The 57,671-nt window shown below is 44.7% G+C and carries 60 protein-coding genes (2 of these 60 running past the window's edge); 36 read left to right on the top strand and 24 right to left on the bottom strand.

From position 1 onward, the window contains the following. On the top strand, positions 1-409 hold the 3' portion of the coding sequence (locus tag EPL05_RS17850) for a tryptophan 2,3-dioxygenase family protein (RefSeq protein ID WP_128535344.1). Its footprint begins 545 nt before the window's first position; only the last 409 of its 954 coding nucleotides appear in the window; the start codon falls outside the window, past its left edge; the stop codon is at positions 407-409. 59 nt (positions 410-468) lie between these two features. Here EPL05_RS17850 and EPL05_RS17845 read toward each other — a convergent pair whose 3' ends face one another. Then, entirely contained in the window at positions 469-927 is a 459-nt protein-coding gene (locus EPL05_RS17845; protein ID WP_128535343.1) for a hypothetical protein, read from the bottom strand. 106 nt (positions 928-1,033) lie between these two features. Here EPL05_RS17845 and EPL05_RS17840 point away from each other — a divergent pair, with 106 nt between their 5' ends. Next, positions 1,034-2,098, top strand: a complete 1,065-nt coding sequence (locus EPL05_RS17840; RefSeq protein WP_128535342.1) for a branched-chain amino acid aminotransferase — start codon at positions 1,034-1,036, stop codon at positions 2,096-2,098. A gap of 101 nt (positions 2,099-2,199) precedes the next feature. Here EPL05_RS17840 and EPL05_RS17835 read toward each other — a convergent pair whose 3' ends face one another. Together EPL05_RS17835 and EPL05_RS17830 are read right to left on the bottom strand one after the other, a co-directional pair. Next, positions 2,200-2,946 (bottom strand): class I SAM-dependent methyltransferase, encoded by a 747-nt coding sequence (locus EPL05_RS17835; RefSeq protein ID WP_128535341.1) that lies wholly within the window; start codon positions 2,944-2,946, stop codon positions 2,200-2,202. Continuing rightward, positions 2,946-3,479, bottom strand: a complete 534-nt coding sequence (locus EPL05_RS17830; RefSeq protein ID WP_128535340.1) for a serine acetyltransferase — start codon at positions 3,477-3,479, stop codon at positions 2,946-2,948. The genes EPL05_RS17835 and EPL05_RS17830 overlap by 1 nt, the downstream gene beginning before the upstream one ends. Before the next feature lie 111 nt (positions 3,480-3,590). Between EPL05_RS17830 and EPL05_RS17825 the strand changes: the two genes are divergently transcribed. From EPL05_RS17825 to EPL05_RS17800, 6 genes are all read left to right on the top strand, one after another. After that, positions 3,591-4,865 (top strand): glycosyltransferase family 4 protein, encoded by a 1,275-nt coding sequence (locus tag EPL05_RS17825; protein WP_166727739.1) that lies wholly within the window; start codon positions 3,591-3,593, stop codon positions 4,863-4,865. Beyond that, on the top strand, positions 4,862-5,185 hold the full coding sequence (locus tag EPL05_RS17820) for a hypothetical protein (RefSeq protein WP_128535338.1): 324 nt from the start codon (positions 4,862-4,864) through the stop codon (positions 5,183-5,185). Before EPL05_RS17825 ends, EPL05_RS17820 begins: the two co-directional genes overlap by 4 nt. 19 nt (positions 5,186-5,204) lie before the next feature. Beyond that, positions 5,205-5,954, top strand: a complete 750-nt coding sequence (locus tag EPL05_RS17815) for a glycosyltransferase family 2 protein (RefSeq protein WP_128535337.1) — start codon at positions 5,205-5,207, stop codon at positions 5,952-5,954. 204 nt (positions 5,955-6,158) lie between these two features. Beyond that, the gene (locus EPL05_RS17810) at positions 6,159-6,620 is read left to right on the top strand and encodes a ferritin-like domain-containing protein (RefSeq protein WP_128535336.1); all 462 of its coding nucleotides are present in this window, start codon (positions 6,159-6,161) and stop codon (positions 6,618-6,620) included. Positions 6,621-6,777: 157 nt separating this feature from the next. Next, on the top strand, positions 6,778-7,512 hold the full coding sequence (locus tag EPL05_RS17805; RefSeq protein ID WP_128535335.1) for an acyl-CoA desaturase: 735 nt from the start codon (positions 6,778-6,780) through the stop codon (positions 7,510-7,512). Between the two features lie 504 nt (positions 7,513-8,016). Next, positions 8,017-9,273 (top strand): pyridoxal phosphate-dependent aminotransferase, encoded by a 1,257-nt coding sequence (locus EPL05_RS17800; protein ID WP_128535334.1) that lies wholly within the window; start codon positions 8,017-8,019, stop codon positions 9,271-9,273. Positions 9,274-9,326: 53 nt separating this feature from the next. On the opposite strand, the gene EPL05_RS17795 is transcribed toward EPL05_RS17800, so the two are convergent. Continuing rightward, the gene (locus EPL05_RS17795; protein ID WP_128535333.1) at positions 9,327-10,043 is read right to left on the bottom strand and encodes a hypothetical protein; all 717 of its coding nucleotides are present in this window, start codon (positions 10,041-10,043) and stop codon (positions 9,327-9,329) included. Between the two features lie 55 nt (positions 10,044-10,098). Between EPL05_RS17795 and EPL05_RS17790 the strand changes: the two genes are divergently transcribed. Continuing rightward, positions 10,099-10,806 (top strand): SAM-dependent methyltransferase, encoded by a 708-nt coding sequence (locus EPL05_RS17790; RefSeq protein ID WP_128535332.1) that lies wholly within the window; start codon positions 10,099-10,101, stop codon positions 10,804-10,806. 6 nt (positions 10,807-10,812) lie between these two features. Then, positions 10,813-12,411, top strand: coding sequence for an FAD-dependent monooxygenase (locus EPL05_RS17785; protein WP_128535331.1), 1,599 nt, complete (start codon positions 10,813-10,815; stop codon positions 12,409-12,411). 91 nt (positions 12,412-12,502) lie between these two features. On the opposite strand, the gene miaE is transcribed toward EPL05_RS17785, so the two are convergent. The 4 genes from miaE to EPL05_RS17765 form a co-directional block, all read right to left on the bottom strand. After that, a complete protein-coding gene (gene miaE / locus EPL05_RS17780) occupies positions 12,503-13,102 on the bottom strand; it encodes a tRNA-(ms[2]io[6]A)-hydroxylase (RefSeq protein WP_243837322.1) in 600 nt (199 codons plus the stop codon). 54 nt (positions 13,103-13,156) lie between these two features. Next, positions 13,157-13,729, bottom strand: a complete 573-nt coding sequence (gene nadD / locus EPL05_RS17775; protein ID WP_128535330.1) for a nicotinate (nicotinamide) nucleotide adenylyltransferase — start codon at positions 13,727-13,729, stop codon at positions 13,157-13,159. A gap of 119 nt (positions 13,730-13,848) precedes the next feature. Further along, complete coding sequence (gmk, locus tag EPL05_RS17770) at positions 13,849-14,421, bottom strand: guanylate kinase (RefSeq protein ID WP_128535329.1); 573 nt, start codon at positions 14,419-14,421, stop codon at positions 13,849-13,851. A 93-nt stretch (positions 14,422-14,514) separates the two neighbouring features. Further along, positions 14,515-15,393 (bottom strand): YicC/YloC family endoribonuclease, encoded by an 879-nt coding sequence (locus EPL05_RS17765; RefSeq protein ID WP_243837321.1) that lies wholly within the window; start codon positions 15,391-15,393, stop codon positions 14,515-14,517. Positions 15,394-15,571: 178 nt separating this feature from the next. On the opposite strand from EPL05_RS17765, the gene EPL05_RS17760 reads away from it, so the two are divergent. After that, the gene (locus EPL05_RS17760) at positions 15,572-16,285 is read left to right on the top strand and encodes a hypothetical protein (RefSeq protein WP_128535328.1); all 714 of its coding nucleotides are present in this window, start codon (positions 15,572-15,574) and stop codon (positions 16,283-16,285) included. Between the two features lie 72 nt (positions 16,286-16,357). On the opposite strand, the gene rnc is transcribed toward EPL05_RS17760, so the two are convergent. From rnc to EPL05_RS17745, 3 genes are read right to left on the bottom strand one after another with little or no spacing between them, the layout of a single operon-like run. Next, a complete protein-coding gene (gene rnc, locus EPL05_RS17755; protein WP_128535327.1) occupies positions 16,358-17,083 on the bottom strand; it encodes a ribonuclease III in 726 nt (241 codons plus the stop codon). Between the two features lie 9 nt (positions 17,084-17,092). Next, positions 17,093-18,346: a beta-ketoacyl-ACP synthase II gene (fabF, locus tag EPL05_RS17750; protein ID WP_128535326.1), complete on the bottom strand. Its 1,254-nt coding sequence runs from the start codon at positions 18,344-18,346 to the stop codon at positions 17,093-17,095. A 20-nt stretch (positions 18,347-18,366) separates the two neighbouring features. Beyond that, entirely contained in the window at positions 18,367-18,603 is a 237-nt protein-coding gene (locus EPL05_RS17745; RefSeq protein ID WP_031266521.1) for an acyl carrier protein, read from the bottom strand. 151 nt (positions 18,604-18,754) lie between these two features. On the opposite strand from EPL05_RS17745, the gene EPL05_RS17740 reads away from it, so the two are divergent. After that, positions 18,755-19,174 (top strand): IPExxxVDY family protein, encoded by a 420-nt coding sequence (locus tag EPL05_RS17740; RefSeq protein ID WP_128535588.1) that lies wholly within the window; start codon positions 18,755-18,757, stop codon positions 19,172-19,174. A gap of 70 nt (positions 19,175-19,244) precedes the next feature. Next, positions 19,245-20,681 (top strand): pyruvate kinase, encoded by a 1,437-nt coding sequence (pyk, locus tag EPL05_RS17735; protein ID WP_128535325.1) that lies wholly within the window; start codon positions 19,245-19,247, stop codon positions 20,679-20,681. 105 nt (positions 20,682-20,786) lie between these two features. Here pyk and EPL05_RS17730 read toward each other — a convergent pair whose 3' ends face one another. The 7 genes from EPL05_RS17730 to EPL05_RS17700 all read right to left on the bottom strand — a co-directional run bounded on the left by EPL05_RS17730 (position 20,787) and on the right by EPL05_RS17700 (position 30,437). Then, positions 20,787-21,470 carry an SIMPL domain-containing protein gene (locus EPL05_RS17730; protein WP_128535324.1) on the bottom strand — a complete coding sequence of 228 codons (684 nt, stop codon included), beginning with the start codon at positions 21,468-21,470 and terminating at the stop codon, positions 20,787-20,789. Between the two features lie 159 nt (positions 21,471-21,629). Beyond that, positions 21,630-22,130, bottom strand: a complete 501-nt coding sequence (locus EPL05_RS17725) for a thioredoxin family protein (protein ID WP_128535323.1) — start codon at positions 22,128-22,130, stop codon at positions 21,630-21,632. Positions 22,131-22,309: 179 nt separating this feature from the next. Then, a complete protein-coding gene (locus tag EPL05_RS17720) occupies positions 22,310-22,915 on the bottom strand; it encodes a lipoprotein signal peptidase (protein ID WP_128535322.1) in 606 nt (201 codons plus the stop codon). Then, positions 22,916-23,299 carry a TraR/DksA family transcriptional regulator gene (locus EPL05_RS17715; RefSeq protein WP_128535321.1) on the bottom strand — a complete coding sequence of 128 codons (384 nt, stop codon included), beginning with the start codon at positions 23,297-23,299 and terminating at the stop codon, positions 22,916-22,918. It abuts the gene before it with no gap. A gap of 1 nt (position 23,300) precedes the next feature. Continuing rightward, positions 23,301-26,684, bottom strand: a complete 3,384-nt coding sequence (gene ileS / locus EPL05_RS17710; RefSeq protein WP_128535320.1) for an isoleucine--tRNA ligase — start codon at positions 26,682-26,684, stop codon at positions 23,301-23,303. Positions 26,685-26,999: 315 nt separating this feature from the next. Further along, positions 27,000-28,541: an OmpA family protein gene (locus tag EPL05_RS17705; protein ID WP_128535319.1), complete on the bottom strand. Its 1,542-nt coding sequence runs from the start codon at positions 28,539-28,541 to the stop codon at positions 27,000-27,002. A 66-nt stretch (positions 28,542-28,607) separates the two neighbouring features. Continuing rightward, positions 28,608-30,437 carry a hypothetical protein gene (locus tag EPL05_RS17700; RefSeq protein ID WP_128535318.1) on the bottom strand — a complete coding sequence of 610 codons (1,830 nt, stop codon included), beginning with the start codon at positions 30,435-30,437 and terminating at the stop codon, positions 28,608-28,610. Between the two features lie 222 nt (positions 30,438-30,659). Between EPL05_RS17700 and ku the strand changes: the two genes are divergently transcribed. The 3 genes from ku to EPL05_RS17685 all read left to right on the top strand — a co-directional run bounded on the left by ku (position 30,660) and on the right by EPL05_RS17685 (position 33,200). Continuing rightward, positions 30,660-31,430 (top strand): non-homologous end joining protein Ku, encoded by a 771-nt coding sequence (gene ku, locus EPL05_RS17695; RefSeq protein ID WP_128535317.1) that lies wholly within the window; start codon positions 30,660-30,662, stop codon positions 31,428-31,430. A 122-nt stretch (positions 31,431-31,552) separates the two neighbouring features. Further along, positions 31,553-32,113 (top strand): YciE/YciF ferroxidase family protein, encoded by a 561-nt coding sequence (locus EPL05_RS17690; RefSeq protein WP_128535316.1) that lies wholly within the window; start codon positions 31,553-31,555, stop codon positions 32,111-32,113. A gap of 400 nt (positions 32,114-32,513) precedes the next feature. Beyond that, positions 32,514-33,200 carry a hypothetical protein gene (locus tag EPL05_RS17685; RefSeq protein ID WP_128535315.1) on the top strand — a complete coding sequence of 229 codons (687 nt, stop codon included), beginning with the start codon at positions 32,514-32,516 and terminating at the stop codon, positions 33,198-33,200. A 128-nt stretch (positions 33,201-33,328) separates the two neighbouring features. Here EPL05_RS17685 and EPL05_RS17680 read toward each other — a convergent pair whose 3' ends face one another. From EPL05_RS17680 to uvrB, 4 genes are all read right to left on the bottom strand, one after another. Then, the gene (locus tag EPL05_RS17680) at positions 33,329-35,848 is read right to left on the bottom strand and encodes a YfhO family protein (RefSeq protein ID WP_128535314.1); all 2,520 of its coding nucleotides are present in this window, start codon (positions 35,846-35,848) and stop codon (positions 33,329-33,331) included. Positions 35,849-35,940: 92 nt separating this feature from the next. Then, positions 35,941-36,237 carry a hypothetical protein gene (locus tag EPL05_RS17675; RefSeq protein ID WP_128535313.1) on the bottom strand — a complete coding sequence of 99 codons (297 nt, stop codon included), beginning with the start codon at positions 36,235-36,237 and terminating at the stop codon, positions 35,941-35,943. Between the two features lie 7 nt (positions 36,238-36,244). Further along, on the bottom strand, positions 36,245-36,496 hold the full coding sequence (locus EPL05_RS17670; protein ID WP_128535312.1) for a DUF4834 family protein: 252 nt from the start codon (positions 36,494-36,496) through the stop codon (positions 36,245-36,247). 95 nt (positions 36,497-36,591) lie between these two features. After that, positions 36,592-38,619, bottom strand: coding sequence for an excinuclease ABC subunit UvrB (uvrB, locus tag EPL05_RS17665; RefSeq protein WP_128535311.1), 2,028 nt, complete (start codon positions 38,617-38,619; stop codon positions 36,592-36,594). Positions 38,620-38,878: 259 nt separating this feature from the next. Between uvrB and upp the strand changes: the two genes are divergently transcribed. The 7 genes from upp (at position 38,879) to rpiA (ending at position 43,854) form a co-directional block, all read left to right on the top strand. After that, positions 38,879-39,523 (top strand): uracil phosphoribosyltransferase, encoded by a 645-nt coding sequence (gene upp / locus EPL05_RS17660; RefSeq protein WP_128535310.1) that lies wholly within the window; start codon positions 38,879-38,881, stop codon positions 39,521-39,523. A gap of 51 nt (positions 39,524-39,574) precedes the next feature. Further along, positions 39,575-39,991 carry a DUF4279 domain-containing protein gene (locus tag EPL05_RS17655; protein ID WP_128535309.1) on the top strand — a complete coding sequence of 139 codons (417 nt, stop codon included), beginning with the start codon at positions 39,575-39,577 and terminating at the stop codon, positions 39,989-39,991. 24 nt (positions 39,992-40,015) lie between these two features. Continuing rightward, positions 40,016-40,744 (top strand): YjjG family noncanonical pyrimidine nucleotidase, encoded by a 729-nt coding sequence (locus EPL05_RS17650; protein WP_128535308.1) that lies wholly within the window; start codon positions 40,016-40,018, stop codon positions 40,742-40,744. Next, entirely contained in the window at positions 40,741-41,274 is a 534-nt protein-coding gene (locus EPL05_RS17645; protein WP_128535307.1) for a DinB family protein, read from the top strand. The genes EPL05_RS17650 and EPL05_RS17645 overlap by 4 nt, the downstream gene beginning before the upstream one ends. 332 nt (positions 41,275-41,606) lie before the next feature. Further along, entirely contained in the window at positions 41,607-42,461 is an 855-nt protein-coding gene (locus tag EPL05_RS17640; protein ID WP_128535306.1) for a UDP-2,3-diacylglucosamine diphosphatase, read from the top strand. A gap of 192 nt (positions 42,462-42,653) precedes the next feature. Then, the gene (gene msrA / locus EPL05_RS17635) at positions 42,654-43,145 is read left to right on the top strand and encodes a peptide-methionine (S)-S-oxide reductase MsrA (RefSeq protein ID WP_128535305.1); all 492 of its coding nucleotides are present in this window, start codon (positions 42,654-42,656) and stop codon (positions 43,143-43,145) included. Positions 43,146-43,161: 16 nt separating this feature from the next. After that, a complete protein-coding gene (gene rpiA / locus EPL05_RS17630) occupies positions 43,162-43,854 on the top strand; it encodes a ribose 5-phosphate isomerase A (protein ID WP_128535304.1) in 693 nt (230 codons plus the stop codon). A 148-nt stretch (positions 43,855-44,002) separates the two neighbouring features. On the opposite strand, the gene EPL05_RS17625 is transcribed toward rpiA, so the two are convergent. Continuing rightward, positions 44,003-44,692 (bottom strand): adenylate/guanylate cyclase domain-containing protein, encoded by a 690-nt coding sequence (locus EPL05_RS17625; RefSeq protein ID WP_128535303.1) that lies wholly within the window; start codon positions 44,690-44,692, stop codon positions 44,003-44,005. A gap of 142 nt (positions 44,693-44,834) precedes the next feature. Then, the gene (locus EPL05_RS17620) at positions 44,835-45,137 is read right to left on the bottom strand and encodes an EcsC family protein (RefSeq protein ID WP_243837329.1); all 303 of its coding nucleotides are present in this window, start codon (positions 45,135-45,137) and stop codon (positions 44,835-44,837) included. Here EPL05_RS17620 and EPL05_RS24370 point away from each other — a divergent pair. The 13 genes from EPL05_RS24370 to EPL05_RS17560 all read left to right on the top strand — a co-directional run. Further along, positions 45,078-45,278, top strand: coding sequence for a hypothetical protein (locus tag EPL05_RS24370; protein ID WP_243837320.1), 201 nt, complete (start codon positions 45,078-45,080; stop codon positions 45,276-45,278). The two genes, EPL05_RS17620 and EPL05_RS24370, sit on opposite strands and share 60 nt — an antisense overlap. A gap of 236 nt (positions 45,279-45,514) precedes the next feature. Continuing rightward, entirely contained in the window at positions 45,515-46,498 is a 984-nt protein-coding gene (locus EPL05_RS17615) for a glycosyltransferase family protein (protein ID WP_128535302.1), read from the top strand. A gap of 169 nt (positions 46,499-46,667) precedes the next feature. Then, on the top strand, positions 46,668-47,654 hold the full coding sequence (locus EPL05_RS17610; protein ID WP_128535301.1) for a DUF6427 family protein: 987 nt from the start codon (positions 46,668-46,670) through the stop codon (positions 47,652-47,654). Between the two features lie 45 nt (positions 47,655-47,699). Continuing rightward, positions 47,700-48,392 (top strand): phosphoribosylformylglycinamidine synthase subunit PurQ, encoded by a 693-nt coding sequence (gene purQ / locus EPL05_RS17605; protein ID WP_128535300.1) that lies wholly within the window; start codon positions 47,700-47,702, stop codon positions 48,390-48,392. Further along, a complete protein-coding gene (locus tag EPL05_RS17600) occupies positions 48,393-49,136 on the top strand; it encodes a type III pantothenate kinase (protein WP_128535299.1) in 744 nt (247 codons plus the stop codon). It abuts the gene before it with no gap. Beyond that, positions 49,129-50,445, top strand: coding sequence for a hypothetical protein (locus EPL05_RS17595; protein WP_128535298.1), 1,317 nt, complete (start codon positions 49,129-49,131; stop codon positions 50,443-50,445). Before EPL05_RS17600 ends, EPL05_RS17595 begins: the two co-directional genes overlap by 8 nt. After that, positions 50,438-51,031, top strand: a complete 594-nt coding sequence (gene lptC, locus EPL05_RS17590; protein WP_128535297.1) for an LPS export ABC transporter periplasmic protein LptC — start codon at positions 50,438-50,440, stop codon at positions 51,029-51,031. The genes EPL05_RS17595 and lptC overlap by 8 nt, the downstream gene beginning before the upstream one ends. Before the next feature lie 99 nt (positions 51,032-51,130). Continuing rightward, positions 51,131-53,239, top strand: a complete 2,109-nt coding sequence (locus tag EPL05_RS17585) for a peptidylprolyl isomerase (protein WP_128535296.1) — start codon at positions 51,131-51,133, stop codon at positions 53,237-53,239. An 81-nt stretch (positions 53,240-53,320) separates the two neighbouring features. Then, complete coding sequence (locus tag EPL05_RS17580) at positions 53,321-53,836, top strand: DUF2480 family protein (RefSeq protein ID WP_128535295.1); 516 nt, start codon at positions 53,321-53,323, stop codon at positions 53,834-53,836. Between the two features lie 44 nt (positions 53,837-53,880). Next, positions 53,881-54,657, top strand: coding sequence for a DUF3108 domain-containing protein (locus EPL05_RS17575; RefSeq protein WP_128535294.1), 777 nt, complete (start codon positions 53,881-53,883; stop codon positions 54,655-54,657). A 2-nt stretch (positions 54,658-54,659) separates the two neighbouring features. Then, positions 54,660-55,223 carry a DUF3109 family protein gene (locus EPL05_RS17570; RefSeq protein WP_128535293.1) on the top strand — a complete coding sequence of 188 codons (564 nt, stop codon included), beginning with the start codon at positions 54,660-54,662 and terminating at the stop codon, positions 55,221-55,223. A gap of 93 nt (positions 55,224-55,316) precedes the next feature. Beyond that, positions 55,317-56,453: a GDP-mannose 4,6-dehydratase gene (gmd, locus tag EPL05_RS17565; RefSeq protein WP_128535292.1), complete on the top strand. Its 1,137-nt coding sequence runs from the start codon at positions 55,317-55,319 to the stop codon at positions 56,451-56,453. Between the two features lie 23 nt (positions 56,454-56,476). After that, a protein-coding gene (locus EPL05_RS17560; protein ID WP_128535291.1) for a gliding motility protein RemB crosses the window boundary here: on the top strand, positions 56,477-57,671 show its 5' portion. It continues 413 nt past the right edge of the window; 1,195 of the gene's 1,608 nt are visible here — the first part of the coding sequence; it begins with the start codon at positions 56,477-56,479; its stop codon lies off the right edge, out of view.

Here is a 57,671-nt window from a genome sequence, read left to right as displayed (position 1 = left end):
ATTCGGCGCTACCGAACTTTCAACCGGCAAAAAAACACTCACCCTAAAACAATTCGAAAAAAAATACGCCAAAACGTTTATAGAACTGGGCAAGAGTGTCAGCACAACCAACTTTTACAGCCTATACAAACAATTGACCGAAAAAGGCGAAAACACCACCTTACTGGCCGAACAGCTAAAGCAACTGGATATCAATGTAAACGTAAACTGGCCGCTATCGCACTATAAATCTGCCGTGCGCTACCTGCACCGCGAACCCGAGGAAATAAAAGCCACCGGCGGCACCAACTGGCAAAAGTATCTGCCTCCGCGTTTTCAGAAACGGGTGTTCTATCCTTCGTTATGGTCTGCAGAGGAATTAGAAAACTGGGGTAAAGGCTGGGTTGAAAAAGTGGTGAGCGGGTTATAGTAGGGATTGCTTTCACCATAGTACAGTAGCAGAAGGGTGCTGCTCCTGTTTATCAATTTTTAGCGAACGGTTAACATGCTGTATTCCTTCACACGGTCGGCAACCAGCTTTTGTATCTCGTCGAAACATTCAAATTTATCCATCACAAACAACGATTTTTTTGATGGGAATTTATTGATGAGGTAGATGCCTTGTTTAGCGGATTTTACCTGGCTGATGTTCTCGAACGTGATGGCTACATCGGGCTGCCCGGATACATGCAACGTAATTTTATCGTCATCAACAGTAAGCTCGGTGCTATCGGTATTCAAAAAATACTTTTTACGGCCATAAAAGAAAAAGCCGGTAAGTGCTGCCAAAATCACCGCGAAAATGGTTACGCTAATGGTATCGCCGGTACGGTAAAGCAGGCTGTATGAAAAAATTCCGATGATTGCAGCAAATGAGGCTAAGATGCTAAAGGTCCACGCCTGCTTTAATTTAAGCCGGCCCTCCGTGGTCAATTCATATTTCGACATTGTATGTTTAGGGTTTAAGCCTACTAATATACCTTTAGTAGTTTAAAAAGTGAAAAATCAGGCGAAAATTTTTTAACTTGCCATTTTTCGATTAATATGTACTGCCATGACCGAAACTTTGGACATCAAACTTACCAAAACCTCACAATCGCGTTTAGAGCAAACCGATTTTGACAACCTGCCCTTTGGGCGCACTTTTTCTGACCACATGCTTGTGGCAGATTACATCGACGGCGAATGGAAAAATTTCGAGATCGTCCCTTACGGCCCTATTGCCATAAGCCCTGCTATTTCTGCCCTGCATTACGGACAGGCTTTTTTTGAAGGCATTAAAGCTTACAAACATGCCGATGGTACGGTCACTATTTTCCGTCCCGATAAAAATGCCATCCGTTTTAATAAATCGGCCGAGCGCCTTTGCATGCCAACGCTGCCACAGGAAATATTTGTGCAGAGCATTGCCGCCGTGGTAGATATTGACCGCGAATGGATCCCAACTAAAGAGAACCACGCCCTTTACATCAGGCCGTTTATGTTTGCTACCGACCCATACCTGGGCGTAACGCCATCGGCGACCTATAAATTTGTAGTACTTGTTGGCCCGGTTGGCCCATATTTTTCAAAAGCGCTGCGTGTAAAGATAGAAACGCATTACACCCGCGCCGCCGAAGGCGGTATGGGTTTTGCGAAAGCCGCAGGTAACTACGGTTCGTCTATGCTGCCTGCCCGCAAAGCTGCAGAAGAAGGTTTCGATCAGTTGATATGGACCGACGCTAAAGAACACGCATTTATAGAAGAAATGGGTGCCGCTAACGCGATGTTTTTGCTGGATGGCAAACTGATAACCGCCGAAGCAAAAGACACCATCCTGGATGGTGTAACCCGCGATACGGTTATTGCATTGGCCAAAGAATGGGGCATCACCGTTGAAGAACGTAAAGTTTCTGTAGCCGAAATTATAGAAGGTGCCAAAAACGGGAAACTAACCGATGCTTTTGGTGCAGGCACAGCTGCAACCATTGCACCAGTAGGCTCTATCAGCTACAACGGCGAAGAATACTTCCTGAGCGACCCGGAAACAAGGGCGTTTTCTAAACGCGTATTCAACACACTGGATGCCATTAAATACGGCACCACGCCTGATACGCATGGCTGGAATTACGTCGTGTAATTTTAGCTAAGATATTCATGAGCCCTGCAAGAAATTGCGGGGCTTTTTTTTGTGCTTGGTTTTACCAGGATTTTATCTCCAACCGAGGTACGAGGGAGAAACTACATCGTTGCCCTCACCACAATATAAGGCGATAGCGCTTTACTCTCTATCGGCACAACTTTAGTAAACACTTTGCCGGCCACCCAAATGGTTTTCATCAGCAACTTGGCCACTGCGGTTTGTTCTGATTTATTCTCCAGCCATACCGAAAAACGGCCATGATAATAAGCTTCTACATTTTTTAAACCCAGGGCTTCGCAGCTGCTTTTTAGCAGGGCGAGGTCCATACTGTTGATGTTGTGCTTATCATAATTCTCTTTATCAAAATTGCGCTGTACCCAGCCGTTCACGCTTTTAAAGTTAGGCAGGGTAATAAACAAGGTGCCGCCAGGCTTTAAAAACTTTAGGTGTTCGCCTATGATGAATTTGGTATCGTTAAAGTGTTCTATCAAGCCAAAGGAAAGCACCATGTCGTACTTTTCAGCAGGCTGGCAGGTGAAAAGGTCGGCTTCAATGATATTGATGTCGCCCTCTTTCAGGTCGTTTATGGAAAGCAGGTCTTTTACCAGTTTTGGATGGATAAAGTAATCCAGCAGAGTGGTAGTAAGCCCTTTGTATTTTTTAAGGTAGATGGCGTAATAGCCGGGGAAGCCGCCCAGCTCGATAGCGGTTTTAGCGTTCTTATCCTTAATGATCTTCCCCAGTACATCGCCGAAAACATAGTTCGGCTTTAGTTTGAATATGAGCCCGATTCTCGATTCCCAAAACGATTTCCAAAAGGCCCTGTCGGTTAAATTATTGTCCATTAAATATCGTTTGTTTGGGTTGAAGCTCCTGTTTTATTTTCGAGCACACGCGCCGGGTTGCCCACCGCCGTGCTGTTTGCCGGTATGCTTTTTACCACTACCGCTCCGGCACCTATTGTTACATTATCGCCAATGACTACATCACCAATGATGCAAACGTTGGGGCCGATATCTACATTGTTGCCTATCTGCGGGCAGCGACTATGGCTGCCATCTGCCAGTTTTTTGTGGCCGATGGTGACACCGTTACGTAATACACAGTTTTCGCCTATAATAGTTCCGTAGTTTACCACCAGGCCCTGGCCGTGATAAAAAACCAGGTTTTTACCTATGGTAAGTTTACGTGGCAGTTCTACCCCTAAACTCCATTCTACAAAAAAACGGTAGAACATGAGGTAAGGGAAAAAGATGATCTTCAGCAGCATGTAGCGGTTAATGGCATTTACCAGCCGGAACATAAACAGCACCAGCCGCGCTTTTATATTGCCCCGGTTGGCCCGCCAATCCTGGAATAAATACGCGAAAAAATTCATGCCTGCCTTTTAATTTTGCTGTGATGCTTCGAGTTGATAAAGATGAAGCGTTCAAAAGTAAAATTTTTAATTTTAGTATCATTATACTTGCCCCGATAAATGACATTGCCTATGAAGGTTGCTTTAATAAACACATCTGACTCGGGCGGGGGTGCCGCCGAAGCCTGCATGCGCTTATTAAAGGCCTTGCAACTACAGCAGGTGGAGGTGACCATGGTGGTGCAACACAAGAACCGAAACGAGCCGGCCGTGTATTCGGTAGAAAAAACCAAGCTGGATAAGCTCCACTCCCAAATCGATTTTTTTTACGAACGCCTGCCCTTTATTGCCTTTAAAGCTAAAGATAGGAGTGTACGCTTCGCTTTTTCTACCGCCAATGCAGGTACCGATATCAGCAACGAGTCTGTAATACAGGATGCCGACATCCTGCACATCCACTGGACAAACTCCGGTTTCCTTTCCATAGATGATCTGGATAAACTCATCAGGCTAAATAAACCCATCGTGTGGACGCTGCACGATATGTGGGTGTTTACCGGGGGCTGCCATTACGCGGGCACCTGCAACCACTTTGAAATGGAGTGTGGCAATTGCTATTTTTTACGGAACCCAAACCCCAACGATATCTCGCACACCGGCTGGCAGCGTAAAAGCAAAATGCTGAGCGACGCCAAAAATATTTCTTTTGTAACCTGCAGCAACTGGCTGGGCCAGGTAGCAAAGCAAAGTACGCTTTTAGCAAATGCCAGCGTACAGGCCATCCCGAACCCAATTGATACCGAACTTTTTTCGCCGCGAAAAATGGATGAAGCAAGGAAGAAATGGGGTATCGATGCGGGGAAAAAGATCATCCTGTTCGGCGCGGCAAATATTGCCGACAGGCGCAAAGGACTGGCCTACCTAATAGAATCGCTGGACTATCTTAAAAATTATCCCGGTACGAAAAATATAGAGATAGTGATCTTCGGCAAGAACAAGCGTTTTGATACCAGCACCTTACCCTTCCCTGTACATCAGTTAAATATCATCAGCTCGCCAAGCGATCTCGCGGAGATCTACAGTCTGGCGGATGTATTCCTGCTGCCATCAATAGAGGATAACCTCCCCAATACCATTATGGAGGCCATGAGCTGCGGAACGCCTGTAGTTGCTTTTGATACCGGCGGCGTCCCGGATATGATAGACCATCAACAGAATGGCTACCTCGCTGCGTTTAAGTCGTCGGCAAATCTGGCGGCGGGCGTTAATTATGTGTTGACTGCCGCAGACCCAGCAATACTTTCCGAAGCGGCACGCGAAAAAGTACTGCGCGATTTTAATAACGAAAAAGTTGCGGGGCAATACATCAGGCTGTATAACAATATCTTAAACAAATCGACTAATTGAAAGCACGCGATTGGTTTTATATTATATTAGCCATCGCACTGGTTGGGTATTTCATAACCAAAGTAGCATTAAATTCTTTTACCGACAATTTTTGGGGAGATGATCCTCAAATTGTAAAAGCGGTGCTTATCGACGAGAAAAACTTCATGGGCAACCAACCCATTAGTCATGGATTTTCTTACTCGTATTCGTTTACAGTCAATGGAAAACAATATACAGGCAATGCGCATGATCATAATTTAAATATTGGCGATAGCGTTGAAGCTGTATACAACAAAAAGTATCCGGCTATAAATAAACCACTCCATCCAAAAGATTGATGACTAACTTAGCTTTTGTATGAAACCAACCCTCTCTGTCATCACGGTAGTATATAATAACGTTGCCGATATTGGCCGTACCCTGCTTTCTGTACTTAACCAAACCCATCCAGCTATAGAATATATTGTGATAGACGGCGGCTCCACGGACGGCACATTGGATATCATCAATACCTATAAAAGCCGCATTGCCAAACTCATCACCGAACCCGATAAAGGTATTTACGATGCCATGAACAAGGGGCTGACTTTGGCTACCGGCGATTACGTGATCTTCATGAATTCTGGCGATGAGTTTTACGCTGCTGATACGGTTGAAAAAGTTTTTGCTACCGCCGATGATGCCGATATTTATTACGGCGAAACCGAAATGCTGAACGCAAGGCGCGAAAGCCTCGGCCAGCGTCGCCATAAAGCCCCTGCAAAATTCAATTGGAAAGGGTTTAAGTTTGGCATGAGCATAAGCCATCAGGCTATCTACATCCGCAGGACACTCGCGGGGCCTTATGACCCGGCTTACCATCTCAGCGCCGATATCGACTGGATAATCCGCGCGGCAAAAAAAGCGAAAACGATAGTAAAAGTGGATGGCTATGTAGCCAAATACCTGGTTGGAGGTATGTCAAAAGCAAAACATCGCCAAAGCCTGCAGGAACGCTTCCGTATTATGAAAAAGCACTACGGACTGATACCTACTGTTTTTAATCATCTCATTATCGCCGTTAACCTGGGCTTTTACTGGCTTAAAAACCGGCGGACGAATGATTAATATTTGATGCAGTAAAAAACAGTACAGCCTGTCTGTTTCCCGGTTTCATTAAACATCGGCTTCTTTTCCACATTCGTTAAAATTTATTTTCTCTCGCTGTAGCTATACAGGACTTATTGATATTTTTTACAATTTTTTTAATTAGAAATTAATTAATGGCATAGTGGTTGCATATACTCTATCAACAAACAATAAAACATCACTATGGAAACTACCACAGAAAAATCAGCAGAAGTATTAAATGACCTGATAGAAATTAATAACGACCGTATAGACGGTTTCACCCGCGCGGCTAAAGACCTGGGCGAAGGCGATGCCGACCTGAAGGCCGTTTTCGAAAAATTCGCGAGCGATAGCCGCCAAAACGTACAGGAGCTAAGCGCAGCAGTTGGCCAAACAGGTGGCGAATTAGAAACCGGCAATTCGGTATCGGGCACCATCCATCGTACATGGCTGGATGTAAAAGCCACCTTTAGCGGCCACGACCGTAAAGCCATCTTATCTGAATGCGAACGCGGCGAGGATGCTATAAAAAAAGCATATCGTGATGCCTTAACCGCAGATAACGGCTTATCGTCCGAACACAGTTCGTTAATTGCTACCCAACAGCAGGCGATTAACGAAGGGCACGATCGTATCAAAGCCTTAAGAGATGCACAGGCGTAAGCCAATTCATTTCTTTTCATACCGAAAGCCGCGTCTGTTAACAAGGCGCGGCTTTTTAATTTAACACCAGGGATATGTAATTATAAAACCAAAAGAACGATTTAATCGTTATATTTGTAATCGTTATAAATAATACGCCCACATTAATTAAAATTTTGTGATAATACTAATATTCTTCCTCGCCCACTGGTTTTTATCCCTGTTTTTTCAAACGTTCTTCTTGCACAGGTACGCCTCTCATAAAATGTTTACTACTAACATATTTTTTGAGCGCACCTTTTATATCATGACGTATGTGTTCCAGGGTTCATCATTTTTAAACCCAAGGGCTTATGCTATTATGCACCGCGAGCATCATGCATACAGCGACACCGAAAAAGACCCGCATTCACCTCACTTTTTTACGGATGTATTCCAAATGATGTGGCATACCGTATTAAGCTACCGCGACCATATTAAACGTTTAAAAGAACCCGAAGAACGCTTTAAAGGCAACTACCCTGAGTGGAAGTTTTTAGATTATGTTGGCTCTTCGATAATATCCCGCCTTATATTCGGCGGCTTATATGTAGCCTTCTATGTATTTTTTGCAACACAGTGGTGGATGTTTTTATTGATCCCTATCCACTTTATGATGGGCCCAATCCACGGCGCTATCGTAAACTGGTGCGGCCACAAATACGGTTACGCAAACTTTGATAATAACGACAAATCAAAAAATACAACCCCGTTCGACTTTTTGATGCTTGGTGAATTATTCCAGAACAACCACCACAAACGCCCCAACAATGCAAATTTTGGCGCAAAATGGTTTGAGATAGACCCGGTTTACCCGATAATGAAATTGATGCACTGGGCCAGGATCATCAGGCTCCGAAAGGCATACTTGTAGTAGAAGCAAGACTGCAAGACACAAGAATCAAAAAAAGACGGAATATCGAAAGATGTTTCGTCTTTTTTTGATTCACCCGGCGCCCTACAAAATGCAATAGCCCATTAGAATACATTGTTTCTTAAATTCCTTTGCAGTTTCCTATTAAAAGATCTCGGATTTATGGTGACACAATGATAAAAAAAAGTGTTAACCCACCATTTTCTTATCTAATTGATTATCAGTTTTTTACAAAATATTTATTGAAATTGTGTTAACTTTTGTTAACCCTAATTCCACGCAAGGATGGTTGATGGTTAGTAAAAGGTGGCAAAATTGAAGCGATTCATTGCAGGGCTTACAAAATTGAATATACTGCCTTTTGATGGGCTATATCCTTTGGAGAGGATTATTACATGAGGGCTGCGCCGTTTAGGAGAGGCTTCTATAGGCTCAACCTTTTACCTTTATCCTTTCACCTTTTACCTCAACTAACCCTATATTTGCAACTTTATAAAATCTATAATGAAAGTATCGGTATTAGCGCAAAATTTAAGCGGCTCTGAGATTATAAAAATAGCAGGCGAAATAAACGAGTTAAAAAAACAAGGCCAAAACATAGCCAACCTTACTATCGGCGATTTCGACGCTGATATTTACCCTATCCCTACCGAACTGAAGGAAGGCATTATTGATGCCTATAATAAAAACCAAACCAATTACCCGCCTGCGGATGGTATGCTGAGCCTTCGCCAAAGCGTATCTGGCTTTTTAAAGAACCGCATGGGTTTGGAGTACGGTGCAAACGAGATCCTGATCTCCGGCGGCTCGCGCCCGCTCATCTATTCTACCTATTTAGCGCTGGTTGACCCCGGCGACTGGGTAGTATTCCCTGCACCATCATGGAACAATAACCATTACTGCGACCTAACCGGTGCCGAGAAGCTTATTGTGCCAACCCGTGCCGAAAATAATTTTATGCCAACGGCGGATGAACTACGCCCGCATTTAAAAGGTGCTACCTTGCTGGCCCTGTGCTCGCCGTTGAACCCAACCGGCACCATGTTCAGTAAAAAGGACCTGGAAGAGATTTGCGACCTGGTTATTGCCGAAAACAAAAGCCGCCCCGCAGATCAAAAACCATTGTACCTGCTGTACGATCAGATCTACTCACAGCTCACCTTTGGCGAATACAAACATTACGACCCGGTTACCTTACGCCCTGAATTGAAAGATTACACGGTGTTTGTAGATGGCGGTTCTAAATGCTTTGCAGCAACCGGCGTACGCGTAGGCTGGGGCTTTGGCCCGGCGGAGATCATTAACAACATGAAAGCCATTGTTGGCCATATGGGTGCCTGGTCGCCCAAGGCAGAGCAGGTTGCCATGGCGGAGTATTTAAAGAACGAACCCGTTGTTGATACCTTCCTCGATACTTTAAAAACAAACATCCAGGCCAGTCTAAATACGCTGCACGAAGGTTTCCAGGCTTTAAAGGCCGAAGGCTTCAGCATTGATTCTATCGAGCCGATGGGTGCCATTTATTTAACCGTTAAGGTTGATTATATTGGCAAAACCACACCGGAAGGTAACGTATTGGCTAACTCTGCCGATGTGAACTTTTATTTGATTAAAAATGCGGGTGTAGCCCTGGTGCCATTCTCGGCATTTGGCACAGGCGATGATAGCGCATGGTTCCGCGTATCTGTTGGGGCAAGCACCCTACAGGATATGAAGGATCTGCTGCCAAGGGTGAAGGCCGCGTTAGCGAAGTTGGTGTAGTAGTTTGAGTTTGTATGAGTAATGAGTTTTGCGCGCGGTAACTCATTACTCTATCAAGCCGCGTTCGATATATACTTCACCAAACTCCGCTTCGCCACGGGTAATAAAGTTTGCTCCAGTGGGAAGGTGATGTCGCTTTGCACATAATACAGCGCAGGGTTGGGCAGGTGTTTGTGTCGGCGGATCAGGTCGAGCTTAATGTATTCGGGCGTTGTGGTGATGCTTTGCTCGTAGGTATCAATAAACTGCACGTTGATGCCACGGAATTTATCGTCCTTATTTTCAAAAATGGTTACCTGGTATTCGTAGATGTAATTGGTGCGCTCCTTGCCGTTCCGCAAGCTAAAATAGCCGTGGTAAGGCATCAGCGGCACCAAACCTATCGGGTCGATATTCAGTCGGCTTTCCACAAAATCGTAGATCTCTTTACCGGTTTGTATCGCCGGGTTCATTTTGGCAAGCGCATAATAAATAATGCTTTCTATCTCTGCCATCGATGTATCGTCCTGTACTATTTTCTGGTAGGTGAGTTTCACGGCATCAATATCCGCTTTGGTGAGCCGTTGCGGAAAAGCCTGCTGCAGGGCGCTCTTGTTATTCTTAAAATCCAGCAGGTTGTTGTAATGGAATATCAGGTCGGTAAGGTTGGGGTACAGCCTGCTCTTATCAAAGTGGCGGTTTATTTCCTGCAGGTAATCCAGCAAAATGTATTTTTTATGCTCAAAATCTATCGAGCCTTCTATGAACCAGTTGATGCCTAATGATTTCATATTTTAAACGGTTTTACAATTAGCTTAAATTAAATAAAAAACGTCAATTTGCATAATGCAACCAGGAACGCTTTTTTTAATACCCGTACCCCTCGCCGATGCCGCATCGGCAAAATCATTTACCCCCTACCTTGTAGATACCATTAACGTGGTAAAAGAGTACATTGTAGAGAACGAGAAAACCGCCCGCCGCTTTTTAAAAGAGGCCGGACTAAAAACGCCGCAAAGCGAACTGGTGATCCACGATTATGGCAAGCACAAGCGCGACGATGGCTTAAAAGAGTTCTTCGCAGGTTTAATGGCTGGAAATGATGTTGGTTTAATGAGCGAAGCGGGCTGCCCCGGCATTGCCGACCCGGGCGCGGACATTGTGGCCGAGGCTCACCGCAAAGGAATCAAAGTAGTGCCCCTGGTAGGCCCAAGCTCTATATTGTTAGCGCTGATGGCCTCCGGGTTTAGCGGACAAAGCTTCACCTTTCATGGTTACATCCCCATTGATAAAGTGGAACGCGCCAAAAAAATAAAAGAACTGGAAGCATTGGCCGAGAAGAATCAAACGCAATTATTTATCGAAACCCCCTTCCGTAATGATAGTATGCTGGATGATGTGCTGAAAGCCTGCAAGCCGCAAACAAGGCTTTGCATTGCTTGCGATATTACAGCATCAACCGAATTTATAAAAACCATGAGTATAGGCGACTGGAAAAAACAAGTACCTGATCTGCGCAAGCGCCCGGCTATTTTCTTACTCTTCCACGCGTAACGAACGATGATCGCTCTGCCAAAACAAACTGAAGTACTTATAGTAGGAGCAGGCCCCTCGGGGCTGATGATGGCTGCCCAATTGCTGCGGCATGGGGTGATCCCTACCATTATTGATACCCGGCAGGGCCCAACCAATCAATCAAAAGCATTGGCAGTGCAGGCCCGTTCGCTGGAGATCTACCGGCAAATGGGCGTTGTAGAACAGGTATTAAAGGAAGGCAAGCCAGCTGCCGGTGCGATGTTGCACCGCGAAGGCAAGGTTATGGCCACTCTGCCTTTACAAAATGCTGGCACCGGGCAAACACCCTACCCTTATGTGTTAATGTTTCCGCAAAGCAAAAACGAACGCGTTTTGCTGGATTATCTTACCCTAAACTGTTGCCCGGTTTATTGGCAAACCTCTCTTGTTACCTTAAAGCAAACGGAGAGTGGTGTTGAGGCGGAACTCCAAACCCGAGACAACACCCAAATGGTTAACTGTGGCTATGTGGTAGGTGCCGATGGCGCGCACAGTGTAGTACGCAAGCAGTTGGGCATTCCGTTTAACGGTGATACTTACCAGCATAAATTTTACCTGGCCGATATTAAAATAAACAACTCCTTTACCGACGACTTTGTACACCTGTTTCTATCCAATAAAGGCTTCGCAGGTTTTTTTCTGATGCCTGAGGAAAGTAACTTCCGGGTGGTAGGCAACCTGCCTGCAGCATTGGATAATGACGCAGAAAAAAAATTTGATGATGTATTGCCGCATTTGCGCGCAATAACCGCACTGCCGCTGGACGTGGAAAAGGTAAACTGGTTCACCATTTATAAGCTGCACCACCGCATGGCCGAAAAATTTAGTGATGGCCGATGCTTTTTGGTGGGCGATGCCGCGCATATCCATTCGCCGGTTGGCGGACAGGGCATGAATACAGGACTTCAGGATGCCTATAACCTCGCCTGGAAGCTGGCGGGTGTAGTAAACAAGCAGTTTGTCCCCGGTATATTAAACAGCTACGCGGAAGAACGTATGCCTGTTGCCCGCGATTTGCTGAACAGCACCGACAAGGTATTTAACATGGTTACCTCGCAGAGTTTGTTTAGTAATTTTGTCAAACGCTTCATCGTGCCGCCTGCGCTTAAATTCTTTGGGAAAAGCGACAAAATGCGTGCGGCCTTTTTTAAAGGTGTATCGCAAACCGGCATCAGTTATCGCAATAGTACCTTGAACCGTCAGCTCGGCTACCAGGCCATTATACAGGCCGGCGACAGGCTCCCATACCTGGAGATTTTCGACGAGAAGAAACAAACCAAAACAGACATCCACGCCTGGTGCAGCAAGCCCGGTTTCACGCTCATTACTATCGGTATTATTCAGGAAAGTTACCTGTTCACATTAGCCAAATGGATAACGCAGAAGTATAACCTTACGCTCAACTTTTTCCACCTGCCGCCATCAGATAAAAACCAGCACGTGCTGGATAGGTTTGAAGTGCGCCCCGGCCAGCGCAAAGCCCTTATCATTCGACCCGATATGCACATCGGGTATATGAACGATATCGTAGATATCGAAATGATGGACGCTTATTTAAGGGATGTAGTTGGGTTTGTGGTGTAAACATAACACCCTTTTTCTGAACCATGATTTTCCTGATAATGTATTAACAGATGAAACTAACTTGAATTCAAAAACTGACGGGTATTGCTATTTACCCGTGGATGGTTTCGCCTTTGCCATAGTTTTGGATCACCTGCGCTTCAAAATCCAGGAACTCTTTCCAACGTTTGTCCACATCTATCTCAACGGCGTGTTTTTTTGCCAGGCGGATAAACATGGCATAGTGCGTAGCTTCACTTACCATTAGTTCATAATAAAACTCCGAGAGGGCAGTATCATTAATGTTTTCGGACAGTACCTTAAAACGTTCGCAGCTGCGGGCCTCTATCATGGCCGAGAACAGCAGCCTATCGATGAGTTGTGCTTCGCGGCCACCGCCAATAATGATGAATTTGCGCAGCTCGTTCACGTAATTATCCTTACGTTCTTTACCCAGTTTAAAGCCGCGTTGCAGCAGGATATCGTGTACGCGTTTAAAATGTTCCATTTCTTCCTGCGCCAGGGCGATCATCTCCTGAACTACATCGCTCAGGTTGGGGTTTTGTACAATAAGGGTGATAGCATTGGTAGCGGCCTTTTGCTCGCAGTAGGCGTGGTCGGTAAGCAATTCTTCGATGTTGCTTTCCACCACATTCTTCACCCACAAAGGGTCGGTAGGGAGTTGTAATTTTAAGATGGTTTTCTCGCTCACAAGAGCAAAGATAGGAAGAATAGCAGCAAAATTTCAGGAACAGGAAGCAAGAGATTACTTATACAAACCCTTGCTCTCTATAAACTTCAAAACAGGGTCGGGGACAAAATATTGCACGTTCTTTTTTTCGGCGATGGATTTGCGGATAAAGGTTGCAGAAAGTTCCATCTGCGGTGTCATCGTAATAGTAACGGATGGATGCGATGCAAATTCAGCGTTTTCATGCCCGGGGCGCGGGTAAACAAAGATCCGGTAATCGCGCAGAATGAGGCGGTAGTTTTTCCACTTGTGTAACGTGGCCAGGTTGTCCGAGCCCATGATCAGCGCGAACTCGTGCTCGGGATATTTCTCCTTTAAATGGGCGAGGGTATCTATGGTGTATGATGGCTGCGGCAGTTTAAGCTCCACATCGCTCACGGCTATATTGGTGGCATTATCGGTAGCCAATTTAGCCATTTCCAGCCGGTCGTAAGTATTAATAAGGTCGCCGTATTTTTTTAACGGGTTTTGCGGCGATACCACCAGCCACACCTTATCCAGCGCTGTATGGTTGGCCATGTAGTTGGCAATAATTAAATGCCCGATGTGTATGGGATTGAACGAACCGAATAATAAGCCTATTTTCATTCTTGTTCATGGTTAATAGTGCATGGATCATAACAGGCTGGTTGCTTGCTATCGGTACTTTTTTTGGCTGCCCTTTAATTATACTGGAGCGAAGATGGCTATGAACAACGAACCATCAACTATGACCCAATAAAATCCGCCACCAGTTTCTCCGCCTCGGCGCAAGCCGTTTCAAGATCGTAATTTTTGAGGATAATATCAAATTGCGGAGCGTAGTTTAGTTCTTTTTCCGCTTTTTCAAAGCGTTCCAGTAGTTTTTCGGCGCTATCGGTGCCTCGGCCTGTTAAGCGCTCCTTTAAAACCTCTAAAGATGGCGGTTGTACAAATATGGCAAGGGCCTGTCCATCGTATTTACGTTTCAGGTGAAGGCCGCCTTCTACGTCAATATCAAAAATAACCGTTTTTCCTTTTGCCCAAATACGCTCAATCTCGGTACGCAGGGTTCCATAGAATGTACCTGTATAAACTTCTTCAAACTCTACGAACTGCTTTTTAGCGATACGGTGGGTAAATTCGGGCAGGCTGATGAAGTAATAATCCTTGCTATCTTCCTCATCGCCACGGGCCGGGCGCGTAGTAGCAGAAATAGAAAATTCCAGGTTAGGGATCTTACCAAGCAAATGGTGTACTATAGTAGTTTTACCCGCACCCGATGGTGCCGAAAATATGATGAGTTTACCTTCTTTGGTCATTGGTTCATTAGTTCACTCGTTCATTTGTACAATAGTTTATTAGTACAGTCCGCCATGCAAACCAATGAACTAATGAACCATTGAACTAATGAACTATAGCACGTTTAACAGTTGTTCTTTAATTTTTTCAAGCTCTTCTTTCATGCCTACCACCAGCTTTTGCATGTTGGCATCATTTGCTTTGGAGCCGAGGGTATTTATTTCGCGGCCTATCTCCTGCGAAATAAAGCCAAGCTTTTTACCATTGGCATCGGCGTTCTTCAGCGTTTCTATAAAGTAATCGCAATGCGCTTTTAGTCTTATTTTTTCTTCGGTGATATCCAGCTTATCTATAAAGTAGATCAGTTCCTGCTCAAAACGGTTCTTGTCGATGCTATCCGCACCGATTGCCTCGCTCAAAAAGCTGTTAAGGCGTTCGCGGATAACAGGTACGCGTTTCGGCTCCTCAATCTCAACCAACTCCAGGTTTTTGAGGATAATGCCAATACGCATTTTAATATCCTGCTCCAGCACGTTACCTTCATCGCTGCGGAATTTCTGGAAAGCAGCCATGGCTTGGTTAAAGGTTTTCTCTACCAATTTCCATTCATCCTCTGATATAGATTCCTCTTCAAACTTAACCACCTCAGGTAAACCCAGCGCTAATTGCAGCAGGTTTCCGCCCTGTTCGTTCAATTCATCGCTAACAGCTTTTAACTGGTTGTAGTAGTGCTTTAGCAAGGCTTTATCAATACCGGCGGCTTTTATTTCCGCGGCATTTGCCTGCTCTGCATTGATGGATAAATTTACCTTACCGCGTTCAATTTGCTTGCTACAATCGTTACGCAACTGAAATTCTTTTTCCGAGAATATTTTTGGTAAGCGTAAAGAAAGCTCTAAAAATTTGCTGTTCAGGGATTTAATTTCGACGGTATATTTTGTTCTGCCCGAGTCGAAGCTGGCAATTCCATACCCTGTCATGGATTTTATCATGTGCAAAGATAAAGAAAGATTTGAGAAATGAGATTTGAGACAGGCTCGCCAAAAGCCCATCTTCCTATTCCTCCATCTGCACATTTGAAATCCGCTTATCTGCACATCCGCTTTTAACACTTTTTCACATTTCGAATCGTTTTTTAGCTATAAGTTTGTACTATAAATATTTATGCCCTTGAAGCACCTGCTATCATTTCCATTTTTGTTGATGCTCTGTTGCCCGTTTTACGCTAACGCGCAGGAGGCTAAGGGAACCACCTACCGTAAAATATCTAACGAGCGACTATCTGCCGTGAAGGTAACCAACCTAAAAAATAGGATCTCGGCCACCAGCGATGAGTTGGGAAATTATACCATTAAAGCAAACCTCGGCGATACGCTTGAATTTACAAAGCTGGATTATACGGTGCAAAAACAAGAGTACGAAGGCTTTAGCATGGTAGTTTACATGCAGCCCGAGTTTAAACTGGCCGAAGTACGCATTACCGGGCAAACCAAAAAGCAGGAACTGAAAGAAATAATGGGCGCGTACCGAAGCAAGGGTACTTTTTATAATGGCAAGCCGCCTGCCCTATCATTCCTTACCTCGCCCATAACTGGCTTTTACGAACTGTTTGGTAAAACCCCGGCGCGCGCGCGCCGCTTTGCCACCTTTGCCAAACGCGAAGTGGAGGCCAGCGAGGTAGATCGCAGGTACAATAAACCGCTGGTAATGCGCATAACTGGCCTAACAGACACCACACAGGTACAAAAATTCATGGATTACTGGCGCCCGTCTTTTGAGGACCTGAAAATATGGGCCGATTACGATCTCATTAAACACATCAAATCAAACTTTGAATATTTCCGCAAGGAAGGTGATAAAAGCGGCTTGCCGAAGTTATATTAGTAAGTGGTGAGTGGTTGAATGGTGAGTGGCTCTTTTCACATCCGAAATTGAAAATCCGACATTCGAAATTTCTTATATTCCCAACGCAGCACAAGCTTTTTCCGCTGCCAATTTCTCAGCGTTCTTTTTGCTGAATTCTTTGCCTGATCCCATTACCTCGCTATCAATACTGGCTTGTATGGTAAACAGCTTGGGGCTCTCACCTTCCAGATTAGTTATTACATCAAAGCTGATATCCTTACCATGGCGCTGACACCATTCAATCAGTTTGCTTTTAAAGTTAGTTTCGGTTTGCTCCAGCTTGTGGATATCTATGTGCGATTTGATGATGTGGTTTACCAAAAAATTGCGCGTAAAATCGTATCCTTTATCCAGGTAAACGGCGCCGATAAGCGCTTCAAAGGCATCGCCGAGGAGCGAACCCTGCCTGCCGGAGTTTAATATTTTGGTATCAAACTCTATCAGTTTATCAAAGCCAAGTTTTTTACCCAGCGCATTAAGGTTGTTACGGCTTACAATTTTGGAACGGAGCTCGGTTAAAAAGCCCTCGTCTTCATAAGGGTAAAGCTTAAAAAGCACTTCGGCTACAACACTGCCCAGCACGGCATCGCCCAAAAACTCCAGGCGTTCGTTACTGTTTTTTACCCCTTTTTTGATGTTTTGGGCAACCGATTTATGGCGAAAAGCCAACCGATATAAAGATAAATTGCCCGGAACGAAGCCGAGCAAATTCTTTAAAACCTTAACGTATTTTCTATTAGGGGAAATATATAGCTTGTAGAAACGGCTAAGTGGCATCCAACGAAGTTATTGCTGGTATCTTTTAAATATGACCGATGCATTGTGGCCACCAAAACCAAAGCCATTGCTCTGCACTACATTTACCTCGCGTTTTTGCGCGGTGTTAAAAGTAAAGTTGATCCGTGGATCAAAAGCAGGGTCATCGGTAAAGTGGTTGATGGTTGGTGGGATGATACCGTTTTGCAATGCCAAAATAGAGGCAATTGCTTCAACAGCACCTGCAGCACCAAGTAAATGGCCTGTCATCGATTTTGTTGAACTGATGTTGATATCGTACACCCTATCGCCAAAGGCATCCTGTATAGCTTTTACTTCCTGCGGGTCGCCAATTGGGGTTGATGTACCGTGTACATTAACATAATCAACGTCGAGCGGGGTTAAGCCGGCATCTTCTAAAGCAGCTTTCATCACTAATGATGCGCCTAACCCATCAGGGTGTGGAGCGGTCATGTGGTAAGCATCGGCACTCATACCGCCGCCAACCATTTCAGCATAAATTTTGGCACCACGTTTAAGCGCGTGCCCTAATTCTTCTAAAATAATGGTACCCGCGCCTTCGCCGGCAACAAAACCATCGCGGTCCAGATCAAACGGGCGCGAAGCGGTTGCAGGGTCGTCGTTACGTGTACTTAGTGCGTGCATGGCGTTAAAACCACCAATACCGGCTTCATTTATAATAGCTTCAGACCCGCCGGTGATAAACATATTTGCTTTACCCAGGCGCAGGTAGTTGAAAGCATCAATAAGCGAGTTATTTGATGAAGCACAAGCAGAAACCGTTGTAAAATTTGGCCCACGCAAACCATATTTAATAGATATATGACCTGGTGCTATGTCGGCTATCATTTTAGGGATAAAGAACGGGTTAAATTTTGGTGTACCATCGCCTTTAGCAAAGTTTACAACCTCATCTAAAAACGTTTTTAACCCGCCGATGCCTGATCCCCAGATAACGCCGATGCGGCTGGTATCCAGTTTTTCAAAATCCAATCCGGCATCTTTAACAGCCTCTTCTGTAGAAAATAAAGCATATTGCACAAACGGATCGAGCTTACGGGCTTCTTTTCTGCCCAAAAAACCTTCCGCGTCAAAATTCTTTACCTCACAAGCAAACTTAGTTTTGAACTTCGAGACGTCAAAACTTTTGATAAAGGCAGCGCCGCTTACCCCATTGATCAAACTGTTCCAATATTCAGGAACGGTGTTACCAATTGGAGTAAGCGCTCCAAGCCCGGTTACTACAACTCTTTTAAACTCCATTTAACAGTTTTAAGAGGAGCTTATTTAACGTTTTTCTCAAGGTAAGCAACAGCCTGGCCAACAGTACCGATAGTTTCGGCCTGATCATCAGGAATTGCAACGTTAAATTCTTTTTCAAACTCCATGATTAGTTCCACGGTGTCTAAAGAGTCCGCACCAAGATCGTTGGTGAAGCTTGCTTCTGGTGTAACTTCACTTTCGTCAACACCCAGTTTTTCCACGATAATAGCTTTTACTCTTGAAGCGATATCAGACATAGTCTTAATAGTTTAATGATTAATAAATTTTCAGTGCAAAGAAAAATAAATTATGTTAAATATCAAATCTAAAAACTTCGCATAATTAAGAGAACAATATTTTAATGCAAAGGTTTGGATTAGTAATTTTAACGCCGTAAAAGTAATGATTTTGAACAGGAAAAATTTAAAGTTTGAGATCGATTTTGATTTTATATTAATTGCGCTTACAACATCGCTTAAAGATTACCGCATTTGTTACCTTATTAACAAAAGTTTAAACTTTAATTTTGTGCGCGAAGATGATTTAAAATTGGATATTGGCCCCGGTGGCAGCGAAGTTTTGTTCTCTATTTACCATTATAGCTGGGAAACTACCGAAACAGATTTTATTTTTATTGGTAATAAGGGATCAGACGGTTACCTTGTGCCCGAAATGCGGGAGGCCGATTATTTTATATTAATAAAGAATTATATAGACGAAAACGACCTTGAACACCTAATTTCGGCCCTTAATAGGATCCCCGAAGTGGTTGCCGCTGTAAAGATTGAACCGAAAAAAATAAAATCACGGGAAAATCTTTTATTTTAGCGGAAATTTAGATGTGTCAATACTACACTATTATAGTATTATTAGAATAGCCCGATTTAAACCTGAGAATATGAATTTTTATTATAACCGTACCAAAATTGTTGCTACCATGGGGCCGGCATCAGCCAAAAAGGAAGTTTTACTGGCCATGATACGCGCCGGCTTAAACGTTTGCCGCCTTAACTTTTCGCATGGTAAGCCAGAAGACCACAAGAAATTTGTTGACCTTATCCGCGAGATAAACGCGGAATATAAAACCAACGTGGGTATCCTTGCCGACTTACAGGGCCCAAAAATCCGCATCGGATTGGTAAAAGATGGGGGTATACATCTTATTAACGGTACGCGCATTAACATCACTACAAAAGAATGTATTGGTGATGACAACCAGATATACATCACTTACGAAACTTTTCCGCAAGATGTGCAGGCAAATGAAATCATCCTTTTAGATGATGGAAAACTGCAACTGAAAGTTATTGAGACCAACCGTAAAGACGCTGTTATTTGCGAGGTTGTACACGGTGGTATATTAACATCCCGCAAAGGTGTTAACCTGCCAAATACTAAAGTATCTATCCCAAGCTTAACCGCAGAAGACTTAGTTAACCTGCAATACGCCTTAGAGTGGGACCTGGATTGGATAGGCCTTTCCTTCGTTCGTACCGGGCAGGATATTGTAGACCTAAAGCGCATCATCCGCGAAAGCGGCAAAACTGCCCGCGTAATTGCTAAAGTGGAAAAACCAGAAGCAATAGATAATATAGACGAGATCATAGCTGCTACCGATGGCGTAATGGTTGCGCGTGGCGACCTGGGCGTGGAAATGCCTTTAGAAGAAGTGCCTTTATTACAGAAAATGATTGCCCGCAAATGCCGCGATGCCTCTAAACCGGTTATTGTTGCAACACAGATGCTGGAAAGCATGATAACTACCCCGCGCCCAACCCGCGCCGAAGTGAACGACGTAGCTAACTCTGTATTGGATGGCGCTGATGCAGTGATGCTAAGCGGCGAAACCTCTGTTGGCGAGTTTCCGGTTATTGTTATTGAGACAATGGCTAAGATTGTACGTAACGTGGAAGACCTGGGCTACCCGTTCAATGCATCTAAAAAAGAGAATCTGGATACCGCTCATCCAAACTTCCTGAGCGATAACCTTTGCGGCAGCGCGGTTTACCTTGCAGAGCATACTAAAGCGGCGGGCATCGTATCTATGACCACCTCGGGCTACACAGCCTTCGAAATTTCGAGTTACAGGCCAAAAGCGGGCACGTACATCTTCACATCAAACAAACAGCTCCTGAACGCGCTGAGCCTTGTTTGGGGCGTACGTGCATTCTACTACGATCATTTAGAAAGCACCGACCAAACCATTACCGATGTAAACGACATCCTGAAAGCACAAAGCCTGATCCACACCGGCGATGTGGTTATCAATACCGCGGCGGTGCCTATCACCAAACATGGCAAAACAAATATGCTTAGGGTGAGTGTGGTTGAATAATTTTGAGTTATAAGTCTTGAGGCGGAAGTCTTAAGCGTTTGAAAATAGAAACAGGGTTATTGCGATAAGCGGTAACCCTGTTTTGTTTTGGTACGTTTTGTTTGCTTACTTTATCTCGAATACGGCAGATACCTGGAAGCTAAGCTTGATGGATTTGAAGTTGATATTCGACGACGGGGTAGCTTCCGCTGCATAGCTTATTGAATTGGCATAAGGGATTGCCTGTCGCGGGAAGTAGCTGTTATCAGCCTCTGTGATACTGATGGGCCTGCCCAAGGTTTCGCCGAGGCTTGCAAGCAGGTATTCTGCCTTGTCGCGAGCAGCTAAAAGAGCCTTTATCTTAAGTTCTTTTTTAAAGGTGGTTATTTTAGAATGATCGTAACCAACAATGCTTGTAGCTTCTATGCCCTTTGGATCAAGTTCGCTTAATATCTGATTATATTTGGCAAGGTCGTGAAATTTGATGCCATATTGCTTTCCCACCAAAAAGCCCGGATTTCCTTTTTTCTCGTTCCAATTCCACGCATCAAGGTTATTTATGGTAAAATCTTTTTTTTCAACGCCTGCAAGTGCTACGGCCTTTTGTAATTTAGCTTCTAACTCAGATATCGTTACTTTTTTATTTCCGTTAATGTATTCTTTTAGGGATATCGTTACGTTGATAATGTCGGGCGTAATTTCCTGCTCGGCCGTACCGCTTACTTCAATTTTACGGCGAAGGTCTACTTGTTGTGCCCACGTGTTAAATGCAAATGCCACCAGGGCCACTATTACCAGTAATTTTTTCATGATGTTGGATTTATAAGGTTAATGGTAGCATAACGGATATTTTTGGCAAACCAGTATGGGATGTTTTATAAAAAGATATATAACAGAAAATGGTTAGCATTAGCGCTAACCATTTTAAACTTTAACTATGACGTTGGGTATAAATTTAAAGCTAAATTCTTATTTCGTCTTCGTTTCTACATAACTCTTAGGATCAAGCGCGGCGGGTGCCCAGTTTTGGAAAAACTCCAGCACTTTTTCTTTGCTGTAGCCTTTGCCTTCTTCCAGGTAAGCCGAGTTTTGGGTATGTAAGCGATTGCCTTTGCCATCCAATATAATAAACACCGGGAAGCCAAAACGCTGCGGAAAACCAAGTTCGGCAAGCAACTTTTCGTTCATGTTCTCTTTGCTGTAGTTTACGTGCACTATTTCGTAATTGCTGTTCATGTAGGTATTAAGAGAGTCTGTAGAGGTAACCATGCCGTTAAAACGCAGGCACCAGCTGCACCAGTTGCCGCCAATTTGCAGTAAAACGTTCTTGTGCGCAGCAGCAGCCTTCTTTACCGAAGCAGCTATTTCTGCTTTGGCATCCGCTTCGGGGTGGTACAGGGTTGGTGTAGTTTGAGCCTTAGCTATATTAACAAGGCCAATGATGGCCGCAATAAAGAGTATTTTTTTCATGGAGGGGGTGTTTTGTTAAAGCTAATATAGAAATTAAGCCTCAAAGAATAGTAAGCAACAGGTAAACTTTCGGTAAGGACAGGAAGGCGGAAGAACATCAACAAAACGGGGTTAGCTTGCGCATAACCCCGTTCATATATTTATATCTTCGAACTTCCGACTAAGACTTCGGACTTAAACTAATCCTCCACCATTTCGCTGTTTGGGCTGCTTTCTTCAACCTCTTCGTGTTTGAAGTAGCGTTTCTGATTAAACAGTATAAGGATAACACCAACAGATATGGCCGAATCGGCGAGGTTGAATATGGGGCGGAAGAAGATGAATTCTTCGCGGCTCCAGAAAGGCATCCATGCCGGGAAATGACCCGTTAACAGCGGGAAGTAGAACATATCTACCACGCTCCCGTGAAACAGAGGCGCATAATTATAAATGACACCGTAAAAAACCGAATCGACAATATTACCCATCGCTCCGGCCAATATCAGGGCAACCATCATAATTAATCCGCGATGGTATTTGTGCTTAATAAGGTACACCAGCCCGTAGCCAATGCCACATACCGCCACAATACGGAAAAGCGTTAAGGTAAGTTTACCCATCTCCCCGCCCAGTTCCATCCCAAAGGCCATACCGGGGTTTTCGGTGTAACGGAGCATACCCCTATCGCCAAGGAAATGAATTTCGTCGCCCAGGAGCATATTCTTCCTAACCCAAATCTTAATGATCTGGTCGAGCAGGACGATTAAAGCAGCAGTTAAGAAAGGTTTTGTATAAGCTGCCTTCATTTATTGCTTTAGTTTGGCTTCCATAGTAAGCGTGGTATGCGGCACCGCGCGCAAACGCTCTTTAGGGATAAGCTTGCCGGTTTCGCGGCAAATACCGTAAGTTTTGTTTTCTATACGTACCAAAGCGGCCTCTAACTGCTCTATAAATTTCTTTTGGCGTGCAGCTAACTGATTTATTTGCTCTTTCTCTAACGTAGCAGAACCATCTTCCAATGTTTTGTAAGTGCCGGCGGTATCATCTGTACCATTTGCATTTGGCGAGCTTAACGATGTTGCCAATGCAGCAAGCTCTTCTTTAGAGCTGCGTAGTTTTTCTAACAGCAGGTCTTTAAATTCCTTCAGTTCTGTGTCAGAATATCTTGTTTTTACGGTTTCTTGGCTCATGTTAATTTTTACTAATAACTATTAAAATTTCAATTCCATCAATCTCTACTTTGTCGCCTTCATCTAATTGACTATCAAGCACAAGGCGCTCTGCCAAAATTTCGGCGCAAATATAGGATAAATTATTTTTCACTGCTTCGCGAATGTAAGGGTGATCGCTGATGCGGACATTTATCTTATCAGTTACCTCAAACCCCTTTTCTTTTCGCAGGTTTTGTATCTTACTTACTAATTCCCTGGATATTCCCTCCTGTTTTAACCCTTCGGTTACGGTAACATCTAAAGCCACCGTTAGTTTGCCTGAATTTGCAACCTGCCAGCCCGGAACATCTTCCGCAGTAATTTCTACGTCAGAAAGTAGTATCGAGTATTTGCCATCAAGCACAGGGATATTACCATCGCTCTCCAATTTAGCTATCTCATCCTGCCCAAAAGCGTTTATCGCGGCAGCAACATCTTTCATGTCCTTACCTACTTTAGCACCCAGGGCTTTAAAGTTTGGTTTTATCTTTTTCTTAACAAAGCCTGCGGTATCGGTAATATATTCTATCGCCTTAATGTTGGTTTCTGATAAGATCAGGTCTTTCACCTTTTCCACCTGCTCCATAAAGTCTTTATCCAGTATCGGCAATAAGATCTTACCTAAAGGGCGGCGAACCGGGATCTCTATCTTTTTACGCAGCGATAATACCAGCGATGATATATCCTGTGCAAGCTGCATCCGTTCTTCCAGCGCGGTATCAACCAATTCAGGATTGTATACCGGGAAGTAAGCCAAATGCACCGATTCGAATTGTTCTTTACCTGTTACCGAGTTTAGGTCGGTATATAAACGCTCGGCAAAGAATGGCGCAATTGGCGACATCAATTTACTGATGGTAATTAAACAGGTATAAAGTGTTTGGTAAGCCGATAGCTTATCCTCTGTGCTATCCGACCTCCAGAAACGGCGGCGGCTCAGGCGGATAAACCAATTGCTAAAGTGCACATCCACAAATTCCTGTACGGCACGGGCAGCTTTGGTAGGCTCAAAATCGGCATAGTAGCCGTCCACCTCTTTACTCAAAGTATTTAATAACGAGATGATCCAGCGATCTATCTCCGGGCGGTCGTTAATGTTTATTTCGGCTTCCTCGTACTTAAACTTATCAATATTGGCGTAGAGCACAAAGAACGAGTACGTATTGTACAGTGTACCAAAGAACTTGCGGCGAACCTCGTCCAGGCCTTCAATATTAAATTTCAGGTTATCCCAGGGCGCGGCGTTGCTGATCATGTACCAGCGGGCAGCATCGGCACCGTACTGGTTAATGGTTTCGAACGGGTCGATACCATTACCCAGGCGCTTGCTCATTTTGTTACCGTTCTTATCCAACACCAAACCATTGCTGATCACGTTTTTAAACGCGATACCTTTGTTGCCAACTTCGGCATTCACGGCTTTTATTTCGTCGCTGGCTTCGCTTAGCATCACCGCAATGGCATGCAGGGTAAAGAACCAGCCACGGGTTTGGTCAACACCTTCGGCAATAAAATCTGCCGGGTAGGCGGCTTTAAAAGCATCAGCATTCTCAAACGGGAAATGCCATTGCGCGTAAGGCATGGCACCGCTATCAAACCAAACGTCTATCAGGTCGGGCTCGCGCAGCATTTTGTTGCCGGTGGCTGAGGTTAATATCACATCATCCACATAAGGGCGGTGCATATCTTCCAGTTTAAAGCCGGCGGGCATAAAGCCTGAGGCGATAGATTTTTCTATCTCGGCGTTCAGCTCGGCAATGGAACCGATGCATTTTTCTTCACCACCGTTTTCCTCGCGCCAGATAGGCAGCGGGGTGCCCCAGTAGCGTGAGCGGGAAAGGTTCCAGTCTACCAAATTCTCCAGCCAGTTGCCAAAGCGGCCTGTGCCGGTGCTTTCCGGTTTCCAGTTGATGGTTTTGTTCAGCTCCACCATTTTATCCTTTACGGCGGTGGTGCGGATGAACCAGCTATCCAGCGGGTAGTATAGTATCGGCTCGTCGCTGCGCCAGGAGTGCGGGTAGCTGTGTTCGTATTTTTTTACATCGAACGCTTTGTTCTCTGTTTTTAGTTTGATAGAGATCAGCACATCGGTAGGTTTAAAACCTTCCACTGCGCGCTCTGCATCGCTGTAGTATTCTTCTTTTACGTAACGGCCGGCATAGTCGGTAACTTCTTCAACAAAACGGCCTTGCTTATCTACAAGGGGTACATCTTTGCCGTTCTCGTCCTGCACCATTACAGATGGTACGTTGTTTTCCTTACATGCCCTAAAGTCATCCGCACCAAAAACAGAAGCGGTGTGCACAATGCCGGTACCATCCTCGGTAGTAACAAAATCTGCCGGGATAACGCGGAACGCATTTTTCTCCAGGTCTTCATTAGTTACGTAAGGCATCAGCTGTTCGTAGTGCAAACCGAGTAACTGGCTGCCTTTTATTTCCGCTTCTACTTTATAAGGAATAATTTTATCGCCGCCCTTGTAATCTTCAAATGAAGCGTTCTCGCCTTCGGCCTTAAAGTATTTTTTTACCAAATCCTTTGCCAAAATCACGCTAACCGGTGTATAGGTGTAAGGGTTAAAGGTTCTTATTTTAACGTAGGTAATGTTTTCGCCAACGGCTAATGCGCAGTTTGATGGCAAAGTCCATGGGGTGGTGGTCCAGGCCAGGATGAAAACATCTGTGTTGGTACCTTCAAATAAAAATTCCGAATCACCATCGCGTTTTACTTTAAACTGCGCTGTAATGGTAGTATCCTTCACCATTTTGTAGGTACCCGGCTGGTTCAGCTCGTGCGAGCTAAGGCCAGTGCCCGATTTTGGCGAGTATGGCTGCACCGTGTAACCCTTGTACAACCAGCCCTTTTTGTAAAGCTGTTGCAGTATCCACCAAAGGCTTTCTATGTATTCGTTCTCGTAGGTAACGTATGGGTTTTCCAGGTCAACCCAGTAGCCCATTTTTTCGGTCAGGTCGTTCCATACATCGGTATAGCGCATTACCTCCTTGCGGCAAGCGTCGTTATATTCTTTTACGGAAATCTTTTTACCGATATCGTCCTTAGTGATGCCAAGCGATTTTTCTACAGCAAGTTCTATAGGTAGGCCGTGGGTATCCCATCCGCCTTTGCGTTTCACCTGGTAGCCTTTGAGCGTTTTATAACGGCAAAAGATATCTTTAATAGAGCGCCCCATCACGTGGTGAATGCCGGGCATTCCATTCGCGCTTGGCGGGCCTTCGTAAAAAGTATACGGCTTGGTGGCCGGCCTGCTGCTTATGCTCTTTTCAAATATGCCGTTCTGCTGCCAGAACTCCAGTATATCCTTACCTGTTTGCGACAGGTTTAACTGCTTATATTCCTTGTACATCAATCTGTTCGCCTCGAATTTTAAAGGCTGCAAAAATACGCAATTTTATCTTAAAAAAGGAGAAAAGCAGTGAAATGGCGGGGCAAAATAATAACACGAATCTCACGAATAGGACGAATTTCACGAATTAATAATGAATACTAATTTCACCACGGAACACGCAGATGGAAAAACGCAGAGTTACTTGGAGAGCTTAATACTATTCTCTGTGTAACTCTACGGCTATTAAACCCGCAGATCCCCATTAGCTCTGCGGCTCGATACAGCCGCCTATCAAATTCGCAAAATTCGTCCTATTCGTGAAATTCGTGTCTTTTAATAATTCAATATCGTAAACTCCACCCTCCGGTTTTGCGCCCGGCCCTCGTCATTATCGTTGGTGGTTACCGGGCGGGTTTTACCGTAGCCGCTTGCCTTTAACCGGGCAGGCGCTACGCCTTTGGTGGTTAGATATTTCACTACCGAAAACGCGCGCGCTGCCGAAAGTTTGTTGTTGGCGTCATCGCTACCTACGTTATCGGTGTGGCCGCCAAGTTCAATTTCCAGCTTTGGTTTGCTTTGCAGCAATGCTACCAGGCGGTTCAGGTCGGGGAAGGACTCGGGCTTCAGTTCGGCTTTGCCAAACTCGAAGAAGATATTGTTGATACGCACCACCTGCCCTTTTTCAAACGGCACCATGTACAGATCGCGGGTAATTTCCTGGTATTCGCCCACTTTGGTGAGGTCGAGGTTATCCGAGATGGGGATAAAGTTCTCTTGGCTGGAGTTAAAACCAAAGTTTTTACCGTAAGGCAAAACTATCTGGTAGGCACCGGTACCCGGGTCGCTAATGGCGATGCCTTCGTTATTGCCATTGGCCAGATCCTCGTAAATAATAGCGGCCTCTATAGGTTCTAAGGTTTTCTTGTTCAGTACACGGCCTTTTACCAATACCACGGGTTGCGGTTTTATATTATCGTTCAGCTTAATGCGCACAATATCGCTCTCGCCAAAACCGCCCTCTTTAGAGCTGATCATATACGCATAATCGCCCTTGGCAGACAACCGGAAATACGACTCCCATTTGGCGGAATTTACCGAGGGACCAAGGTTAACGGGTTCCGACCATTTTTGCCAGGTATCATCCAGGCGGGTAGTTTTGTAAATGTCATTATCGCCCAATCCACCGGGCCTGTCGCTACTGAAATAAAGCGTTTTATTGTCCAGCGCTACAAATGGCGATGCATCATCATTGCCGGTATTCAGCATTTTAATAGGTGCGGGTCTGCCAAAACCGCCATTAGCATTTTTGAAAGAGATGTAGAGATCATTATTGGCGCCGTCCTTTTCTTCGCTGAAGTAAAACATCATCGCCTTGCCATCGGGCGTCAGCGTTGCGCCTATATATTTACCTTTCACCATATCGGTAAAACCAACAATATCTATCCCTACAGGGGTTTTCCATCCGCCCGTAGTGTTGCGTGTAACCACCGAATAACCCGTGCCGGTTACGCGTGTGCCATTTTTAAAATACCCTTTTATAATGATGGTATTATTATCGGTAGATACATTGGAAATGGCGGAGTGTGTAAGTCCATTGTTGAAGGGCGCTGCCATATACCGGGCCAGCATCCACTCGCCTTTTTCGTCCTGCTTGGAGTACCACAGGCTTTGGATCTCCTCGTTTGCTGCCTTGCGGAACATTTCGCGCAAAAAGTACATTTCGCGGCCATCCGCAGATATAACCGGGGTAAGTTCGGCGTAGCGGCTATTTACCTTATTTCCTAAATTTACCGGCAGGTAGGCATCCTGCGCACGGCTGCCAATGGCTGCGAATACGAGCAGAACAAACCAAAATATTTCTTTTAAAGCCTTCATTATTTGTTGAGATAAAACAACAGCCGGCTTTTGGCCGGCTGTATATGGTTTGGGTTGAAAGGGTTATTATTTGGTAAGATCTACCCGCGATAACAATATCTTATCGCCTTTTTCGGTTTCGCTAAAGAACAGGCTATAATTGCCCAAGCGGGTTTCATTGGTATTGGGGAACAAGTAGAAGCTCTTTTTCTCGCTCTCGCCTAAAAATTTAAACTCTGATAGCTGCCCGTCTGCGATGTTAATAGAACCATACTCCATGTTATACAATGGCGACCAGGTGGTGGTTTCGGTATTAGAGCTGAAGCCGAACGTGGTATGCGATTCTTTATGGATGGATTTTGCCATACGCATCATCCAGTACAGGCTTTTGCCGTCACCGCTTTCCTGTATAAAGCTTTTGGATGGGATCATATCCGAAGTAAGCGGGGACTTATTGAAGAAACCACTGGTTTTGCTTTGATCTAAAAACACACCGTAGTTGCGTTTGAGGTTGCCCGTAGGGTCGAACTGGAACATGTATACGCCTTTGTAGCTGCGGCCTTTTTTTATCTTTTTAAAATCCTGTCCGTTTACAAATACATCGCCACTTTTGGAGAAGGAGATCCCGTTGATCACAAAGCTTTTGCCATCAAACTCGGCAAATTTCTTTTGGTCGGATGGTTTGGCCTGCAGTTTTTCAAAATCCTCGATGGTAGGGCAGCTCAGGAAATCGAATTTGCCGTTGCTGATCTTACCTATCTGGAAGTTGGTATACTTCATCGCATCCATGATCTCATCTATCTTGCCTTGGGTGATTCCGAAGTCAGCAGAGCCGGACAGCATAGAGAATCCACTTTTCAGTGCCCCCAATCCTCCGCTGCCCGAGCTTGCCGCTTCTTTTTCGTCGTCATCTGCCGATGTGGTTGGCACCATCACCGTTTTATATACCTGGTTTACGTACTTGTCCTGGTCTTTATTATTTGCAGACCCATATACAAACACCGAACCATCATGGTCATAAGCACCCAATACGCGCCAACCGTTTGATGGAGACTTAAAGTTGAATTTCTCCAGAACTTCACCCTGGGTGTTCAGCCTGATGTAAGTGTAATTGTTCTTATCCGGGTCGATAACATCTTTATCCACACCACCTCCGCTGCTGTTGGGGGCAAACACCATCACCCAATCGCGCGGGTAATCATCGTTATCCAGTTCAGAATTGTCATCTTCCAGCGCGGCCGAATAAACCGGAATGTTAGGATATTTAAACTCCACCGTACCCACGGTTTTTATGTTTACCTGGTTATCGCAGCTTAAGATATCATAGTGCATCATAGAGCCTGCCAGGTCGTTCTTTTTCTCCTGCCTGCCTGCCATTACCAGCACGGTGCTATCGGGTTTTACCTCATAAGCGCCACCGCGGAAGAAATACTTTTCGCCGCTGCCTTCGTTGGTTGCTTTTGCTTTCTCCAGCTGTTTTACCGATTTATTGTAACTGCCGGTTAGCCAAAGATATTTCCAGGTGATCTCTTTTTTGCGGAACACCAGCTTGCCTGTTAAATTTGCCGAAGCGCTTAAGCTGTGCGAAACATAGCTATCACCTTTAAAGTTGAACCATTTGTATTTCTTTTTCATCTGCTCGATGGGCTGCTCATCTTTTTCGGTATTGATGAGATTAAGCTCTTTATCGTAAGTATAAATTTCGCGTTTCACCATTTTTTTGGTGCTGCTGCGCAATACAAAAACCATATCGAAGGTTTCTTTTCCGGCATTCACCTCTACACCTCCCAGGTAGCCATTTTTGGCTTTGCGGGAAATGTCATAGCTTTTTTCGAGCACGGGCAGCTGCGCGTAAGCCGCGGAGGAAAGCAGCATCATACCAAGCACGATGCCGGGGAGTACATGTTTTAACTTCATAATAAGGTGGTGTTTTTTATCAAAAGTAGCCTTGAGGGCACTGGCGGGCAATACCGTTAAAACGGTATAATAAGTTGCGGTTTTCCGCAAAATCCGTTAAGGCAACAAATCCTATCAAATCAGAGGCTTTGGAAAACCCAATCAATAATTCCACCTTAATCGCCTCACACTAAAACCCTTCACCTTTTTGTTGGTTATCTCTGGTACTAAATTGCCATATTGATGAGATCTATCTGGAAAGGTTCGCTTGGGTTTGGGCTGGTAAACATCCCTGTTAAATTATATTCGGCTGTGCAGAAAAGCACGCTGGACCTGGATATGCTGGATGGGCGCGACCACTCGCGCATCCGTTTCCAACGGGTGAACGAAAACACGCACAAAGAGGTGCCCTACGATAAAATTGTAAAAGGTTATAAGCTGAACGACGATTACGTGGTGGTTGATGCAAAAGACTTTGAAGATGCCGCGCCCGAAAAAAGTAAAGTGATAGAAATTGAAAGCTTTGTGGAACTGGCCGATGTAAACCCCATGTTTTACGAAACCAGCTACTACACCGAGCCGGATACCAAAAACAACAAAGCCTATTCCCTGCTACTAAAGGCATTGCAGCAATCAAAAAAAGCAGGGCTGGCGCGCTTTGTACTGCGCAGCACCGAAAGCCTGTGCATTGTACACCCTCAAAAAAATGTACTGGTGGTTACCCGCATCCGCTTTGGGCAGGAGATTCGCGATACCGAGGACCTGAACATTGCCGATGATGTTACCGTGAGTAAAAAGGAACTGGATGTGGGCCTCGCACTGGTTAACCAATATGCCGAAGATTTTGATGTATCTAAGTATAAAGATGAGTACAACGACGAGTTACTAAAGATCATCCACGCCAAGGCAAAAGGCAAACGCGCTACGGTTAAAAAACTTAAACCGCATAAAACCAGCAGCGACGATCTGTACGATCAGTTGATGAGCAGCTTGAAAGTGAAGAAAGGGGCGTAAGTAACATTGCAATCGCAGATTAAATAAGTCGTTCTAATTAAAATAATTAATAACAACTAAAACTTATTATTACTAATCATGTTGATATAAGAAAAACAAAAACTATAAAAATAGCTAATATCATGGCAACTACTAAAACAGCACCACGCACCAAAAAAGCACCCGAAACAACCGATGTGGTTGAAGATTCGGCACTGAATGAATTATTTTTAGATGAACTGAAAGACATCTATTGGGCAGAAAAACATTTGGTAAAAGCGCTGCCTAAAATGGTAAAAGCAGCTACTTCTGATGAATTAAAAGCCGCTATTGAGACCCACATCACCGAAACTGAAAACCATATTACCCGCTTGGAAAGCGCCTTTGCATCCGTGGGCGAAAAAGCCGTAGCCGTTAAATGCGAAGCGATGGCCGGCCTTTTAAAAGAAGCTGATGAAATTGTAAGCGAAACCAAAAAAGGCACCTTAACCCGAGATGCCGGCATTATATCTGCTGCGCAAAAGGTTGAGCATTACGAAATTGCATCATACGGCACGCTGCGTACCCTTGCGCTTACTTTAGGCTATACGGAAGCTGCCGACCTATTGGAGGCTACCCTCAAGGAAGAAAAAAATTGCGACAGCCTGCTTACCCAAATAGCAGAAGCAGGTATCAATGAAACTGCAAAAACCGAAAAAGAATAACCTACCTGTTCAAAAATAGTAATAAGTAAAAAGGCAACCCGTAAAAGGTTGTCTTTTTTGTTTACCAAAAATTTAGATTACCGTGCAACAGATATAAGTTACGCAGGCACCAGCTCGGCAAATCGGAATTGATAGATTACAATATCAATAATTTAACAAGCGGTGCAGCCTTGGCTATCAGCCTGATAGCCAGTAAACGAGCCCTAATATCTGTCCCAAAAAGTATAAACATTAAAATAAATTCGTAGTTTTTTTGGTACTACTTAATGCCCGGCCCGCTTAATAGGGGTTGGGCATTAGTTTTGTATTGATATATTTGCGCGCAAATGCTTCAAAGGAAAGGGCTTACAGTCTTATTTCCGGCGTCAAACTAAAACGCGGAATTTCCCGTAAAACATGTATGAATAGAAAGTTACTTATATTTTTTGGGCTTTTAGCTTTATTTACACAAGCCTGTAAATTAGATCCGCCTATTTATGGCCCACCACCAAAAGAAGACTGGTCTGCCAGTTTTCAACCGCTGGGTACCGGCACTTTTTGGAAATATGTTACTAATAAAGAGGGCGGTGAGCCCGATTCATCGGTACTTACCGTAACTGGTGAACAGCCAATTATTAAAGACAGTACGTACCATACCATATTTAGCATCAGCCGGAAAAACGCGGGGAACGGTTACGTTTACGTGAATGACAATATCATTAAAATAAGACTTTTTTACGCTGACTATAACGATAACCTGGAGATAGAATATTATGATAACCGGGCACCCGTTGGCGGCACCTGGATAGCTAAGATTACCGATAGCGGCCTGTTAGAGGGCTTCCCGGCAAGGCTTATAGGCACCGTAAAAGAGGTAGATGCTACCAAAGTTGTAAACGACATTACCTTCCCAAGGGTAACCCATACGCAAATGCTTTTACAACAAAATAAGGGCAACGGTTATCAAACCTTTGCCACTTATGATTATTATATACAAATGGGGGTTGGTGTTATACAAACCAATTTTGTAAAGACTGATGGAACCGACCTTGGCACAGTGACTATTTACAGCTACGATATTAAAAGCAACGATATTATAGTTAAGTAGCTTACCCCGTTGCTCATTAAATGGCGCAGCTATAACAGATAGTACCCGCCGGTTAAAACTGACAAACACAAAATGAGCGGTGGATATTAAATCCATCGCTCTTTTTGTGTTTTATGATGTTTCCTGTATTACTTCGCCTTCCTGGCCTCAGCTTTCACAACAACCGGCTTTGGTTCCGGCTTTTTCTTTTTCAATTCGGCAAATAGTGCGCCACCCAGTGCAAGCACCAGCAATATTGAACTTGCTAACGAGATGCCTTCGCCGGTATAATATGATGCCGGGTGGAAGACGAACTCAATTTCGTGATTGCCTGTAGGGATATTTGCCGCACGCAGTAAATAATCGGCACGGAAGTACGGCTGCTCTACGCCATCTATCAGCATTTTCCAACCTTTTTTATAATAGATCTCAGAGAAAACCGCTACCTGGTTGGTTGACGAGCCACTTTGGTAGGTTAAATGATCGGGCGTGTATTTAACCAGTTTAATAGTTGCGTTAGTATCTATGGCTAATGTTTTTGCTTCGGCAACCGATTTATATTGCTGATCAACCATAACCTCATCCTTTGGCGAGAAACTGCTGATGGCCTGCATCTCTTCATCGGCGTCTTTAACGTATTTAACGCTTTTTATGAACCAGGCATGGCCGCATGCGGTTTGATTACGTTGCAGGCGACTGCTGTTGGTTTTAGGGTCTGTGGTGATAATATACTTGGTGTTCAGCATATCAAGCACATCCTGGTTAATACTTTTGGTAAACTGGTTTAAATAAAGCTCGTCATACCGCTTTAGGCGGGCTGCCGAATACCCGGTAATCGATTTATGGAAGAAAGGGTTAAAGGTATCGTAACGAAAATCTGCGCCGGAATCAAATACGCGAAAATCCGGGTCGGTATCCTTCATAATAAAATTATCAACCTCGCGCGGCGCTACTGCTTGCGCAGCCTCTACTTTATCCTGAAAATTACTCTCTTTAAGGTAACGCTTATCAACCTGCCATAGGTCTACCAAAACAATAATAAACAGAATGATAGATAGTACCTGCGCTTTTATTTTATTGGTGACGAAGGCCCATAAAAGCCCGAAGGTTACCAGCAGGAATATAAACGTTCGGATGGCATCGGCGCGCTCAAGCGACATCCTGTCGGCAATAACGGCTTTACCTACCTCGTTAGCTGTAGTGGTATCGTTTTTAAGCGCCTGGGCCAGGTAGTTAACCATATCTGTATGGTTATCTGTTCTAAAGCTCAGGAACACCGTAGGTACAGCTATCAGGATGAGCGTAAGCCCGCCCACTATACCGCCTGCTATGTAGAGCTTTTTAGTGATGCCCTTTTTATCGGGGTTCTCAATAACTTCCTGTACGGCCAATAAAGCCAGTATAGGGAAGCAAAGGCTGGCAACCGCCAATATGGATTCTACCGCGCGGAATTTGTTGTACAGCGGGAAGTAATTAAAGAAAATATCTGAAAGGAACGGCAGGTTGCGGCCAAACGACAGGAAGAGTGTGAGCAGCACCGTGCCCAGTAACCACCATTTTAAGCGGTTGCGAACAATGATAAGACCTAATACAAACAAAAAGCAAATTACGGCACCAAAGTAAAACGGCCCCGATGTGCCCGGTTTAGTACCCCAGTACAACGGTATAATTTGGGATGTTATTTGCTGCGCGTACTGCGTAGCCTGATCCTGCGGGATGCCTTTATTGGTAAATACTTTAATGGTTTCGGAGTCATCGCTTATAGGCACAGCGCTTGGTAACGCGCCACCGTAAGCATTTGGCACCAAAAAGGTAAGCGATTCGCCAACACCCTGGCTCCATTGGTAAGCATATTCTTTATCTAAACCGGTAGTTGGCTCCTGCGTGGTAGATTTAAGGTTGGATTTGCCACGAATGGTTTCGGTACCGTAGTCGTAAGTGCTCCAAAGGATAGATGCGTTTACCGCTATGGCCAATAAAGTAGCACCGGCTAAAAAGCCCAGCGCCTTTAAAAACGGCTGCATTTTTTTCCCTTTAACGGCATGGAACAACTCGATGCACATTAAAATGATGATAGACAGCAGCAGGTAATAGGTCATCTGGATGTGGTTGGAGCGGATCTCCATCGCCAGGAAAAAAGCTGCCAAAGCAGAGCCACTGAGGTAATTACCTCTAAGCGTCATGATGATGCTGGCTATTATTGGTGCAAAGAATGCTATTGCAAAGGCCTGGTTGGAGTGCCCCGCCACCAGCAGTATAATGTTATAACTGGAAAACGTAAACGCCACAGCCCCTGCGGCTGCCAACCATGGGTTCATTTTTAGCACGATGAATAAAAAGTAGGTGCCTAATAAAAGCAGTAACAGCGTATCTACCGGGTTAGGGAAGGTTGCTTTTACGGCATTTACAACATGCGAAGTGATGTTGTTGGGGTAAGGTGCCCAGATCTGGAAGGTGGGCATCCCGCCGAATATCTGGTTGGTCCACAAAATGGTGGTATCCTTAGCGCGATAGTCGTTTATTTCCTTTTGGGTGGATTGCGCGCCGATAACATCGCTTTGCCCTAATGTTTTACCCTGGAATGAAGGGGTAAGATAAAAAAAGCATATAGCTAAAAAAATTCCAATAACAGCAAGGTGGGTGCCATTACGTTTAAACCAGTTATTCATCTAAATTATTTAAAGGGATATTTATCTAATAATCTTCAAAAATAGAAATTTGAATGAGATTAGGAACGATAGTTTGTGCGAAAGAATGTTAATTAACAGTTATGCGGTTGCTTATGGATGTAGTAGAACACCAGGGCCATCCCAATAATGCTGATAATGTAAACTATTGTATTTAAGCGGTTATACACTTCGCGGTTGCGGCGTATGTTGTAGGCGTTGTATAAGGCAAGCAGCGCCATGGCCGCCCAAAAGAAGTTATTGATCTTATCGCAGGTTAAAAAAAGCGATATCAGCACGGCCAGTATAACGCAGTTGGTTACTATAAGCAGTAATTGCGGCGAGGTGTTGTCGTGGCCACGCCTGCGTTTGTAAAGGTTCTCGGGAAGCATATGAGGCTTATTTTATTTCCTCGTAATCTACAAATTCCCCTTCACTATCAGGCACTTTACCTTTTTGCCCTTCGGGGATATAATCTACTTTCACGCGCTCATCCGGCCGTTTGGTTTGCTGGTAATTTTGCTGCTGGCCGGCATGTTGCTGCTGGGCGTTGTTTATTACAGTCCTGAATATCGCCGGCAGCAATAGTTTAAAAACATAGCGGACGATGTACAGGATACAAATAATTATAATTAATACTTTAAGTAACATCTTTTAATATTTTGGCTTACAAATATAAGTAGTATAACGTAATAATTGTTTGGATATGATATTCTATAGATTTGAAGATGAACTACATTTTCAAATTAACTAAACTTCTCTTCCATCAGCTTCTCCAGTGCAAACATTTCGTCGCGCAGTTTGGCGGCAAGGAGGAAGTCCATATTCTTGGCGGCGGCAACCATATCCTTGCGGGTACTCTCAACAGATTTTTTCATATCTGCCTTGGTCATGTATTGCACAATAGGGTCGGCAGCGAGAGTAATGGCGTCATTCTCTACGTAGGCCTTCTGCACACCGCCTTTAAAGTCGACAACGGAGGTTTGCTCCATAATTTCCTCGCGCGATTTGCCAACCGTTCTTGGTACGATGCCATGCGCCTCGTTATATTTCACCTGCAATTCGCGGCGGCGATTAGTTTCCGACATAGTGATCGCCATCGAATCGGTTATCTTATCGGCGTACATGATCACCCGGCCCCTATCGTTACGGGCTGCACGCCCAATGGTTTGTATCAGCGAGCGTTCCGACCTCAGGAACCCTTCCTTATCCGCATCCAAAATGGCAACTAATGATACCTCGGGTAAATCCAGCCCTTCGCGCAATAGATTGATCCCGATCAGCACGTCAAATTCTCCTAGGCGTAATCCACGTAAAATCTCCACACGCTGTAAGGTTTTCACCTCCGAATGGATGTATCGGCATTTGATACCGAGCCTGTCCATATACTTGGCCAGTTCTTCGGCCATGCGCTTGGTTAGGGTGGTTACCAAAATGCGGTCACCCATTTTTATGGTTCTATCAACTTCATCAAGCAGGTCATCCACTTGATTTATCACGGGGCGAATCTCAATTAAAGGGTCCAACAATCCTGTAGGGCGGATCACCTGCTCCACCACCACGCCACCCGATTTTTCGAGTTCGAAATCGGCAGGGGTCGCGCTCACATAAATGGTCTGGGGTGCCAGCCGTTCAAACTCCTGGAAGTTGAGCGGGCGGTTATCCATCGCGGCAGGTAAACGGAAACCATAATCAACCAAAGAGATCTTCCTCGACCTGTCGCCGCCATACATCGCGCGGATCTGCGGAACAGTAACGTGGCTTTCGTCAATTACCATCAGGTAATCATCCGGGAAATAATCCAGCAGGCAGAAGGGGCGCATACCGGGTTCGCGGCCATCAAAAAAGCGGGAATAGTTTTCTATACCGCTGCAATAGCCCAGCTCGCGGATCATCTCCAGGTCGTAATTAACCCTTTCTTCCAGGCGCTTGGCTTCAATAAAGCGGCCGTCATCTATAAATTGTTTCTTTCGTGCTTCCAGTTCTGCCTGTATGGCCCAAACCGATTGCTGGAAACGTTCGCGCGGGGCAACATACAGGTTGGCTGGATAAACCACCATGTGTGTCATTTTCTCAATGGTTTTGCCGGTGCTGATATCAAAGGTACTCAGCTCTTCAATATCATCGCCGAAGAAGGAAATGCGATAGGCGTAATCCATATACGCCGGGAAAATATCCACTGTGTCGCCCTTCACCCTAAACGTACCACGTTTAAAATCGGCGGTGGTACGGGCGTAAAGGATCTCTACCAGTCGGTGCAAAAAAGCGTTACGGCTGATGCGTGTACCCACTGCGAATTTGAATACCGAGTTGGCAAAATCCTCGGGGTTACCCATACCATAAATGCAGGAAATGGACGATACCACAATTACGTCCCTTCTGCCGCTCATTAATGCGGAAGTGGTACGGAGGCGCAATTTTTCTATCTCCTCGTTTATCTGTAGGTCTTTTTCGATATAGGTGTTAGACGAAGGGATAAAAGCCTCCGGCTGGTAATAATCATAATAGGATACAAAGTAGTTCACGGCGTTATCCGGGAAGAACTGTTTAAACTCGCCGTAGAGCTGAGCTGCCAGTGTCTTATTGTGACTGAGGATCAGCGTAGGCTTTTGGGTTTGCTCAATAACGTTGGCAATGGTAAACGTTTTGCCCGAACCGGTAACCCCAAGCAGGGTTTGGAAAGGGTCAGCGTTATTTACACCATCAACCAATTGCTTAATGGCGGTTGGCTGATCACCGGAGGGTACGTACTGAGAAGTTATTTTAAAATCCATTTATACAAAGATATAGATTTGAGATGTTAGATATAAGATTTGAGATTAGCTGCCCTACAAAGTGGTGGCACCCGTCGTCAACAAATCAAAGCTACACCCGGTTAGTGACAACCCTATGGCAGCAGCTTTTTACTAAACGAAATTATTTACAGATTGATTGCAAGTTTCCGCCAATTTAACAACCTTTATAAAGATAAGAAGCCGGAATAACTCCGATCTCAAATCTCAAATCTCATATCTAACATCTCAAATCTACCACATGCCTTTCATCCTCAATAAAACCGATAGTATTGCTAACCTGTACCTCGCCGATATGCGCGATGTAACCACCCAGCAGGACCGCGCCCGCTTTCGCCGCAGCCAGGAAAAACTAGGTGCTATACTGGCCTACGAGGTCAGCAAAACGCTGAAGTACGAGGTGAAGGAAGTGCAAACGCCTTTAGGTATCTGTAACGTAAACGTGCCGGAGCAGCAACCGGTATTGGCAACGATCCTGCGGGCCGGCCTGCCCTTTCACCAGGGTTTTATGGAGTTTTTTGAGCAATCCGAATCGGCCTTTGTTACCGCCTGCCGTAAGACCAAAAAGAACGGCAGCTTTACCATACAGGTAGACCACATCAGCACCCCAAACCTGGATGGTAAAGTTTTAATTATGATTGATACCATGCTGGCCACCGGGCAAAGCGTAGTAAATGTTTGTAAAGAACTACTGGCTCAATACAACATTGCCGAACTGCACGTCGCCGCCGTAATTGCCAGTACAGAAGGCATCACCCATGTGCGCGCCAACCTGCCCAAAGTAAAAATTTGGGTTTGCGCCGTGGATGAGGAAATGACGAGTAAGAGTTACATTGTGCCGGGGCTTGGCGATGCGGGGGATCTGGCGTTTGGGGAGAAGGTGTGAGGGGGATTTCGGAATGGGGATTTTCGATTTCGGATTTATTAAAACTAAGTGATGAAGAAAAAAAAAGTTGATCTGCTGTTTAAAATTGTAGATTTTGAAGATATAACGCACGATGATATAACCACGATGCTGGGTATCGCGCCCGCGCATACGGCTGTAAAAGGGGATAAGCGGAACCCAAACAATCCTGATTCTCCTTTAAAAACAAATAATAGCTGGTCTATGAGTAGCGGACTGGATGAGTACGCCGATTTTGAAGCGCAGATGAATGCCCTATTGGATATCATTGAGCAGAAGGAAGATGCATTTAAATTGCTTTGCGATAAATACTACTGTGAGTTTGCCTGTGCTATATTTACCTATAGAGACAATGATGAAAGCACGCCATGGGTGCATTTAGATAAGCGGTATAATAAATTAATAAAGGAACTCGACATTGAATTTGATATTGACCTGTATGTTTTTTAGAAGAACATCTTCTAACTTTGCCTCATGCCCAAATCCGAAATCGATCATCCCATATCCGCCACTAAATACACCCACATCTTCTTCGACCTCGACCACACCATCTGGGATTTTGATAAAAACGCCGAAGAAGCCCTACACGAACTTTATGGCACTTATAATTTAAGAGATATCGGCCTGCATTCTGCCGACCTATTCATCGAAACCTACACCCGCCACAACCACCGCCTTTGGGCGCAATACCACTTAGGCGAGATCACCAAAGACGAGCTGCGCGATGCCCGCTTCAAATCAACCTTTACCGAACTTGGCCTGCACCCCGATTTAATGCCGGCTGATTTTGAGGACGCTTACGTAAACCTATGCCCTACCAAAACCAACCTGTTCCCCCACGCGCACGAAACACTGGAGTACCTGCAGTCGAAGTATACATTGCATTTAATTTCCAACGGTTTCAAAGATTCCACCACGCTTAAAGTGAACGGCACCGGGCTGGTGAAATACTTTCAAAACATCATTATCTCCGAAGTAGTGGGCGTAAACAAACCCGATCCGCTCATCTTTCAACATGCCATAGACCTGGCCCGTACCACTAAAGAAGAAAGCCTGATGATAGGCGACAGCATTGAAGCCGATATCCGCGGGGCACTGGGTTTTGGGATGGATGCTATCTATTTTAACCCCCTCGGTTTAGAAAAACCTGCCGATGTGCCCGTACAGATAACCCATTTAAAAGAGTTAACTTTACTACTATGAACATCGCCAAAGAGCGCCGCGCCATCGAAACAGGATTAGACAGCTACCGCGAACAACTGGACGGCTTTACCGAAGAGCAATTCACCACCATCCCGCCCATCGGCGGCTGGAGTTACGCTGAGGTGTACGACCATATCCTCAAGGCCAGTCTGGGCTCATCAATCGCTTTGGAGCGTTGCACCAATAATAATTGCCTGCCTACTAAAATGGGTATGAACCTTTGGGGGTATTACCTCATGCTTACCGGTAGCTTCCCACCGTTTAAAGTGCAGGTGCCCGAATCCGTCGCCGCTAAAATGGCACCAAAGAAAATCACCTTAGAAGAGGCCAAAAACCTCATCATCAAAGTACGTAAACGGGTAGAAGACACCGCAAAGTTACTCCCCGATGCCTCTCTCCGTGCCAAATGGGAGCACCCCCGCTTAGGTATGCTGAATGCCGAACAATGGTTTAAGTTTATCCGTATACATCTGCAGCACCATTTAAATCAGCTGGAGCGGATAAAAAAATCGCTAAATAGTGGCAGATAATTTTAAGCATAAGCACAAATAATCGACCTAACTCCTCGCTTGGATTGTTATAGATATATATTTTCTTAAAAAAGAAACCTTTTACATTTAATATAGTCTTAACAGTATAATCATTTGATAATAGGATATTTGTAAAAACAATACAAGATGAATTTTGAGTTTACTTACTTGTTTGTAGTTGGATTGCTGGTGTTGCTTGGCGCATTCTATCTGAGCCCTTACGAACTAAAGGTTAATGAAGACGAGGACGACGAATAACCGCCTGCCCCAAAGCAACCTCCCTGTTTTATACCGGTATTTTTTATCGGGCTGCACAATTGCCCCCAAATTGAATGGCTAAAAGAGAAGTTGATATCGTTATTATATCTGATGTGCACTTAGGCACATACGGCTGCCACGCCAAAGAACTACTGAAATACCTGAAAAGCATTAAACCAAAAATGCTTATCCTCAACGGCGACATTATTGATATCTGGCAGTTCAGTAAATCGTACTGGCCCGAAACGCACATGAAAGTGGTGCGCCGCATCCTCAAATTTGTAACCGAAGGCATCCCCGTGTATTACCTAACTGGCAATCACGACGAGATGCTACGCAAGTTTACCGATTTCGACCTCGGTACCTTCCAGCTCCTTAATAAAGTAGTTTTAAATATCGATGGTAAAAAAGCATGGATCTTCCACGGCGACGTGTTTGATGTTACCATGCAGCACTCTAAATGGCTGGCCAAACTGGGCGCCGTAGGGTACGATACGCTTATCCTCATCAATAGCCTCACCAACTGGCTGCTCACCGCAATGGGTCGCCCTAAAATGAGCTTTTCCCAAAAGGTGAAGGCCAAGTTTAAGGATGCCGTAAAATTCATCAACGCCTTTGAACAAACCGCTGCCGACCTGGCCGTAGAAAAAGAATACAGCTACGTTATTTGCGGGCACATTCACCACGCCGAGATCCGTGAGATCCAATCTACAGAGCAAACCGGCAGCGTACTATACCTCAACAGTGGCGACTGGGTAGAAAGCCTCACAGCGCTGGAATACCACGATAAAGACTGGAAAGTGTTCACCTATACCCCCGAAGCTTTCCACGCTGATAACGACGATGATGACACCACCGATGCCGAAGACCTGGACGCCAAACTGGATGTAAACAAACTGCTGGAAAGATTTAAGCAGGAAGCGGGATAATTTATCTGATGAAAACGATAATTTCTTTTACCACGCAAACAGCACCGGGATAATATATTATAGCAAACTGTAATTTATCACCACTATGCAATAACCGGGCAGCCATTCACTATCGTCCACAAATTATCTTTACTTTCGATGAACAAACATTTTTGGGGTTCCCAAACTTAGTTCATAAAAAAATAAAACGATATGAATACTGAAAAAGCCATATTGGCCGGTGGTTGCTTCTGGGGTGTAGAAGAACTTATCAGGCAACAGCCGGGTGTTATTTCAACGGTAGTGGGTTACACCGGTGGCGATGTGCCCAATGCCACCTACCGCAATCACGGTACACATGCCGAAGGTATAGCCGTCACATTTGATCCGGCGATAATATCCTATCGCAAACTATTGGAATATTTCTTCCAGATCCATAACCCAACCACCCGCAATAGGCAGGGTAACGATATAGGGGCTTCTTACCGCTCAGCTATTTTTTACCTGGACAAAACGCAGCATGAAACCGCCAACCAACTGATAGCGGAGATGGATGCATCCGGCGTATGGCCCGGAAAAATTGTGACCGAAGTGGTGCCTGAAACGGATTTTTGGAACGCGGAAGCCGAACACCAGGATTACCTGCAAAAAAATCCTTATGGCTACACCTGCCACTTCGAGCGACCGGAATGGACGCTGAGCTAACCCGTTTCATAACAGCGTGGCAGATCATAAACTAACGGCAGCCAAAGCGGCATTGAGCCTCATAGGCCCCAACCAGTCAATTGGCCTGGGCGCAGGCAGTACCATAATGCATCTGGTAAATTTAATTGCTAATGAATGCAAATACGCTGCTTCGCTTAATTTTGCATCATCATCTTTTAAAACAACACAATTGCTAAGCGCGCGCAGTTTGCGCGTATCGCCCCCGGCCCTGCTTCACAAACTGGACCTTTACTTTGATGGCTGCGACCAGTTTGACGCGGAACTGAACGCGCTGAAGAGCGGCGGAGGTATCCACACTACCGAAAAGGTGCTGGCCTCGATGGCTGATGAGTTTGTACTACTGGGCGACGAAAGTAAATTCGCAAAGCACTTGAATGCCGCTTATCCGCTGGTGATCGAGATCCTCCCGCAGGCCCTGCAAATTGTGCTTACCAAGGCGGCAGGTATGTTCCCGCTGGCTACCATTACCCAGCGGATGAGCACTCAAAAAGATGGCGCTCTGATCTCTGATAATGGCAACATGCTGGTAGATGTTTATTTTACCGAAATGCCGAATGCCCGGGAGCTTAACGTACAGGTTAAAATGATACCTGGTGTAGTAGAGCATTCCTTATTTTACCACCTGGCAACCAAAGCAATAATAGCAGGTGAGGGCGGCGTTCAAAGCATTTTGCCACATCGGCTATAATTGCCGCCTGGCGGGCTTTCCGTTCCAAATCCTCGCGCCGCCTCACAGCCCTGCGCACCGCTGTGGGTTTTCCACTACACCCCCTAACGCAGAAGCGCGAGCGTTTGCCCAGCAATAAGTTGATGAAGTGGCGTATAACGGGGCCCAACTAACCCGATATTGCCAGCAAATAATCCATTTCCAACTCTGCTTCTTCTAAAAATAGCCCTTTATGGTAGGGACTGCCGGCAAGGCGCACCTGCAGTTGTTGCGTAATACCCTGTAGCACTACCGTTTGCTGGCGTGCGGCTAATTGCTGTTGCCCAAGAAACTGGTAAGCATATTCCGAGATCAGCAGGTCGTTACCCAACTCTTTGGTTTTTGCCTGCAGCCGTGCAGCGATGTTAACGGGCAAGCCCATTACGGCTAATTGCGGTGTGCCTTCCAAAGCAAATTCATCAATAAATACCCGGCCGGCATGTAAACCGGCACCCATTTCAAGTGGGGCGTTATCGTCGTTCGCTGTGTAAGAGCTATTGAACAAACCAACCGTTTTAAACATGGCGCGGGTTGCCTGGTAGGCATTGTTCATAGCATCGCGCAGATTATCCTGCAAACCAAAAACAGCGTACAGGCTGTCGCCCCCGGTTTCTACTATCTTGCCACTAAAGTTTTTTATGATTTGATTGAAAGCGGTAAACAGGCGTCGCACTATCTGGATAACGTACTGCTCGGGCTGTGATTCCATCAGGCCCGTAAAGTTCCGGATGTCTAAAAATAAAACGGCGAGTTCCTGTTTGCGGTAAGGCGCGGCAGCAACAATGGGAAGTGATATATTGGAGAGGTAATTATTTTGCATATTAAATGTATATACCTATCAGACGACCCACACCCCCAAACATTTCACAAAAAAGCACATTTTTATTTTCTGATGCTGCGGTGACATAAGGAGAAGTGCGCCGTATCTATTGAAGCTAAAACTACAGTCTAAAACTCCAACCCTAACTCCCCATCCTCTTCACCCCCAGCACCCGCATCCTATAACAGTTCATAGCCGTTTCGCCTAACTGCGCCATGAGCTGGTAATTGGCAATTGCGCCAACAGCGGCGCCGATAACGGGGATGAGCTGGGCTATTTTGGCCAGATCAATATAGTCGCGGTATTCCAGCTGGAAGGTGCACCAGTCGAACTGGTCGGTATCTACGGGCAGCTGCAGGCTATAATTTCCCCAGTTTTCTAACAGATGGTATACTTCGTTCCGGCGTTGCTGGCTGCAAAAGGTAAGCTGAAAAACGTAGAGGATATAAAGCCTTTCCCTATAATCCTTTACATCAAAACCAGTATAATAGCCGCCGACTGGCTGGTGACCACCATTGGCGATTACACTAAATTCGCGCTGGCGGTATTGAACTTATCCTCCACACCGGATCTGATGATGGGGTAAAAACGTTGATCATTTTACGCCCAAAATCAAAACGCGGCATTATTTAATTTATCAATGGTGAAAATGGCTTCCAGGTAATCGTGCCGGTGATTACAGCGACATTTCAAATTAACGAATTGAAGTAGGAAGTAGATAGCAAGGCATTGCGCCGCTTGTTGAAGCCAATTATCGTCATTTAACCATTTAATAATATGGTATAAACTTTTCTTTGCTAAATTGCCCGCAATTCTACGCCTATGAAAATATTGTTCGGTATACAGGGTACAGGGAATGGCCATATCAGCCGAGCCCGCGAAATTGTTCCCCTGCTACAGCAATACGGTGAGGTTGACTTGGTGGTAAGCGGTACCGAGGCCGAAGTGAGCCTGAGCCAGCCCCTTGCCCACAAGTTCCACGGTTTTAGCTTTGTGTTCGGTAAAAATGGCGGGGTAGATAACTGGGCTACGTTTAAACTCATGAACCTGCGCCAGCTTTGGAAGGATATGCACAGCATGCCGCTAAGCCAGTACGACCTCATTATTAACGATTTTGAACCCGTAACCGCCTGGGCCTGCCGCTTGCAAAAGGTGCGGTCGGTATCCTTAAGTCACCAATGTTCATTTGTCTCGCCAAAAACACCCCGCCCAAAATCATGGGATTGGGCCGAGTGGCTTTTTAAATATTATTCGCCCACCACACACCATATCGGCTTCCATTTTGAGCGGTACGATGATTTTATCCATACCCCGGTTATCCGCAGCGATATCCGCCGGATGGAGACCTCGAACCTGGGCCATTACAGTGTTTACCTGCCTGCTTACAGCGATAAAACCCTGTTAAAAAACTTAGGCGGCACAGATGCTGAGTGGCACGTATTCTCCAAGCGCACCAAAACGCCCTACCGCGAAGGCAACGTGCATGTATTCCCGGTGAATAATGATGGGTTTAACAATAGCCTGGCCAGTAGCGCCGGACTACTCACAGGTGGCGGCTTCGAGGGCCCTGCCGAAGCCTTGTTTATGGGTAAAAAAGTAATGATGATACCTATGAAGGGCCAGTACGAGCAGCAATGCAATGCCCTTTCGGCGTCAAAACTGGGTGTAAAAGTGGTGAGCACCATTAATGATCAATTCCCAACCCATATCAACAACTGGCTTGCCGACCCAACCCGCATCAACGTAAACTTCCCCGATGAAACCGCGCAGATAGTGGATGATATGGTGAAGAAGTATGCGAGGTAAACGATGTCGAATTTCTGCTAATTTTGAGTTATTAACCCCAATCAGCATAAATTCGAAACGGCGAGGCCCTCTTGAGCACCCCTAAATAATATACCGCGAAAAATTGAACATTCGAAATTCGACATCCCATGCGTTTTTCTGCTAATTTTGCCGCAACACGCAAGCCGCTATGGTCAATTTTTTTAAGGTTTATAATCCGCTTAATGTTTTGTGGCTTGCCATTTTACTTTTCGCGCTGCGTATTGGGTACATTTTGCAGGTGCCCGATAAGTTGGAGTTTACCTTCGTGGAGCCTTTCGCCCGTCTGTTGGTGCCCGTAGTATACGAATACGTCTTCTCGCCCGGCATGAACATGTTTTTGGCAGGGGTATTGGTTTTAGGGCAGGCGGTATTGGTAAATTACCTGGTAAACCGTTATAACCTGCTAAGCAAACCCACCTTTTTGCCAGCGTTAATGTATGTTACATTAACGGCCTTGTTCACCCCGTTTATGGTGCTGAGCGCCCCCCTTATCTGCAATTTTTTGTTGATATGGATGCTGTTTAAACTCCTCAGTTTTTATAAAAGCGATGATGCCAAATCCATCGCCTACGACCTGGGCATGATTGTGGCGGTTGGCTCGCTTATTTATTTCCCTTTTATATTCTTGTTTTTAGCCATTTGGATAGCCCTTGCAATATTCAAGCCCTTTAACTGGCGCGAGTGGGTTTCGGGCATATTGGGTTATGTAACCGTTTTCTTTTTTTTAGCGGTGTTTTATTACCTCAACGGCAGGCTGGGCCGGTTTTATGATATCTGGGCACCACTCGGTTCAAAGTTCCCCAACAGCATCCATATCGAATACCTGGATTTCCTCGTGCTCATCCCGGTAATTATCATCATAGCGCTTTATTTTGTTAAACTACAGCAAAACTTCTACAAAAGTTACGTGCAGGTGCGCAAATCGTTCCAGTTATTATTTATCATGTTTTTAATAACAGGGCTGTCGTTTTATGTGCGTGCGCCGTTTAATATTAACCACTTTATATTGTGTGCTGTACCCGCAGCAGTGTTTTTCAGCTATTATTTTGTGAACGCCACCACCAAATGGTTTTACGAAAGTTTGTATTTATTGCTGCTTATCAGCATAATATATTTCCAGTTTAACACTTTTTAACTTTTACATTCGTTCAAATTTCGGCTTATGTATTAGTTTTGTAGCATGAAATTTGGCGTAGTAATATTTCCCGGCTCCAATTGTGATGAAGATATCATCCACGTTTTGCAAAATGTAATGGGCCAGCAGGTGGTTAGGTTGTGGCATAAAGACCACGATCTGCAAGGTGCAGAGTTTATTGTTTTGCCAGGCGGCTTCTCCTTTGGCGACTACCTCCGCTCTGGCGCAATAGCTCGCTTCTCGCCTATTATGCAAGAGGTTATACAATTTGCCGCTAAAGGTGGTAAAGTGTTGGGCATCTGCAACGGTTTCCAGATCCTGGCCGAAGCAGGGCTGTTACCAGGCGCGTTACTGCACAACAAAAACCGTAAATTCATTTGCCGCAACATTTATTTAAAACCGCAAACGGCAAATTCATTGGTTACTCGCCAATTGGATCTTGAGCGTGCTTTAAAGATCCCTATCGCCCATGGCGAAGGCAATTATTTTGCCGATGCCGACGTATTAAAGGCTATAAATGATAAAGACCAGGTACTTTTCCGCTATTGCGACGAGGCCGGTAACATCACCGACGAAAGCAACCCTAATGGCTCGATACAGAATATTGCAGGCGTTTGTAATGCCGAACGTAACGTGTTTGGCTTTATGCCTCACCCGGAGCGTGCATCGGAATCATTGGTTGGTAACGAGGATGGGCTGGCGATATTTGAATCGATATTAGCGCTGGCGAAGGCCTAAATGACCAGCCTGGTTATTGATATTGGCAACACCCTCACCAAGATCGCCGTTTTTAGCGATAACGACTTGCTACAGGTGCAGCAATACCAGCAACCAGGTGCAGATGAGATAAATAGCCTGCTGGGTAAATACCGGGTAGAAAAAGTGATATCCTCGTCAGTAAAAAAAGAAAAAGAGCCCTGGCAACTAATGCTCGAGGATAAATTTACGGTTGTACATTTTAACAGCAGTATTGCCAGCGGTATAAACAACCATTATAAAACACCAAAAACACTTGGGCCGGATAGGCTGGCAGCCGTAATAGGCGCAAACCACCTATACCCGCAAGCAAACAACATGATCATAGGTGGGGGCACCACCATTACTTACGATTATGTGGATGCCGGGGCAAATTATTTTGGCGGCAGCATATCACCGGGTTTAAAAATGCGTTATAAAGCCTTAAATTATTATACCGGCGCGCTGCCGATAATTGAGGTTGATGAAGATTTCAATAGCGCGTATGGCGACGATACTGCATCGGCCATTACATCGGGGGTACAAAACGGCATAAAACACGAGCTTACGGGCTTTATAGAAGCTTACATAAAAACACAAAAAGCGTACAATATCATACTACACGGGGGCGATAGTATTTTTTTTGATACGCTGTTAAAAAATAGCATCTTTGCCCCCTATATAAAAAATGAGCCTTACCTGGTTCTAAAAGGTTTAAACGCAGCTATACAAAAGCATAATGATTAGATATATAAGGTTCGTACTAATACTTTCTCTGGCCGCCACCGCATTGGGCGCAAACGCGCAATCTACTGCAACTACAAGTTCCCCGTATTCGCGATATGGCCTTGGCGACCTTAGCCCTACCGTTTTACCTCAACAAGCGGCAATGGGTGGTATTGGTGCCGCTATCAACAAAATAAACAGTTACAACTACATTAACTTTTTAAACCCGGCAGCATATTCGTCTATCAACTATACGGTTATCGATGCTGGTATTTCAAGCAATATCAATACCCTAAGCAAAAGCGGCGCAAGCAACCAAACCAATGCAAGCTTCAGACTTAGCCACGTGGCTTTCGGTATCCCTTTGTCAAAAAGATCGGCACTTAGCTTTGGCTTATTGCCTTATACCGAACTGGGCTACAATTACCGCCAGTCGAAAGCCAACTTTGGTACCAGCTTACCGGCAGATACCAACGCCGTAAACTACTTATACAGCGGTGATGGTGGTTTATCAAAAGCATATATAGGTTATGGTGTACGTATAGGCAACCACTTTTCGGTAGGTGCCAATGCTTCATACATATTTGGCAACTTAAAAGAAACACAATCTACCGAGGTTCCTAATTTATTTGGCACCTTAAACTCAAGGGTTGAAGAGAGCAACAGCATCCACGGCCTTACTTACGATTACGGCGCACAATACAGCTTTGATTTCTCTGCCAGAAAACACCTTGTATTTGGTTATTCTGCTTCTACAAGCTCAAAACTTACCACCCAAAACAGCTATATTGTAAGCAGTTACTTTACCGAAAGTGGCGATGAAGGTGTTGCCACAGATAGCCTGATAAATCGTAAGGATGCCAAGGCGAAAATAAACCTGCCGCAGATACACCACTTTGGTGTGAGCTACCAATACGACGGCAAGTATTTAATTGGTGCCGATTACAGCATTGGCAACTGGAGCGACCTTACCGTTGCCGGCGTAAACAAAGGCCTGCAAAACAGCAAAACATTTAATGTTGGCGGGCAAATAACCCCAAACATGAATTCGCTATCCAGTTATTTTGCACGTGTTGACTACCGCTTTGGGGTGATATATGATCAAACTTACCTTTACGTAAATAATACAAATATCAAACGATACGCGGCCACCTTTGGATTGGGCCTGCCGTTGCCACGTAACAATACCGCGTTTTATAAAATAAACCTTGCCGCAGAATACGGCAAACGCGGTACTTTAACCAACGGGCTGGTAAAAGAGAACTACATAAACCTGCACCTCTCCTTCACGCTAAACGACCTTTGGTTTGTGAAGTATAAATATGATTAATAAGCCCCCTATGTTTACCAGGCTGCTATTGGGGAAGGTTTGGCTAACTGCAATATGCGTGGTTATGCTTTTTAGCGCCTGCGAAAACGACATCAATAAAATAAAGGCCATTGCTGCTGCCGACGCTACCAAGCCCATACAGCGTACTACTGATCTTGATGTGATCTTCAGCGATTCGGCACAGGTGAAATTCCGCCTAACCTCGCCGCTTTATATCGAATACAAAGTAGAAAAACCGTATGGCATACTGCCCAACGGCGTAAAGATCGTTTTTTTAGATAAGGACGCTAAAGAGGCGGGCAACATCGTTGCCGACTCGGCCTCGATGCATGATGATAATAAGTTTATTGAATTTCATAAAAATGTTGTAGCTACAAATTCAGAAGGTACCATATACAAATCCGACGAATTGATATGGGATCAAAAGAAAAAGACCTACTCCTCCAATAAACCGGTTGAGATGACAAAAATTGGCGGCGATGTGATGAGAGGCACAAGCTTTAGCAGCGACGACAAGCTACAGCACCCTATCTTTCAAAATTCCACAGCAATTATTCACGTTAATGGCGATGGTTTTTCGCAATAGGCATTCAAATTCATAACACAAAAATTTGTGTTATAGAATTTTAGTAAAAGTTGTATCTTGCGCCTCTTTTTGAGAAATATAAAATAGATATAGAGTTATATGGGTATCATGGGTTATTTGCGGGACCGGATGGGAACAATCCTTGCAATTTTTATTGGTTTTGCATTGCTTGCGTTTGTAGCAGGCGAAGTTATTAAGTCTGGCAGTTCTATTTTTAAGGACAATGCCAGCGAAATTGGAGAAATTAACGGCTCTGCCGTTAGCTACAAAGAATTTAACGACAGGTTAGATCTTTCCACCGCGCAGTTTAAACAACAATCTGGCCAAAGCATTTCGCCACAGATCACCAGCTACTTACAGGAAACTACCTGGAACCAGTTTTTGACCGACAGGCTGCTTGGTAAAGAAATTGAAAAGTTAGGTATCACCGTTGGTGACGCCGAAACTCAGAACATGGTGAGCGGCGCTAACCCCGATCCGCAGATAGCACGCCAGTTTACCGATCCGCAAACCGGCCAGTTCGATAGATCAAAACTTAACCAGTTTTTGCAATACCTGCAAAGCCCTAAGGCTGATACTGCCCAGTTATCATCATGGAGAACCTTCCTTACCGAATTAATTAAGGATAAAAAAAGGCAAAAATACATGGCTTTGGTTGGTACCGGTTTATACGTAAACACGCTTGACGCGCAAGACGATTACCAGGCTAAAAACAAGCTTGCTAATTTTAAGTATACCGTACTTGATTATGCTTCGATACCTGATAGCAAAGTAACCTTAACAGATGATGATTATAGCGCGTACTACAACGAGCATAAATCGGAGTTTAAAAACAAACAGGAACTACGCAGCTTTGATTACGTAAGCTTTAACGCCGCACCTTCTAAAGAAGATAGCCTTGGTATAAAAACACAGGTTGATAAACTTGCAGCAGATTTTAAAGCATCAACAAACGATTCTTTATTCGTGCAGATCAACTCAGAAACAAAAACACCAATTACCTATCTTAAAAAAGGCCAGTTAGAGCCTAAATTAGATTCGGTAATGTTCAGCGCGGCACCTGGTTTTGTTTACGGCCCGTACTTATCTGGCACCAACTATAAAATAGCAAAGCTGATTAGTGCAAGAGTAGAGCCGGATTCAGTTAAAGCACGCCATATATTATTAAACCCGGCTACTGAAGGCGGTATTGATAAAGCGATTGCTAAAGCAGATTCGATTAAAAAACTGATCATAGGCGGCAAATCATTTGCCGATCTGGCCAACAGCTTCTCTACAGATAAAGCCGCTAACCAAAAAGGTGGCGATTTGGGTACATTTGCCCGTGGCACCATGATCCCTGCTTTTGACGACATAATTTTTGCTGCCAAAAAAGGCGACATTAAAATTTTCACCACGCAATTTGGTGTTCACCTGGTAGAAATACTCAACGAAACAGGCTCATCTAAAGTAGTGAAGGTTGCCCAGGTTGATAAACTATTAGAAGCAACCCAAAAAACACAAAATGAAGTTTATAACAAAGCGCAGGCTTTCCTGGGTACGTTAACAAAAGATAACTTTGAGGCACAGGCTAAAAAGGCAGGGCTTGTTGTAAAAAAAGCCGATGATGTAAACGGCACGGCTGCAGTATTGCCTGGCCTTGATAATGCCCGTGCACTAATCAAATGGGCGTTTAAAGCAGAAAAAGGTGATTTCTCTGAAGAGGTTTACCCTATTGGCGATCAATACGTAATTGGCAGCCTTACACAAATTAAACCAATTGGTTACTTAAGCCTTGATGCTGTTAAAAAACAAATAGAGCCTGCCGTTAGGGTAATTGCTAAAGGCAAGCAACTTGCAGAGAAATTGCAGACAGCTTTAAATGGCGCTTCATCTATCGATCAGGCTGCCCAAAAAGCAGGCAGCAAAGTGGTACCGGTACAAAACGTTGTATTCGCCAACCCGGTAATACCAGCTTCGGGCCCCGAGTATAAAGTTATTGGTGCTATTTTTGGTGCGCAGCCAAACAAATTATCAAAACCAATTGCAGGTGCGCAAGGTGTTTACATCTATACACTTGATAGCTTTGTAAACCCGGCCGCATTAACAAATGCGATCAGGGAGAAACAAACATTAGGCCAGGCGCTTACACAGCGTGCCGACGGACAGGTGCTTGAAGCCCTGAAAGATAAGGCCAATGTAAAAGATAACCGCGCAAAGTTCTTATAATCTAAATTTAAAGTAATTTTACAACCGGTAATAGCGTTATAGCTGTTGCCGGTTTTTTGTTTTATAAATATTGGCCCTATAATGGAAATACAGGAAAATATAATTAATAAAGTTGCGCAAAGCGGGCTGGTTACGCTGGACCCCGCCCAATTTTATCCGGCAGGAGAACGCGTTGTTTATGATATAAAGGATAATTTATTCCACGGCTTAATGCTGCGCGAAAAAGATTTCCGCGAGTTTGTAAAGAGGCACGATTGGGCGCACTACCAGGATAAGTTTATTGCCGTAACCTGCAGCGCCGATGCCATTGTGCCAGCTTGGGCCTACATGTTGCTGGCCAACCGCCTTGCACCTTATGCCAGAGAGGTAGTTTTTGGCGATGCGGAAGTTTTAGAGACCGTGTTGTTTGTAAAGCAGATAGCAACAATGGATGTGGAGCAATACCGCGACCAGCGCCTGGTTATAAAGGGCTGCGGCGATACGCCTGTACCTGTATCTGCTTATGTGGAGTTAACAAAAAAACTTACGCCTGTTGCTAAAAGCCTGATGTTTGGCGAGCCGTGTTCTACCGTACCCATATATAAACGCCGCGATTAAACCGTTTGGCCTTAATACGGTCTATGAGGTTCCATATCAATTAAATGAAGAAATATTATTTAGCTTTTTTATTACTCATCTGCCTGCCAAGGGTGTACGGCCAGGAAGCCTCTAAAACCGATGCGGTGGTTTTTCAGGCCGGTGAGCAGATCACCTATAAGTTAAGATACGGCATTTTCACAGCGGCGGAGGCCATCATAAAAACCGAGAACAGCACTCAAAAATTTGATGGAAAGCCCGCTTTGCGCATCCACGCTATAGCAAATACCGCTGGCACTTTCAACCTGCTGTTTAAAGTGCGTAACCAATACCAAACATTTATTAACCCAACTACCCTATTACCTTACTACTACTCGGAAGAAAGAAAAGAAGGGGGCTACAAGCATAACGATAAGGTGATATTTGACAGGGATAAGAATATCATTACAGCCAATAGTGGCACCTATCCTTTTACAGGGAACGTATTTGATTTCTTATCTGCCTATTACTTTGCCCGTAATGTAGATATATCCGGGCTCAGGATCAATGACAAACTCGATCTGAGGTATTTCCTCGAAGATGGTGTACACACGCTCACGATCACTTATTTAGGCAAGGAACAGATAAAATGCGGGCTGGGTACCTTTAATTGTCTAAAATTCAGTCCAACTATTATTCCCGGGCGCATCTTCCGCAAAAATAGTAAGCTATATTTGTGGATCACCGATGATAAGAACCGCATCCCCGTAAAAGCGCATGTGGAACTGGTAGTAGGTAGCCTGGTGATGGACCTTACCCAGGCCAGCGGGCTTAAATATGCTTTAAATCCGGTAAAAAAATAATTATGATAGAAGTAGGGAGTGTTTTACTGCACGAAGATGTAGTAAAAGAGAATTTTGTATGTAACCTTAACAAGTGCAAGGGTGCATGTTGCTTAGAGGGCGATTCGGGCGCGCCGTTGAATTACGATGAACTGGATGTACTTGACGAGATATACCCAAAAGTAAAACCCTTTATGACCGCTAAGGGAATTGCCACGGTAGAAGAGGTTGGAACCTATGTAACCGATTTTGAGGGCGACTATACGACCCCTTGTGTTGATACTAATAAAGAATGTGCTTATGTAACCTGGGACAACGGCATCACCAAATGCGCTATAGAAAAAGCGTACGAGCATGGCGCAATAACCTGGCAAAAACCAATATCCTGCCACTTATACCCCATCCGTATTACTACCTACCCCGAGTTTGATGTTTTAAATTATGACCGCTGGAGCATTTGCAGCCCTGCATGTAGCTTTGGCAACGAGTTGAAGGTATCGGTACACCAGTTTTTAAAGGGTCCCCTGATCCGCAAATACGGCGAAGAATGGTACCGCGAACTGGAAGATACCGTTGCCGGAATTTAAAATATAAGCAGGTTTGTATACCAGCTTATACCAGCGTTTTCGATTATTTTGGTAATATTGCAATTAGATAATTGCTTAGCCTAATATTCGTTAATGAAAAAAGCTTTAATTACAGGTATAACAGGTCAGGATGGTGCCTATTTAGCTGAATTTTTGCTAAAAAAGGGGTATGAGGTACATGGCATTAAACGCAGGTCATCATCTTTTAATACGGATAGAATTGACCATCTATACCACGATCCACATGAACAGGGAGTTAAACTGCACCTCCATTACGGCGACCTGACAGATTCTACTAACCTGATCAGGCTGATACAAGAAACCCAACCCGACGAAATTTATAACCTTGGCGCGCAAAGCCATGTTAAAGTAAGCTTTGATACTCCGGAGTACACTGCCAATGCCGATGGTGTAGGCGTTTTGCGCATCCTGGAAGCGATAAGGCTGTTAGGTCTCACCAAAAAAACACGTATTTACCAGGCATCCACATCCGAGTTGTATGGTTTGGTGCAGGCCGTTCCGCAAAGCGAAAGCACGCCATTTTACCCGCGTTCGCCGTATGCCGTAGCTAAGTTATACGGCTATTGGATAATTGTTAACTACCGCGAAGCTTATGGCATGTACGCCTGCAACGGTATCTTATTTAACCACGAGAGCCCTATACGCGGGGAAACTTTTGTTACCCGTAAAATTACGCGTGCGGTTGCAAAAATAGCCTTAGGGTTACAAACCTGCTTGTATGTGGGCAACCTTTCCGCACAGCGCGACTGGGGCCACGCTAAAGATTATATAGTTGCCATGTGGCTTATGCTACAGCAGGACCAAGCCGAGGATTTTGTAATTGCTACCGGGGTAACTACCACCGTAAGGGAATTTATTAAAATGTCGTTCCTGGAGTTGGGCATCGAAATTGAATTTAGCGGTAAAGACGAATACGAAAAAGGCGTTATTATAGATATAGACCAGGCGAGAGTAACCGAATTAGTGCTTAATTTGGATGCCTTGCATTTCGGCCAAACTGTTGTAAAGGTGGATCCCCAATATTTTAGGCCCACCGAGGTGGAACTTTTAATAGGCGACCCTTCCAAAGCAAAAACACAATTGGGTTGGGAACCGAAGTACGACCTGCAGGCATTGGTTACAGATATGGTTCAGGCAGACCTGAACCTGGCCAAACAAGATGAGCATCTAAAAAAAGGTGGTTATAAAACATTGAATTATTTTGAATAGTACGAATTGATACCCCGGCATATATGAAGAAAATTTTTATCAGCAGTTTTATATTACTGGCTACTATTGGGGTTGCGAAAGCGCAATCTGTATACCAACCCTACAATTACCAGTTTTACCAAAAGCTGAATGCCGATGTGTATTCTACCAAAACCCGGGTACATTCCGCTCTTAAGCCCTTCCTGGCTGATGATTCGTTGCTAAGGGCACGTGTAGATTCCTTATTAAACTATGGCGTTGTAAAAAATGGCGCGTATGCCAAAATTTTCAACGAGCATTTAATTGATTACAAAAGCACAACTTCAACCTTTTACGCCGATCTGTTGCCCGATTTTAACATCGGCCGCGATTTTTCGGGCAAAAAAACCACCCATTACAATTCGCTTGGGCTACAAATTGGCGGTTCGGCCGGTAAAAAGTTCAGCTACAACGTTGCAGGTTATCTAAGTAACGCCAAGTTTCCAGATTACCTCTCCACCTATATTAACCAGGTGGGCATTGTTCCGGGGCAGGCCTATGCACGCCGCTTAGCAAACGACGCGGATGCCTACAACTGGTCGTACATCACGGCTACGGTATCTTACACGCCATTTAAATTCATCAACATAAGCGCCGGGCGCGATAAAACGTTCATCGGAGATGGCTACCGTTCGGTATTGCTGTCTGATAATACATCGCCAGCGCCCTTTTTCAGGGTAACTGCCGATGTAGGCAATGTGAAATACATGGCCATGTGGGCCTTGTTTGAAGATCCCGCCTCAACAAGCGATCACTTTATCGACCGCAAAAAATTCGGTGTATTCCACTACCTCGACTGGAACGTAAGTAACCGTCTTTCCTTTGGATTCTTTGATTCGGTTATCTGGTCTAATACCGATGACTCCGGCCACTCCCGCGGTTTTGATTTCAGCTACATTAACCCCCTTATATTTTTAAGGCCCGTAGAGGCAGCAAATGGTTCGCCCGATAACGCCTTGATTGGCCTTACCAGTAAATTAAAAGTAACAGATGGCCTTACCCTTTACGGCCAGTTTGCACTGGATGAGTTTGAATCGAAAAACTTTTTTCATAACCCGGGCAACTACCGTAATAAATTCGGCTGGCAACTGGGTATCAGAGGCGCAGACCTGTTCGGTGTTAAGAACCTGAACTACCTGGCCGAAACCAATACCGCAAGGCCATACACTTATTCAGAGCGTGCATCGGTAATTAACTATA

Source organism: Mucilaginibacter gilvus (genome assembly GCF_004054195.1).
In the GTDB taxonomy this organism is placed as follows: domain Bacteria; phylum Bacteroidota; class Bacteroidia; order Sphingobacteriales; family Sphingobacteriaceae; genus Mucilaginibacter; species Mucilaginibacter gilvus.
The sequence above is the reverse complement of the archived record's forward strand: the minus strand, read 5'-3'. Positions and strand labels throughout refer to the sequence as shown.

Excerpts from the sequence above, each read along its gene's own strand:
- EPL05_RS17845 (WP_128535343.1), bottom strand. The coding sequence starts at position 927 with ATGTCGAAATATGAATTGACCACGGAGGGCCGGCTTAAATTAAAGCAG.
- EPL05_RS17840 (WP_128535342.1), top strand. The coding sequence starts at position 1,034 with ATGACCGAAACTTTGGACATCAAACTTACCAAAACCTCACAATCGCGT.
- EPL05_RS17835 (WP_128535341.1), bottom strand. The coding sequence starts at position 2,946 with ATGGACAATAATTTAACCGACAGGGCCTTTTGGAAATCGTTTTGGGAA.
- EPL05_RS17830 (WP_128535340.1), bottom strand. The coding sequence starts at position 3,479 with ATGAATTTTTTCGCGTATTTATTCCAGGATTGGCGGGCCAACCGGGGC.
- EPL05_RS17825 (WP_166727739.1), top strand. The coding sequence starts at position 3,591 with ATGAAGGTTGCTTTAATAAACACATCTGACTCGGGCGGGGGTGCCGCC.
- EPL05_RS17815 (WP_128535337.1), top strand. The coding sequence starts at position 5,205 with ATGAAACCAACCCTCTCTGTCATCACGGTAGTATATAATAACGTTGCC.
- EPL05_RS17810 (WP_128535336.1), top strand. The coding sequence starts at position 6,159 with ATGGAAACTACCACAGAAAAATCAGCAGAAGTATTAAATGACCTGATA.
- EPL05_RS17800 (WP_128535334.1), top strand. The coding sequence starts at position 8,017 with ATGAAAGTATCGGTATTAGCGCAAAATTTAAGCGGCTCTGAGATTATA.
- EPL05_RS17795 (WP_128535333.1), bottom strand. The coding sequence starts at position 10,043 with ATGAAATCATTAGGCATCAACTGGTTCATAGAAGGCTCGATAGATTTT.
- EPL05_RS17790 (WP_128535332.1), top strand. The coding sequence starts at position 10,099 with ATGCAACCAGGAACGCTTTTTTTAATACCCGTACCCCTCGCCGATGCC.
- EPL05_RS17785 (WP_128535331.1), top strand. The coding sequence starts at position 10,813 with ATGATCGCTCTGCCAAAACAAACTGAAGTACTTATAGTAGGAGCAGGC.
- nadD (WP_128535330.1), bottom strand. The coding sequence starts at position 13,729 with ATGAAAATAGGCTTATTATTCGGTTCGTTCAATCCCATACACATCGGG.
- gmk (WP_128535329.1), bottom strand. The coding sequence starts at position 14,421 with ATGACCAAAGAAGGTAAACTCATCATATTTTCGGCACCATCGGGTGCG.
- EPL05_RS17765 (WP_243837321.1), bottom strand. The coding sequence starts at position 15,393 with ATGATAAAATCCATGACAGGGTATGGAATTGCCAGCTTCGACTCGGGC.
- rnc (WP_128535327.1), bottom strand. The coding sequence starts at position 17,083 with ATGCCACTTAGCCGTTTCTACAAGCTATATATTTCCCCTAATAGAAAA.
- fabF (WP_128535326.1), bottom strand. The coding sequence starts at position 18,346 with ATGGAGTTTAAAAGAGTTGTAGTAACCGGGCTTGGAGCGCTTACTCCA.
- EPL05_RS17745 (WP_031266521.1), bottom strand. The coding sequence starts at position 18,603 with ATGTCTGATATCGCTTCAAGAGTAAAAGCTATTATCGTGGAAAAACTG.
- pyk (WP_128535325.1), top strand. The coding sequence starts at position 19,245 with ATGAATTTTTATTATAACCGTACCAAAATTGTTGCTACCATGGGGCCG.
- EPL05_RS17730 (WP_128535324.1), bottom strand. The coding sequence starts at position 21,470 with ATGAAAAAATTACTGGTAATAGTGGCCCTGGTGGCATTTGCATTTAAC.
- EPL05_RS17725 (WP_128535323.1), bottom strand. The coding sequence starts at position 22,130 with ATGAAAAAAATACTCTTTATTGCGGCCATCATTGGCCTTGTTAATATA.
- EPL05_RS17720 (WP_128535322.1), bottom strand. The coding sequence starts at position 22,915 with ATGAAGGCAGCTTATACAAAACCTTTCTTAACTGCTGCTTTAATCGTC.
- EPL05_RS17715 (WP_128535321.1), bottom strand. The coding sequence starts at position 23,299 with ATGAGCCAAGAAACCGTAAAAACAAGATATTCTGACACAGAACTGAAG.
- ileS (WP_128535320.1), bottom strand. The coding sequence starts at position 26,684 with ATGTACAAGGAATATAAGCAGTTAAACCTGTCGCAAACAGGTAAGGAT.
- EPL05_RS17705 (WP_128535319.1), bottom strand. The coding sequence starts at position 28,541 with ATGAAGGCTTTAAAAGAAATATTTTGGTTTGTTCTGCTCGTATTCGCA.
- EPL05_RS17700 (WP_128535318.1), bottom strand. The coding sequence starts at position 30,437 with ATGAAGTTAAAACATGTACTCCCCGGCATCGTGCTTGGTATGATGCTG.
- ku (WP_128535317.1), top strand. The coding sequence starts at position 30,660 with ATGAGATCTATCTGGAAAGGTTCGCTTGGGTTTGGGCTGGTAAACATC.
- EPL05_RS17690 (WP_128535316.1), top strand. The coding sequence starts at position 31,553 with ATGGCAACTACTAAAACAGCACCACGCACCAAAAAAGCACCCGAAACA.
- EPL05_RS17685 (WP_128535315.1), top strand. The coding sequence starts at position 32,514 with ATGAATAGAAAGTTACTTATATTTTTTGGGCTTTTAGCTTTATTTACA.
- EPL05_RS17680 (WP_128535314.1), bottom strand. The coding sequence starts at position 35,848 with ATGAATAACTGGTTTAAACGTAATGGCACCCACCTTGCTGTTATTGGA.
- EPL05_RS17675 (WP_128535313.1), bottom strand. The coding sequence starts at position 36,237 with ATGCTTCCCGAGAACCTTTACAAACGCAGGCGTGGCCACGACAACACC.
- EPL05_RS17670 (WP_128535312.1), bottom strand. The coding sequence starts at position 36,496 with ATGTTACTTAAAGTATTAATTATAATTATTTGTATCCTGTACATCGTC.
- uvrB (WP_128535311.1), bottom strand. The coding sequence starts at position 38,619 with ATGGATTTTAAAATAACTTCTCAGTACGTACCCTCCGGTGATCAGCCA.
- upp (WP_128535310.1), top strand. The coding sequence starts at position 38,879 with ATGCCTTTCATCCTCAATAAAACCGATAGTATTGCTAACCTGTACCTC.
- EPL05_RS17655 (WP_128535309.1), top strand. The coding sequence starts at position 39,575 with ATGAAGAAAAAAAAAGTTGATCTGCTGTTTAAAATTGTAGATTTTGAA.
- EPL05_RS17650 (WP_128535308.1), top strand. The coding sequence starts at position 40,016 with ATGCCCAAATCCGAAATCGATCATCCCATATCCGCCACTAAATACACC.
- EPL05_RS17645 (WP_128535307.1), top strand. The coding sequence starts at position 40,741 with ATGAACATCGCCAAAGAGCGCCGCGCCATCGAAACAGGATTAGACAGC.
- EPL05_RS17640 (WP_128535306.1), top strand. The coding sequence starts at position 41,607 with ATGGCTAAAAGAGAAGTTGATATCGTTATTATATCTGATGTGCACTTA.
- msrA (WP_128535305.1), top strand. The coding sequence starts at position 42,654 with ATGAATACTGAAAAAGCCATATTGGCCGGTGGTTGCTTCTGGGGTGTA.
- EPL05_RS17625 (WP_128535303.1), bottom strand. The coding sequence starts at position 44,692 with ATGCAAAATAATTACCTCTCCAATATATCACTTCCCATTGTTGCTGCC.
- EPL05_RS24370 (WP_243837320.1), top strand. The coding sequence starts at position 45,078 with ATGGTATACTTCGTTCCGGCGTTGCTGGCTGCAAAAGGTAAGCTGAAA.
- EPL05_RS17615 (WP_128535302.1), top strand. The coding sequence starts at position 45,515 with ATGAAAATATTGTTCGGTATACAGGGTACAGGGAATGGCCATATCAGC.
- EPL05_RS17610 (WP_128535301.1), top strand. The coding sequence starts at position 46,668 with ATGGTCAATTTTTTTAAGGTTTATAATCCGCTTAATGTTTTGTGGCTT.
- purQ (WP_128535300.1), top strand. The coding sequence starts at position 47,700 with ATGAAATTTGGCGTAGTAATATTTCCCGGCTCCAATTGTGATGAAGAT.
- EPL05_RS17600 (WP_128535299.1), top strand. The coding sequence starts at position 48,393 with ATGACCAGCCTGGTTATTGATATTGGCAACACCCTCACCAAGATCGCC.
- EPL05_RS17595 (WP_128535298.1), top strand. The coding sequence starts at position 49,129 with ATGATTAGATATATAAGGTTCGTACTAATACTTTCTCTGGCCGCCACC.
- lptC (WP_128535297.1), top strand. The coding sequence starts at position 50,438 with ATGATTAATAAGCCCCCTATGTTTACCAGGCTGCTATTGGGGAAGGTT.
- EPL05_RS17585 (WP_128535296.1), top strand. The coding sequence starts at position 51,131 with ATGGGTATCATGGGTTATTTGCGGGACCGGATGGGAACAATCCTTGCA.
- EPL05_RS17580 (WP_128535295.1), top strand. The coding sequence starts at position 53,321 with ATGGAAATACAGGAAAATATAATTAATAAAGTTGCGCAAAGCGGGCTG.
- EPL05_RS17575 (WP_128535294.1), top strand. The coding sequence starts at position 53,881 with ATGAAGAAATATTATTTAGCTTTTTTATTACTCATCTGCCTGCCAAGG.
- EPL05_RS17570 (WP_128535293.1), top strand. The coding sequence starts at position 54,660 with ATGATAGAAGTAGGGAGTGTTTTACTGCACGAAGATGTAGTAAAAGAG.
- gmd (WP_128535292.1), top strand. The coding sequence starts at position 55,317 with ATGAAAAAAGCTTTAATTACAGGTATAACAGGTCAGGATGGTGCCTAT.